General features: G+C 62.3%; 49 protein-coding genes (2 of these 49 running past the window's edge). 19 read left to right on the top strand and 30 right to left on the bottom strand.

The annotated features are described in order from the left end of the window. Both ACZ445_RS16395 and ACZ445_RS16390 read right to left on the bottom strand, forming a co-directional pair. Positions 1 to 1612, bottom strand: the 5' portion of a protein-coding gene (locus ACZ445_RS16395) for a dermonecrotic toxin domain-containing protein (protein WP_464707279.1). The gene continues 2381 nt to the left of window position 1, outside the view; the window shows 1612 of its 3993 coding nt (coding positions 1–1612); its start codon is at positions 1610 to 1612; its stop codon lies beyond the left edge, outside the window. A 102-nt stretch (positions 1613 to 1714) separates the two neighbouring features. Beyond that, on the bottom strand, positions 1715 to 2533 hold the full coding sequence (locus ACZ445_RS16390) for a hypothetical protein (protein ID WP_464707278.1): 819 nt from the start codon (positions 2531 to 2533) through the stop codon (positions 1715 to 1717). A 141-nt stretch (positions 2534 to 2674) separates the two neighbouring features. Between ACZ445_RS16390 and ACZ445_RS16385 the strand changes: the two genes are divergently transcribed. From ACZ445_RS16385 to ACZ445_RS16375, 3 genes are all read left to right on the top strand, one after another. Next, on the top strand, positions 2675 to 2962 hold the full coding sequence (locus ACZ445_RS16385) for a DUF5629 family protein (protein ID WP_058424120.1): 288 nt from the start codon (positions 2675 to 2677) through the stop codon (positions 2960 to 2962). After that, on the top strand, positions 2949 to 4124 hold the full coding sequence (locus tag ACZ445_RS16380; protein WP_058424119.1) for a lactonase family protein: 1176 nt from the start codon (positions 2949 to 2951) through the stop codon (positions 4122 to 4124). Before ACZ445_RS16385 ends, ACZ445_RS16380 begins: the two co-directional genes overlap by 14 nt. 156 nt (positions 4125 to 4280) lie before the next feature. Beyond that, positions 4281 to 4460: a hypothetical protein gene (locus ACZ445_RS16375; protein ID WP_058424118.1), complete on the top strand. Its 180-nt coding sequence runs from the start codon at positions 4281 to 4283 to the stop codon at positions 4458 to 4460. A gap of 127 nt (positions 4461 to 4587) precedes the next feature. On the opposite strand, the gene ACZ445_RS16370 is transcribed toward ACZ445_RS16375, so the two are convergent. From ACZ445_RS16370 to ACZ445_RS16360, 3 genes are read right to left on the bottom strand one after another with little or no spacing between them, the layout of a single operon-like run. Beyond that, positions 4588 to 5181 carry a glutathione S-transferase gene (locus tag ACZ445_RS16370; RefSeq protein ID WP_058424117.1) on the bottom strand — a complete coding sequence of 198 codons (594 nt, stop codon included), beginning with the start codon at positions 5179 to 5181 and terminating at the stop codon, positions 4588 to 4590. After that, the gene (locus ACZ445_RS16365) at positions 5178 to 8816 is read right to left on the bottom strand and encodes an AAA family ATPase (protein WP_464707277.1); all 3639 of its coding nucleotides are present in this window, start codon (positions 8814 to 8816) and stop codon (positions 5178 to 5180) included. The genes ACZ445_RS16370 and ACZ445_RS16365 overlap by 4 nt, the downstream gene beginning before the upstream one ends. Beyond that, positions 8813 to 10054 (bottom strand): exonuclease SbcCD subunit D C-terminal domain-containing protein, encoded by a 1242-nt coding sequence (locus ACZ445_RS16360; RefSeq protein ID WP_464707276.1) that lies wholly within the window; start codon positions 10052 to 10054, stop codon positions 8813 to 8815. The genes ACZ445_RS16365 and ACZ445_RS16360 overlap by 4 nt, the downstream gene beginning before the upstream one ends. Positions 10055 to 10480: 426 nt before the next feature. On the opposite strand from ACZ445_RS16360, the gene ACZ445_RS16355 reads away from it, so the two are divergent. Further along, a complete protein-coding gene (locus ACZ445_RS16355) occupies positions 10481 to 10720 on the top strand; it encodes a hypothetical protein (RefSeq protein ID WP_464707275.1) in 240 nt (79 codons plus the stop codon). Positions 10721 to 10918: 198 nt separating this feature from the next. Here the strand turns inward: ACZ445_RS16355 and ACZ445_RS16350 are convergent, their stop codons facing one another. The 8 genes from ACZ445_RS16350 to ACZ445_RS16315 form a co-directional block, all read right to left on the bottom strand. After that, positions 10919 to 11446: a hypothetical protein gene (locus ACZ445_RS16350; RefSeq protein ID WP_058424114.1), complete on the bottom strand. Its 528-nt coding sequence runs from the start codon at positions 11444 to 11446 to the stop codon at positions 10919 to 10921. A 74-nt stretch (positions 11447 to 11520) separates the two neighbouring features. Then, entirely contained in the window at positions 11521 to 13161 is a 1641-nt protein-coding gene (locus tag ACZ445_RS16345) for a BatD family protein (protein WP_058424113.1), read from the bottom strand. Beyond that, positions 13158 to 14897 (bottom strand): tetratricopeptide repeat protein, encoded by a 1740-nt coding sequence (locus ACZ445_RS16340; protein WP_464707274.1) that lies wholly within the window; start codon positions 14895 to 14897, stop codon positions 13158 to 13160. Before ACZ445_RS16340 ends, ACZ445_RS16345 begins: the two co-directional genes overlap by 4 nt. Continuing rightward, positions 14894 to 15982 carry a vWA domain-containing protein gene (locus tag ACZ445_RS16335; RefSeq protein ID WP_310862973.1) on the bottom strand — a complete coding sequence of 363 codons (1089 nt, stop codon included), beginning with the start codon at positions 15980 to 15982 and terminating at the stop codon, positions 14894 to 14896. The genes ACZ445_RS16340 and ACZ445_RS16335 overlap by 4 nt, the downstream gene beginning before the upstream one ends. Further along, complete coding sequence (locus ACZ445_RS16330; protein WP_058424110.1) at positions 15975 to 16469, bottom strand: DUF4381 domain-containing protein; 495 nt, start codon at positions 16467 to 16469, stop codon at positions 15975 to 15977. The genes ACZ445_RS16335 and ACZ445_RS16330 overlap by 8 nt, the downstream gene beginning before the upstream one ends. Further along, positions 16466 to 17398: a DUF58 domain-containing protein gene (locus ACZ445_RS16325; RefSeq protein WP_179029850.1), complete on the bottom strand. Its 933-nt coding sequence runs from the start codon at positions 17396 to 17398 to the stop codon at positions 16466 to 16468. The genes ACZ445_RS16330 and ACZ445_RS16325 overlap by 4 nt, the downstream gene beginning before the upstream one ends. Positions 17399 to 17403: 5 nt before the next feature. Further along, the gene (locus ACZ445_RS16320; protein ID WP_034106117.1) at positions 17404 to 18363 is read right to left on the bottom strand and encodes an AAA family ATPase; all 960 of its coding nucleotides are present in this window, start codon (positions 18361 to 18363) and stop codon (positions 17404 to 17406) included. A 259-nt stretch (positions 18364 to 18622) separates the two neighbouring features. Beyond that, positions 18623 to 18976, bottom strand: a complete 354-nt coding sequence (locus ACZ445_RS16315) for a hypothetical protein (RefSeq protein WP_058424108.1) — start codon at positions 18974 to 18976, stop codon at positions 18623 to 18625. Between the two features lie 490 nt (positions 18977 to 19466). Here ACZ445_RS16315 and ACZ445_RS16310 point away from each other — a divergent pair, with 490 nt between their 5' ends. Then, a complete protein-coding gene (locus tag ACZ445_RS16310; protein ID WP_310862974.1) occupies positions 19467 to 24335 on the top strand; it encodes an NAD-glutamate dehydrogenase in 4869 nt (1622 codons plus the stop codon). 131 nt (positions 24336 to 24466) lie between these two features. Here the strand turns inward: ACZ445_RS16310 and ACZ445_RS16305 are convergent, their stop codons facing one another. The 3 genes from ACZ445_RS16305 to ACZ445_RS16295 form a co-directional block, all read right to left on the bottom strand. Then, complete coding sequence (locus ACZ445_RS16305; RefSeq protein WP_058424106.1) at positions 24467 to 25153, bottom strand: GntR family transcriptional regulator; 687 nt, start codon at positions 25151 to 25153, stop codon at positions 24467 to 24469. Between the two features lie 17 nt (positions 25154 to 25170). Then, positions 25171 to 25872: a FadR/GntR family transcriptional regulator gene (locus ACZ445_RS16300; protein WP_058424105.1), complete on the bottom strand. Its 702-nt coding sequence runs from the start codon at positions 25870 to 25872 to the stop codon at positions 25171 to 25173. Positions 25873 to 25995: 123 nt separating this feature from the next. Further along, positions 25996 to 27321: a C4-dicarboxylate transporter DctA gene (locus tag ACZ445_RS16295; protein ID WP_172832151.1), complete on the bottom strand. Its 1326-nt coding sequence runs from the start codon at positions 27319 to 27321 to the stop codon at positions 25996 to 25998. Between the two features lie 217 nt (positions 27322 to 27538). Between ACZ445_RS16295 and ACZ445_RS16290 the strand changes: the two genes are divergently transcribed. Continuing rightward, on the top strand, positions 27539 to 28168 hold the full coding sequence (locus ACZ445_RS16290; RefSeq protein ID WP_464707273.1) for a DNA-3-methyladenine glycosylase I: 630 nt from the start codon (positions 27539 to 27541) through the stop codon (positions 28166 to 28168). A gap of 135 nt (positions 28169 to 28303) precedes the next feature. Here the strand turns inward: ACZ445_RS16290 and ACZ445_RS16285 are convergent, their stop codons facing one another. The 3 genes from ACZ445_RS16285 to pdxR form a co-directional block, all read right to left on the bottom strand. Next, positions 28304 to 28705: a cupin domain-containing protein gene (locus ACZ445_RS16285; protein ID WP_058424103.1), complete on the bottom strand. Its 402-nt coding sequence runs from the start codon at positions 28703 to 28705 to the stop codon at positions 28304 to 28306. Positions 28706 to 28801: 96 nt separating this feature from the next. Next, positions 28802 to 29083, bottom strand: coding sequence for a putative quinol monooxygenase (locus tag ACZ445_RS16280; RefSeq protein WP_058424102.1), 282 nt, complete (start codon positions 29081 to 29083; stop codon positions 28802 to 28804). An 85-nt stretch (positions 29084 to 29168) separates the two neighbouring features. After that, a complete protein-coding gene (pdxR, locus tag ACZ445_RS16275; protein ID WP_058424101.1) occupies positions 29169 to 30602 on the bottom strand; it encodes a MocR-like pyridoxine biosynthesis transcription factor PdxR in 1434 nt (477 codons plus the stop codon). Positions 30603 to 30755: 153 nt separating this feature from the next. Between pdxR and ACZ445_RS16270 the strand changes: the two genes are divergently transcribed. Beyond that, on the top strand, positions 30756 to 31199 hold the full coding sequence (locus ACZ445_RS16270; protein ID WP_179029436.1) for a carboxymuconolactone decarboxylase family protein: 444 nt from the start codon (positions 30756 to 30758) through the stop codon (positions 31197 to 31199). Here ACZ445_RS16270 and ACZ445_RS16265 read toward each other — a convergent pair whose 3' ends face one another. The 4 genes from ACZ445_RS16265 to ACZ445_RS16250 form a co-directional block, all read right to left on the bottom strand. Further along, positions 31200 to 31967, bottom strand: coding sequence for an SDR family oxidoreductase (locus ACZ445_RS16265; RefSeq protein ID WP_058424099.1), 768 nt, complete (start codon positions 31965 to 31967; stop codon positions 31200 to 31202). Between the two features lie 9 nt (positions 31968 to 31976). Next, the gene (locus ACZ445_RS16260; RefSeq protein ID WP_179029435.1) at positions 31977 to 33044 is read right to left on the bottom strand and encodes a phosphotransferase family protein; all 1068 of its coding nucleotides are present in this window, start codon (positions 33042 to 33044) and stop codon (positions 31977 to 31979) included. 129 nt (positions 33045 to 33173) lie between these two features. Next, the gene (locus ACZ445_RS16255) at positions 33174 to 34127 is read right to left on the bottom strand and encodes a 2-hydroxyacid dehydrogenase (RefSeq protein ID WP_464707272.1); all 954 of its coding nucleotides are present in this window, start codon (positions 34125 to 34127) and stop codon (positions 33174 to 33176) included. A gap of 143 nt (positions 34128 to 34270) precedes the next feature. Then, a complete protein-coding gene (locus ACZ445_RS16250; protein ID WP_464707271.1) occupies positions 34271 to 34864 on the bottom strand; it encodes a TetR/AcrR family transcriptional regulator in 594 nt (197 codons plus the stop codon). Positions 34865 to 35148: 284 nt separating this feature from the next. On the opposite strand from ACZ445_RS16250, the gene ACZ445_RS16245 reads away from it, so the two are divergent. Beyond that, a complete protein-coding gene (locus ACZ445_RS16245; RefSeq protein ID WP_071493157.1) occupies positions 35149 to 36426 on the top strand; it encodes a serine/threonine transporter in 1278 nt (425 codons plus the stop codon). A gap of 776 nt (positions 36427 to 37202) precedes the next feature. Here ACZ445_RS16245 and acnB read toward each other — a convergent pair. Further along, on the bottom strand, positions 37203 to 39812 hold the full coding sequence (gene acnB / locus ACZ445_RS16240) for a bifunctional aconitate hydratase 2/2-methylisocitrate dehydratase (RefSeq protein ID WP_058424094.1): 2610 nt from the start codon (positions 39810 to 39812) through the stop codon (positions 37203 to 37205). A gap of 396 nt (positions 39813 to 40208) precedes the next feature. Between acnB and ACZ445_RS16235 the strand changes: the two genes are divergently transcribed. Beyond that, on the top strand, positions 40209 to 40679 hold the full coding sequence (locus tag ACZ445_RS16235) for a DUF1289 domain-containing protein (protein ID WP_058424125.1): 471 nt from the start codon (positions 40209 to 40211) through the stop codon (positions 40677 to 40679). A 135-nt stretch (positions 40680 to 40814) separates the two neighbouring features. On the opposite strand, the gene ACZ445_RS16230 is transcribed toward ACZ445_RS16235, so the two are convergent. Beyond that, positions 40815 to 41678, bottom strand: coding sequence for a universal stress protein (locus tag ACZ445_RS16230; RefSeq protein WP_464707270.1), 864 nt, complete (start codon positions 41676 to 41678; stop codon positions 40815 to 40817). Between the two features lie 156 nt (positions 41679 to 41834). On the opposite strand from ACZ445_RS16230, the gene ACZ445_RS16225 reads away from it, so the two are divergent. Beyond that, positions 41835 to 42437, top strand: a complete 603-nt coding sequence (locus ACZ445_RS16225; protein ID WP_058424092.1) for a MiaE family protein — start codon at positions 41835 to 41837, stop codon at positions 42435 to 42437. Here the strand turns inward: ACZ445_RS16225 and ACZ445_RS16220 are convergent. Continuing rightward, positions 42393 to 43592 carry an MFS transporter gene (locus ACZ445_RS16220; protein WP_464703725.1) on the bottom strand — a complete coding sequence of 400 codons (1200 nt, stop codon included), beginning with the start codon at positions 43590 to 43592 and terminating at the stop codon, positions 42393 to 42395. The two genes, ACZ445_RS16225 and ACZ445_RS16220, sit on opposite strands and share 45 nt — an antisense overlap. Before the next feature lie 157 nt (positions 43593 to 43749). On the opposite strand from ACZ445_RS16220, the gene ACZ445_RS16215 reads away from it, so the two are divergent. Together ACZ445_RS16215 and ACZ445_RS16210 are read left to right on the top strand one after the other, a co-directional pair. Then, positions 43750 to 44457, top strand: a complete 708-nt coding sequence (locus tag ACZ445_RS16215; RefSeq protein ID WP_058424090.1) for a winged helix-turn-helix domain-containing protein — start codon at positions 43750 to 43752, stop codon at positions 44455 to 44457. Then, positions 44458 to 45735 carry an ATP-binding protein gene (locus ACZ445_RS16210; protein ID WP_058424089.1) on the top strand — a complete coding sequence of 426 codons (1278 nt, stop codon included), beginning with the start codon at positions 44458 to 44460 and terminating at the stop codon, positions 45733 to 45735. A gap of 119 nt (positions 45736 to 45854) precedes the next feature. Here ACZ445_RS16210 and ACZ445_RS16205 read toward each other — a convergent pair whose 3' ends face one another. The 4 genes from ACZ445_RS16205 to ACZ445_RS16190 form a co-directional block, all read right to left on the bottom strand. Continuing rightward, positions 45855 to 46646 carry a MipA/OmpV family protein gene (locus ACZ445_RS16205; RefSeq protein WP_058424124.1) on the bottom strand — a complete coding sequence of 264 codons (792 nt, stop codon included), beginning with the start codon at positions 46644 to 46646 and terminating at the stop codon, positions 45855 to 45857. A 17-nt stretch (positions 46647 to 46663) separates the two neighbouring features. Then, positions 46664 to 48478 (bottom strand): serine hydrolase domain-containing protein, encoded by a 1815-nt coding sequence (locus tag ACZ445_RS16200; protein WP_464693718.1) that lies wholly within the window; start codon positions 48476 to 48478, stop codon positions 46664 to 46666. 94 nt (positions 48479 to 48572) lie between these two features. Next, positions 48573 to 49061 (bottom strand): GFA family protein, encoded by a 489-nt coding sequence (locus ACZ445_RS16195; protein WP_058424087.1) that lies wholly within the window; start codon positions 49059 to 49061, stop codon positions 48573 to 48575. Positions 49062 to 49094: 33 nt separating this feature from the next. Then, positions 49095 to 49985, bottom strand: a complete 891-nt coding sequence (locus ACZ445_RS16190) for a LysR family transcriptional regulator (RefSeq protein WP_058424086.1) — start codon at positions 49983 to 49985, stop codon at positions 49095 to 49097. Positions 49986 to 50116: 131 nt separating this feature from the next. On the opposite strand from ACZ445_RS16190, the gene ACZ445_RS16185 reads away from it, so the two are divergent. The 7 genes from ACZ445_RS16185 to ACZ445_RS16155 form a co-directional block, all read left to right on the top strand. Then, a complete protein-coding gene (locus ACZ445_RS16185) occupies positions 50117 to 50935 on the top strand; it encodes an HTD2 family dehydratase (RefSeq protein ID WP_058424123.1) in 819 nt (272 codons plus the stop codon). 28 nt (positions 50936 to 50963) lie between these two features. Beyond that, entirely contained in the window at positions 50964 to 52127 is a 1164-nt protein-coding gene (locus ACZ445_RS16180; RefSeq protein WP_464707269.1) for an acyl-CoA dehydrogenase family protein, read from the top strand. A 10-nt stretch (positions 52128 to 52137) separates the two neighbouring features. Then, complete coding sequence (locus ACZ445_RS16175) at positions 52138 to 53487, top strand: MmgE/PrpD family protein (RefSeq protein WP_058424084.1); 1350 nt, start codon at positions 52138 to 52140, stop codon at positions 53485 to 53487. 9 nt (positions 53488 to 53496) lie between these two features. Next, positions 53497 to 54690 carry a CaiB/BaiF CoA transferase family protein gene (locus ACZ445_RS16170; RefSeq protein WP_058424083.1) on the top strand — a complete coding sequence of 398 codons (1194 nt, stop codon included), beginning with the start codon at positions 53497 to 53499 and terminating at the stop codon, positions 54688 to 54690. A gap of 15 nt (positions 54691 to 54705) precedes the next feature. Beyond that, positions 54706 to 55521: an HpcH/HpaI aldolase/citrate lyase family protein gene (locus ACZ445_RS16165; protein ID WP_058424082.1), complete on the top strand. Its 816-nt coding sequence runs from the start codon at positions 54706 to 54708 to the stop codon at positions 55519 to 55521. A gap of 171 nt (positions 55522 to 55692) precedes the next feature. Beyond that, positions 55693 to 56676 (top strand): C4-dicarboxylate TRAP substrate-binding protein DctP, encoded by a 984-nt coding sequence (gene dctP / locus ACZ445_RS16160; RefSeq protein WP_058424081.1) that lies wholly within the window; start codon positions 55693 to 55695, stop codon positions 56674 to 56676. Between the two features lie 149 nt (positions 56677 to 56825). After that, positions 56826 to 57407: the 5' portion of a TRAP transporter small permease gene (locus tag ACZ445_RS16155; RefSeq protein ID WP_058424080.1), read on the top strand. 51 nt of this gene lie beyond the right edge of the window; 582 of the gene's 633 nt are visible here — the first part of the coding sequence; its start codon is at positions 56826 to 56828; its stop codon lies off the right edge, out of view.

The raw sequence follows: 57407 nt of genomic DNA, 5'->3' as shown, positions 1-57407 counted from the left end.
CACCACCGGGCGGTTCGGCAGGCAGCCCGACAGCCCCCCGTGCAACCACAGCCGATCGACCGATTGATTGGCCAGGCAAGCGTCGTTGGAACGGCGCGAGAGTCGTGGCTCGTTCATCGCGCAAAGGCGCTTCGCGGGGGGCGCTGAGCGATCCGTGATGCAACAGCAGCATGCCGACATTGAGCAGCAGATCCACCCACGCCAGCTCCCTGGCGGTCGGGTCGTCACTTTCCAATGCGGGTAGGTCCTTCACCAGGCTTTGTGTGGCCTGCATCAGCCAGCCTATTGCCGCCAAGGGACCCCGCACGACCAGCAATAGTGTGTTGAACCCCAGTTGCAGGCCTTCAAGGATCAGCGCCCAGCGGCTTTCGCTGTTGGATGTGGAGGCTTGCTCAGCCTGATCCAACAGTTGTCGGGTTTCACTGCCGAACAGGTATTCCATGAGGCTGCCATTGTGGAGCGCCTGAAGCACTTCGTCGTTGCTTTCATCGTCGGCGCGGGTGAGTTCTGCGGGCTTGGGCACGCTGGGCAGGCTGTCGAACTCCGAACCGATACCTACGCGTACATAGTGAGGCTGGGTAAAACCACCGTGGCTGTAGATGGCTCTGGCATTGTCCGTCATCCAGGTCAGCACGCTGTCCTGCAGGGCACCGGGTTGCACGATGGCCGCCAGCAACTGGGCGCGGTTGGCGTATTCCAACAATGCGTCGGGATAGGCCGGACGATACAGCAGGTGAGGTCCCGATTGGGTGTCGCGGGGTTCAATGATGAACATGTTGCGCACGACATCGGCTGTGGCGCCGGGCTTGCGCACAAAGCCCAATGGGCGGATGACAATCTCATCGCCATCCACCCGACGTTCCAGCGGGTCAGGGTTGACCAGTGCATTGACGCAGCGAAAGCCACGCTGCGTCAGTCCTGCCTGGCCATTGATCAAGCTCTCCAGCGCCTGGGTCTTCAGGTGAATGGGCCGTAATTGCTCGAACAGTTGCTGGCGTTTACGCGCGGCTTGGGTATTACCCATCAACTCTCGGCGCAGGTAAGCGGGGTAGTTTTTGCCGATATCAACACGCTGGACCAGTTGAAGGAGGTAGTCGGGCGTTAACCACGCTTCGATCTTACGGCCAGTGCGGTCGCGCAAGGTCATACGGCCTTTGGGGCGGCCGGACAGGTTTTTCAGCGCCAGGTCGACCAGGCTCAGGACGGCCGGTTCAATGTAGCCTCCTTCGATGATGCCCACCGGCACATGAAAGGTCAGTTCCAGATCGTCGGCCTGGTAGCCGGCGGACAACGCCTCAAGGGTGCAGGCACGCTGTCCGCCCTGGGCAACGGCGCGGTCCATGCACAGCTGTTGGTTCAAATGCGCGGTGGCATAGCTGTGCAGCGTTTCCAGGCTATCGAAGTCTGAGTCGCCGAGGACCTGGCGCTTGATGTTGGCGTGTTCCAGCAGGTTTTGGCGGTAGGCCATCCGGTTGGCCGCGCTGGCGTCTTGCAGAGGGGCTGGCAGGGCCGCCTGGATGGACGCCAGGGTTGCCAGCGGCGTGGCGCTGGATTGGGCCAGCCACTGCGCGGGATCGGTGGTTACCGCAAACAGCTCTTCCAGCGCCTGCACGGTCGTGCGGGCCGGGAGTTGGAGGGCGGCGAGATCGTCCAGTTGCTGGTTCAGGATAAGTGCGGCCTGTACCTCAAAAATATTCCCGTCCGGCTCGTACTGCTACCAGGTGATGTGGTCGGCAGTGAAACGCTGTTGCACGTGCTTGCCCCACGCCTGGCCGAAGGTGTCCAGGTCGGGGTAGGGCTCAACCTCGCCGGATAAGCGATACAACAACACCTGCTCTGCGCAAACCACCAGGATTTCGGTGGCCTGGAAGGTGAGCCGCTTGCCCGAACGCTGCAAGTGCGTTTCCAGGGTGTAGGCGTGGACCTCGTTCGCGGGGGCGGGGCCGAGCGCACGGGTTGCCCGGTCGGGATAGCGGTTCAAGGCGCTGAGCATTTCAAGGTGTTGCGCAGTGACGTTCGTCTGGCGCGTGGCGAAGTCGAGCAACACGCCTTGCAGCACATCGGCCAGCCACTTCCAGCGGCTGCCTCCTGCGTCACTGTCCTGTCCCCAATACGCGGCCAGCGCTTCTTGAAAACCGATGAACAGCACGTGTGGCAGCTCTCGGATTAGGGCTTCGATAACCCGCAGGTCGAAGTCGCGACGATCTCCGTTGACCTGATAGCTGAGCCGAGTGCCGGTCGCATCGCTCAGGTAGCAATCCAGGTTCTGGCGTGCCGTCAATTCGGGAAAACTGCCGTCGGCGATATGGGTCAGCGCGACGTCCAGCAAAGGCAGCAAGACTCGGCCACCGCCTTCGCGGGGTAGGGCCAGCCGAAGATCGGTGACGGGCAGCGTCAGGGGCGGGTACTTTTTCACCAGGTGGGTGCCTAGCATTTGCGCGGTGACGGTGCGCAACGTTGGGCGCCCGAGAAACTGCGCTTCAACCGCTTGTCGTGTGGGGTTTGCCGCTGGGGCGTTGGGCTGTGCGGGCATGGGAATTCCTTTACGTCGGATAAGAATGCGTCCTTGCAAGGTAATGCCCGGCGTTGCTGGCATGCGGTAGCCCGCTATGGTTTTAGGCCCCGGCAGCAAACTGGCCTATGATTAGCGCTTTGAACCTGATGAAAGACTGTGATGACTGAGAATTTGCCTGCCGTCCTTGAAACCAGCGACATGCTTGAAATCGATGGGCTGCATGCCTTCGATTTCCAACTCGATAAAGAAAAATTGCTGATCACCGCCATGGACGGCCGTGCAGAAAAACGCTGGCGCTTCAGCCTGGAACAGGTGAACGCCGCGACGTTCGATGACACCTTGCAAAGCTGGACCCTTACCGGTGATTCGGGCGAGCACCGCCTGATCTGCATGCGCGCCTTCACCGGCAACAATAACGACGAGGATGAAGCGGATGATGATGCGTAAATTCTGGCCGCTGCTGATGGCCGGCAGCGTGGGCGCGATGTCGGTGCAAGCCGCGCCGGCCGACACCTATGAACTGTTGGTGGGCAGCTACACCGCCGGCAGCAGCGAAGGCATCTACCGCCTGCAATTTGACAGCCGCACTGGCCAGTTCAGCGGCAAGCCGGTGCTCGCGGCCAAAGCGGCCAATCCGTCCTGGCTGACGATCTCCAAGGACCAGCAGCACCTGTTTGTGGTCAACGAGAACGGCCCCGGGCAGAAAGACCCGGTCGGGCGCGTAAGCAGCTACAGCATCGATCCACAGACTCACCAGTTGACCTTGGTCAACCAGGTGCAAAGCCTGGGCAATGAGCCGACCCATTCCAGCGTGGCCGCCGATGGGCGCTACGTGTTCGTCGCCAACTATTCGGTGGTGGAAGACCCGGGCGGTAGCCTGGCGGTGCTGCCGGTCGACGCCACGGGCAAGCTGTCGCCTCCGGTGCAACTGAGCGGGCACCCGGCCAGCCGCGTGAACCCTGAGCGCCAGGCGTCCAACCACGTGCATTCGGTGGTGTCGTCGCCGGATGGCAAGTACGTGTTTGTGCAGGACCTGGGGGCGGACAAGGTGTTTGCCTATCGCTACGACCCCAAGGCCAACCATGAGCTGCCATTGACCCCTGCCAACCCGGCCTCGGTGCAACTGCCGCCCGGCAGCGGCCCGCGCCACCTGTTGTTCAGCGCCGATGGCAAGCACGCCTGGTTGACCACCGAGATGAGCGCCCAGCTCGCGGTGTTCGACTACAAGGACGGCCAGTTGACCCAGACCCAACTGGTGGACTTCGCCGCCGGGCAGCCGGTGTCCGACAAGGCCGGGGCCGCATTGCACGCCTCCAGTGACGGCAAGTTTCTCTATGTGAGTAACCGTGGCACGGCCAACCAGTTGCTGGTGTTCAGCATCGACCCGGCCACCGCGCACCTCAAGGAGTTGCAACGTCGCTCGGTGGACGGTGACCACCCGCGCGAATTCAGCCTGGACCCGAGCGGTCGGTTCCTGTTGATCGCCAATCAGAAAAGCAACGAAATCGTCGTGGTCGAACGCGACCCAAAAACCGGCCTGCTGGGTAAAACTGTGCAGAAATTGCCGATTGATGCGCCCAGCGACCTCAAGTTCCTGGTGCGTCAATAAGCCACAGGCCCCGTCATGCGGGGCCTGACCCTTTCTATTAATTCTGTTAATAGCGGCTACTGTTTCAAAGCATTTCTAAGGTTCAGCCCTCGGGCGTAAGTTTGGTTCCAAGGCCTTCCCCGGCCACTCAACCAAACGAACACAAGGGTTACCGACATGAATCTGAACCTCTTCTCCATCATCGCCGCTTCCGCTGTTTCCGCCACCGTTGCCCTGCCTGCCGCAGCCAGCGTGGAAGTCACCGGCAAAAAATCCAGCACCAGCGCCTACACCCAGAAATACCTGCAACAAAGCGCCAACTTCTACGCCGCACTGGATCACAAGACCCAGCACTAAGCGGTAGATCACTGAGATCAAATGTGGGAGGGGGCTTGCCCCCGATAGCAGTGGGTCAGCTACAGATTAGCTGACCGATCCACCGTCATCGGGGGCAAGCCCCCTCCCACATTTGATTGTGCCGGCCTCAGGGTTTTGTCATCACGGCGATAAATAGCGGTGAAGTAAGGACGCGCTGAAGCCAGGCTTGTAACCGTTGATACGGCGTCCCGGCAAACCACTCCCGATCCACATGGGCAAACTGCCGCACAAACGGCGCCAGGGCCATGTCCGCCAGGCTCGGATGCTCCGCCAGCAAGTAGGCGCGTTCCGCCAGCAGGCCTTCCAGCTTCTGCAAAAACACCTCGCCCTCGGCCCGATAGTGTTCCATGGGGTGTTCCGGGTAGCGGTCGGCGTACTTGTATCGATCCAAGTGATACTTGAAGCCCTGGTCGTTCTCGGCAATCAGCGCCAAAACCGCGGGGTCATCCTGCAGCAGCCAATCACCCGGATCGTGCTGGGCCAGTGCCCATTGCATGATCTCCAGGCTCTCTTCAATCACCTGTCCGTCAACGCTCAGCACCGGCACCGTACCCTTGGGCGACAGCGCCAGCATCTCGGCCGGCTTGGCCTTCAGGCTCACCTCGATGATCTGCACGGGCACACCTGAATAACGCAAGGCCAGGCGTGCCCGTATCGCATACGGGCAACGCCGGAACGAATACAGCAGCGCCTCGCTCACTTGACCTCCAAGGTGCTCAAGCCATTGCCCTGACGCTTGACCTGGATCTGTACCGGGATGCGTTCGTGCATTTCCTGCACGTGGGAAATCACCGCCACCTTGCGCCCCTGGGCCTGCAAACCGTCCAGCGCGTCCATCGCCAGTTGCAGCGATTCCGGGTCCAGGCTGCCGAAGCCTTCATCGATAAACAGCGACTCGATCTTCAATGTGCTCGAAGCCATCGACGCCAGGCCCAAGGCCAACGCCAACGACACCAAGAAGGTTTCGCCGCCGGACAACGAGTGCACCGAGCGCAGTTCGTCGCCCATTTCCGTGTCCATCACCAGCAGCCCGAGCATGCTGCCGCCGCGCTTGAGGCGGTAGCGGCGCACCAGTTGGCGCAATTGCACGTTGGCGTGGTGCACCAGCAGGTCGAGGTTGTAGGCCTGGGCGATCTTGCGGAAGGTGTCGCCGGTGGCCGAGCCGATCAGTGCGTTCAGGCGCGCCCAGCGTTGCCATTCGTCATACGCCTTGGCGATCTGTTCGGCAAAGGCTTGGTTGGCGTCCTGGCGACGCTGGTCTTCGGACTGGCGCGCGCGCAGTTCGGCGCAGTGTTTCTCGGCCTCGGCCAACTGTTGGTTGAGTGTGGCCAGGGCGGTGTCCAGCTCATTGGCTGCGAGGTTGCCATTGTGTTGGGCCTGGTGCTCGGCAAGGCGTTGCTCACGTTCTTGCAGCAGGACCCGCGCTTGTTCGACGGCTTTCTCGCTGTGTTGCAACTGCTGGCGCAAGTGGCTGACCTGAGCGTCGTCGTAGGCCAGCAAACGGTTGAGGCCGGCGTCGTCGAGCTCCGGGTGCTGGGCGCGCCAGTCGCGCAGGCGCGCGTCGAGGCCATGTTGTTCGGCCTGCAATGCCTGCTCGCGTTCCTGCTGGGCCTTGAGGTCGGCGGCCAGTTGGATCAGGGCGTTGTGGATCTCCTGCAGTTGCTTGTTGGCGTCGGTTTCGCTCTGGCGCGACTGTGTCACGGCGTGGTCCAGCTGTTGCTGCCACTGTTCGGCGCTGGCATGTTCACCGAGCAACGCGTTGAGTTTTTCCTGAGCGGCTTTCTGTTGGGTCGCCAGCTCGGTGACTTGCTGGAGCAGGGTGTCGAGTTGTTGCTGGCGATGCTGCTGGTGGGTCTGTTCCTTGTCGATCGCCTGTTGACGTTCCTGTTGCTCGGCCAATTCGTCGCGCTGGTGGCTCAGCTGCTCCAGGCGCTGGCTGACCTGCTGGTCCAGTTGCATAAAGGTAGCGGCCGGCTCGGCGCGCAGACCTGCCAGGGTGTCTGCGGGCAGCAGGTTGGCGAAGGCACTCAGTTCCTGCTCAAGGCGTTCGCGGTCACTCGTCAGTTCGCGTTGCTGGTCGACCAGTAATTGACGGGCCTGCTGGCTCGCGTCCTGGGCGGCTTGCAGTTGCTGCTGCAGGCGCCCGGCGCTTTGTTGCAGGTTGAGCAGGGCGCCTTGGCGCTGTTCGTCCTGGGTGATGCTCTGGGTCAATTGGCTCAGTTGCTGCTCAAGCCAGGCGCTGCGTTTGGCGGCCTCTTGGTTGAACAACGATGCGGCCAGCGGGTGTGCATCCAGGCTCGGTTTCAGCGCTTGCTGTTGCGTCGCCAGGTGTTCCTGTTGTTGCAGGTATTCCTTCTGCTGGGCGATCAAACCGCCCACTTCGCCACGCAACTCGGTGAGTTTCTCCTTGAGGGTGTCCACCGCTTTCTGCGCGTTGGCTTCCTCGTTTTCGTCATGACGACCAAGGCTTTGCAGCAGGGCTTCGGGCTGGTGGTACGGGTGTTCGTGGCTGCCGCACACCGGGCAGGGCTGGTTGTCCTGCAACTGCTCGCGCAACTCCTCGACGCTGGCACTGCGGGCCAGGCGCTGGCGTTCCAGCAGTTGTCTGGTCACGTTCAGCGTCTGCTCCGCGACGGTCAGCTCGGCCTTGGTGTGCAGGCCGGTCTGGTTCAACTGTTCGCGTTGCTGTTGGGCCGCGGTGAGCTTTTGCGTCAGGCTGGTGGCTTGCTGATCCAGCTGTTGCTGGTGGTCCCACAGGCGCGTCAGGTCTTCGAAGGCACGCTGCTGTTTGCGATTGTCTTGCAGCAGGCTGGCCAGCAATTGGATCTGCTCGGCCACGGCGTGAGGCTCGGCACCGGCCTCCTGATACAGCAAGTCAAGGGCTTCGCGTTGCTGGGTGAACTGTTCGACGGCACGGGTTGCACGTTGCTCCAATTGCGGCAGTTCGGCCTGGCCTTTATTCAGGCGGTTACCGATCAGCATCAGTTGTTGCAGGCGGTCGCGGTAGGCGGTCCAGGCATCGCTCAGCGGCGCGAGGGCGGCACTGCGCTCAAGCTCGGTGCTCAGGCGTTGCAGGCGTTCTGCGACGTGGTGCTGTTTTTTCAGCAGGTCAGTCAGCCGAGCCTGGCCTTCGGTGCAGGCGCTTGCGTGCTGCTGTTTGTCCTCGGTGCGCTTGGTCAGCTCTTTGGTCAAGTGGGCGAGGGTGCTTTGTTCTTCGAACGCCTGGCGCAGCAAAGGCGCAGCATCCGCCTGGTTTTTCAGGGCTTGCGCCAAGGCGGTTTGCGCGCAGGCCAGTTGCTGTCGGGCCTGGTCCTGGCGGGCCTGCAATTCGGCTTGTTGCCGCGTATGGGACTGAATCTGCGCCGCCAACGGCGCCAGCTGTGTGCCGAGTTCCGCCTGGCGCACGAACAGATGACGCTGCGGCGCCAACTGTTCCAGGCGGCCCAGGTCCTGGCGTTGCGCGTCCTGGTTATTCCAATCGGCCTGTGCCTGCTGCAGCTGTTCGGTGGCGGCCAGTTGACGTTCCTGCCATTCACGCAGTTCCTTGAGCCAGGTGTGCTGAAGCTCCAACTGCTTGAGTTGGGCTTGATGGACCTTGAGTTGCTGCTGCGCGGCATCGAATTGTTGATCGAGCTCGGCACGGGCTTCAGGGGCCAGGGGCACCACGCCGGTGGCCTGGTCCTGCAACTGTTTGTGCGCGTCTCGGGCCTCTTTGGCTTTGTCGAAGGCACGCCGGCCCAACTGGGTGTACAGGGCCGTGTCGGTGAGCTTTTCCAGCAGTTCGCTGCGCTCGTTGTCGTTGGCCTTGAGGAACGCACTGAACTCGCTTTGCGCCAGCAACACGGCGCGGGTGAACTGTTCGAAGTTCAGGCCCAGGGCCAGTTCCAGCTGGGTCTTGTATTCGGTTTTCTGGCTGGCCAGCAGTTGGTCGCTGTCCAGGTCGATCAGGCTCTGGCGGCTGTTCTGCAACTTGCCGCTGGCCTTGTCGCGGGCGCGATTGGCCTCCCAACGCGCGCGGTAGCGGCGGCCACTGACGCCGACGAAATCCACCTCGGCATAACCGCCACCGGTGCCACGCCGCAGCAGAGTGCGTGGGTCACCGATGGAAATGTCGCTGTCGGCATCCGGCATCTTCGCCTGGCCGGTATCACCCAGGCGCGGCACGGCGCCAAACAACGCCAGGCACAAGGCATCGAGCAAGGTGCTTTTACCGGCGCCGGTCGGCCCGGTGATTGCGAACAGCCCGGCGCTGGCCAGGGGCTCGGCGGTGAAGTCGATCTCGAATGGGCCGGCCAGGGAGGCGAGGTTTTTCAGGCGGATGGCGAGGATCTTCATGGCTGTTCCTCCTCGTGCTGCACTTCCTGGAGCAACACGGCGAAGTCCTTCAAGGTCTGTTCATCCACCTCGCTGCCGTAGCTGTCCTGCCAGGCGCGGCTGAACAGCTCCTGGGGCGTGAGCTGGTCGAGTTCGATCAGGCGGTCGTCGCCTTCGTCTTCACGGGGGCCCTTGCCGGCGTACTCGGCGGCGATGCGCACCAGGCGCACGGCCTTGCCTTGCAGTGCGGCTTCGATTTGCTGGCGCAGGTCGGGTTGCGGTTCGTCGAGCAGGACGCGCACTTCGAGCCAGGGGTGGCGCTGGGTCTCGGCGAGCAGGTCGACGTCCGGCAACTCGGCCAGGGCCTTGAGGATATCGGCCAGGGGCACGGCTTCCAGGCGTTGCAGGTCGACTGAACGCGGAATCAGGATGGGCTCGACGCTCACCAGGCATTGGCCCTGGAACGCCACATCGAGGATCTGGTGCTTGTAGCCGATTTCGGAAAACGACAGCGGAATCGGCGAACCGCTATAGCGAATGCGCTCCTCGCCATTGACCTTCTGCGGCTTGTGCAAATGGCCGAGGGCCACATAGCCGACACTTTTATCGAACAAGCTGGCCGGCAGCGCCTCGGCATTGCCGATGATCAGACTGCGCTCGGAGTCTTCCGACACCGAACCACCGGCCATGTGCGCATGGCTGATGGCAATCAGCGCCTGGCCTTTTTTGCGCTTGGCGTTGGCCGCGGCGATCAGCCATTCATGCACCTGGCCGATGCCGCGCAGATAATCGTCGCCCAGGTGCGCGCCGGTAACTTCCGCCGCGCGCAGGAAAGGCAAAGCCAGGCACCAGGCGGCAATCTTGCCTTTGGCATCGGGCAGCGGGATCAGCAGGCGTTCGGCGTCGAGCTGGCCGTCGTCCAGCCACAACACGCGGCCGAGGGCGTGGGTGTGCAGGCGACGCATCAGCGGCGCGGGCAGTTCGATGCGTGAGCCGGAATCGTGGTTGCCGGCGATCATCACGATGGTCAGCTTGGGGTTTTGTTCGTGGGCGCTGATGATGAAGTCATACAGCCGCTCCTGGGCCTTGAGCGGCGGGTTGACCGTGTCGAAGATATCGCCGGCGATGAGCAGCACATCCGGCTGATGGGTCTTGAGTTGGCCCAGCAGCCATTCGAGGAAGCAGGCGTGTTCGAAGTCGCGTTCCTGGCCGTGGAGGTTTTGGCCCAGGTGCCAGTCGGAGGTGTGAAACAGACGCAAGGCGAACTCCGTAGAATAGATGAAAAGGAGGGGAGTTTACCTGTAATGCGACCCTGCTGCCCCCAGGCGACGCAGATTCAATATGGGAGGGGGCTTGCTCCGGGTGGCGGTGGGTCAGGCAGCGCATTTCTATCTGACATACCGCATTCGCGAGTAAACCGCCCCGTGCCAAGGGTTAGAATATTTATCTGAAAAAACGCAAAGTACAATGCTATTAAATGCCGATCTTATAAGTGGGAGGCAGGATTAGGACGCACCTTACTTGTTCCTACACTAAAAAATGACAGGCCTTTCCTTCCAGAATTTAGGAAGCGGCTGGCTTACTTTGATAAATAATTCATGCAGTCTGGCAAGCGTGGAGTGGTCAATTGACGTGCTCCTTGTGTGATGCGCTTTTGTGGTTTCTTAATACTGATGGAGACTATTATGAAAAGCCTTATTGCATTGCCGCTTGCTGTATTGATGTTGATTGCCACGCCAGCCTCTGCGCTATGCCTCTATATCACTGATAGTTACACTGGAGTCATACCGCCTGAGGAGGAAGTTACTGCTCATGGTCCATTTGCAATAACCTCCGCCAACGGCTGTTTCGGGGCGAGCATCGATGCAATGGTTACAGTAGGGGGGCTGGCAGGACGCCCGGGATTTTTATCGAGCGAGAAGTAGGCGGGACGTGGAAAAAGGAAACTTTCAGTATAGGCAGTAACGCCTCATACTCAGGCCCTTTTGGTAACTATCGAGTCAGGCTGAAAAACAACGAAGCGGTACCTAAATCCTATTCAGGTACGGTCAGATACGGTCGCTAGGGGGTTAAAGGCAGTGCGTCAGGACAGTCCTCGACGCACTGTGCTTCACGCTGTGCATTTAGGCACGTTCATTTACTGATAAATTACTATGCGTTGATTTTACGAAGTAGGCCAGCGCATTGATAGCTTGATTGGCCTCGACCATGCTTTGTAAATGGTCCATGGCACCATCGCGCTTGCTAATTCGTGGATCGGTTTTAAAGTAAGCTACTGTGTCTTCCAGTTGTTCGTTGAATAAAGCTATGCCGTTAAACTTCACGTGGGTGTTTGTCTGGCGCCCATTGGCATCGGATGCGCCGTCACCAGAAATGAACATTCCAAATGCGCGTTCACTGATCATTCCGTCGTCAAAGAGTCGTCGGCCAACTTTCTTCAATTCAGCGGTACTGATTGACGTCATATCATAATCTTTCAAAAACTCCTTAAGCTGACTGATCTTCTCCTGATCGCCAAGCTTCAATGTATCCGCCGCCTCGGAGGCTTCGGTAATGGTGAAGGCATTCGTGACTTGCTGCGGATTTTTGATGGTGTAAGCGTCTGTCTGCTTACTTAATGGCGGATAGGAAACATTCAACGTAATGGCCATTTTAAAAACTCCATTAATCGAAAGCTACATCGCTTTATCGGCCACGCCTGTTCTATCTTAAGTAGTCACCTTGGCTATTTGGGATACAGCGGCGGCAAGCTGGTGGTATCCGCCGTCGGATCCACCTCACGCTCAGCCATCGGAATCGCCTTCACCGCACGCCACAAGTCCTCTCCCAGCCAGAAATGCCCGCTCTCGCTGTACAGCGCGCCATTCAACCCGTCCAACGCATCCGACAGGGGTATAAACCGCGCCGCCATATCCGCCAGGGTTTCCGGCTGTTGCCGCGCCCAGGCGTCGAGGGCCTGGCGGGTGGCTTGGGGGTCGTTGGCCTGGGTGGCGCGCTTGAGGTCATCGAGCAGGGTGCGCGGGCTCGGGCCGGTTTGTGCGGCGCGCTGCACGGCCGGTTGCCGACGTGCGCGCCACCAAAGGCCAAACCCCAGCAGGGTGGTGCAGGCCAGGATCAGCGTGCTCAGTTGCCACAGCCACAGGCGTTCATCGTCCGGTGCGGTGATCACGGTCGGCGTGGCGGGGGTGTCCACGGCCAGGCTCGGGTTGATGGCAACCTGCACGGTGCGGGCGGGCAGGCTGGAGCGCTCCAGGTGGTCTTCGTGGGTGTTCCACCACACCACGTCCACGGCGGGCAGTTCCAGGTTGCCGGCGCGGGTGGGCACGAGCGCCTCGCGGTCTTCGCGGCTGCCGATCAGGCCGCGGTCGTTGGTCTGGTTGCCGAGCACCGGCTGGTCCGGGTAGCGGCGCAGGCCGTTGACCTCGGTGCTGGGCAGCGCCGGCAGTTGCGCGCTGGACAGGCCCTCGGCCTTGACCGTGAGGCTGCGGGTCAGGGAGTCGCCGACCTGCACGTGCTGGGGTTCGGGGTTCCAGTTTTCGCTCAGGGTCAGGCTGCGTGCCGGCAACCACGGTGTATCGGCGGGGTACAGCGCCGGTTTGGGTTTGACCACCAGCGGCAGCTCTGCGGAACTCACGTGGATCAACTTGCCCGGCTTGGTGCCTTGCAGGGTGTTTTCCTGGGGCGGGCGCGATTCCACCAGCGTCGCGCTGAAGGTCTGCGCCGGGATTGCCAACGTGCCGCTGTGCTGTGGGTAGATCGCGTAGCGGGTCTCGATCACGCCGTGGCGGATGCTGTTGATGACCTTTTCGTAGGTGCGCGACTCGCCCAACTGCTCCACACGCGCATCGGCAATCTGCAACGGCGTGAGGCTGCTGTCGTCATACAGTGACACCGAGTGGTAGACGCGCACAGTCAACAGTGCCTGGGCCTGGACGTAGACGCTGGTCTGGTCGAGGTTGGCCTCGACGAACACCGGCGCCAGCTCGGCGGCGGTGTTCTGGCTGGCGGTTTCTACCACTTGCAGGCTGATCGGCTGGGTCTTGTGTTCGCCCACTTGCAGGGGCGGGATGACCACCGTGCCGTTTTCCCTGGGCAGCAGGGTGATGATCCAGCGCGTGGTGGCGTGGTTGTCGCCGCCCAGGGTGGTGAGTTGGTTGATCTGCCGCGTGCCGCTGACTTCGAACTGTGCATCCAGCGGCGACAGGTCGGGCTTGCCGAACTGGGTGACATCGCTGGATTCCACCGTGAGTTCCACCGTTTCCCCGGAGTTGACGCGGCTGCGGTCGACGCTGGCGATCAGGCTCGCCGCCTGGGCGTGGCCTGCCGACAGGGCGAGCAGAAGCAGTAGGGTGGTGCGGCGGCTCATCGAGTCTTGTCCTGATGTTGTTGCTGTTCGTACCAGAATTTGCGGCGCAGCAGTTCTCCGGGGTTGTCCGGGATCTCCTGCAGCCATTGCTCCAGGGCCTGGCGATGTTCACCGTCGAGGCTGGCATCACTGGGCCGCAGCGGCGGGGTCGTGGTCTGTTCGTCGCCCAGTTCGCTGCCCGGCACTTCATTGCCCGCGGTTTGCGGCGTGTTGCCGGGCTGGGTGTCGCCAGTGCCGGCTTCGCCCTGGCCTTGGGATGACTGTTCGCCGCCCGTGGCGTTTTGCCCTGTGGCGCCCGGTTGCGCAGTTTGGCCGGGTTGGGTGGTTTCGTCATCCTCGTTTTTTGCCGGAGAAGACGGCTCCGGCTGGGCCTGTTCCTGCATAAGGGTTTCCACCAGCGCTTTGTTTTTCAGTGCCGGTTGCAGATCGGGCTGGGCTTCCAGAGCTTGCTCGTAGGCGTCGATGGCGGCTTCCAGTTCACCGGCTTTTGCCAGGGCATTGCCCCGATTGTAGTGGGAGTAGGCGTCATTACCCTCGGCGAACAGCTTGATGGCTTCGGCATAGTTACCGGCTTCGTAAAGCGCCACGCCCTTCCATTGCGGGTCCTGGAAGTGTTCGGCGGCTTCGGCGGGGCGCTTTTTCTTCAGCAGATACTGGCCTTGTTGGTCGGGGCGCAACCACAAGTCCTGCAAGCCGAACGCATAGCTGGGTTGCGGTGCAATCAACAACAGCAGCGGCAGGCAGAACAGCCAGCCACGCCGGCCAGCGCAGGCGGCCAGCAGCAACAGCGGCAGGAGCAGCCAGTAACCCTGGTCGGCCCAGGTGTCGAGGTGCAGCAACTGGCCGTCGTTGCGCAGGGTTTGCGGTGGGTCGAGCACGCCGAGTTGGCGCAGGTCCTTATCGTCGAGCCGCGCAGCGCGGTAGCGGCCACCCATTTCGCTGGCGAAGGCCTTGAGGGTCGGGCTGTCCAGGCGCGGCACCAGGATCGCGCCTTGTTCGTCCTTGAGGAACTCGCCGCTTTCCTGGGTCACCGGCGTGCCCTCGCGGCTGCCGATGCCGAGGATCGACAAGCTCGGTGCCTGGCCGCTTTGCAGCAGCAGGCGGATGCCCTGGCGTTCCTGTTTGGACAGCGAAGAACCGATCAACAGCAGGCGCCCCTGGCCGAGGCCGCCTTGCTTGAGCAGGCCCAGCGCCTTCTCGACGGCCAGGTCGGCGCGGTGGCCCGGTTCGGGCATGATCGAGGGGCGCAGGGCTTCCAGCAGGTTGCGGCTGGTGGCCAGGTCGTCCGACAGCGGCACCAGCGTATGGGCGCTGCCCGCGTAGACGATGATGGCGGTTTGCGCGTCGGTGCGCGCCTGCAACAGGTCATACAGCTTGCGCCGCGCCTGCTCCAGGCGGTTGGGCGGGCTGTCGGTGGCGAGCATTTCCGGGGTCAGTTCCAGCAGCACCACCAACGGGTCGGACGGCTTCTGGCTGGACTGCTCAACCCTTTGCCAACTGGGGCCGAGCAACGCCAGCACCGCCAGCAGCCAGGCAATGCCGAGCACCACCCACGGCGATTTACTCTCGCGGCCGTTGCCACCGCTGAGCAATACCGCGTGGAAGGCCGGCGGCAAGATCATCTGCCAGCGCCCGGCGCGCTTTTGCCGGTGCCACAGGTGCCACAGCAGGCAGCCGAGTAACGGCAACAGCAACAGCCACCAGGGACGGAACCAGTGCGGCCACAGGTCGATCATCGACGCCTCCGCAAACGCAGGCGTTTGAGGCGCTGGCGCCATTCCGGGTGTTGCTGCAGGAACATCCCCTTGCTCGACAGTTTATTGAACCAGCGTTGCAGCGCGTTGTTCGGCCAACGTTCCTGAATCACCAGCAACATGCTCAGCACCAACGCGAGGGCCAGCGGCGCGCTGTACAAGGCCAGGGCGGGCCGCGCCTGGGTGGGTTGTTGTTCGACGGGTTCGAGCTTGTCGAGGGTTTGCTTGATCGCTTGCAACTCTTCGCCATCCCGCGCGCGGAAGTACTGGCCGTGGGTGGCTTCGGCGATGGCCTTGAGCGCCGGTTCGTCGAGGTCCAGGCTCGGGTTGACGCCGAGGATGCCCAGGGAGCCGGTCTGTTCCGGGTCGGCACCGATGCCGATGGGGTAGATCTTCACGCCTTCTTCGGCCGCCAGGCGCGCAGCGGTCAGCGGGTCGATCTGCCCGGCATTGTTGGCGCCGTCGGTGACCAGGATCAGCACGCGGCTCTGCGCCGGACGCTGGCGCAGGCGTTTCAAGGCCAGGCCGATGGCGTCGCCAATCGCGGTGTTCTTGCCGGCAATGCCGATGCGCGCTTCATCCAGCCAGGTGCGCACGGTGCGGCGGTCGAACGTCAGGGGCGCTTGCAGATAAGCCTGGCTGCCGAACAGGATCAGGCCGACGCGATCGCCTTGGCGCCCTTCAAGAAAATCACCGAGCAGGTGCTTGACCAGGCTCAAGCGACTCACGTCTTCGTCCTGCCAGTGCATATCGGGAAAATCCATCGAGCCGGACACGTCCACCGCCACCAGCAGGTCGCGGCCACTGGCGGCGATGGGCAGCGGTTCGCCGAGCCATTCCGGGCGTGCGGCGGCGGTCAGCAGCAGCAACCACAGCACCACGAACGGTGCTTGCTGGCGCCAGCCCGGCAGGTTGACGCGGGCGCGGCGGCGGGCCAGGCCTTCTAGGTCGCTGAGGTAGCTGACTTTCAGGGCGGGCTCACCGCTGTCGGCGGCGGGCAGCACCAGGCGCATCAACCAGGGCAATGGCAACAGGGCAAAGATCCACGGCCAGGCGAATTCAAACATGTTTGCGAATCCAGGTATCGACCGCTTGGGTCAGGCCGGCGATGGCCTTGTCGTCGAGTTTGCATTCGGGTTTGTAGGCGCCTTCCACCAGCACCATCCAGCGCGTGAGGCCGGCGGCGGGGCAGCGGTTGTCGAGGAACGCCAGCCATTTGCGGCCGTTGAGGGTGTGGCTCTGGCTGTAGGGGTAGTCGTTGCGGCACAGGCGCTTGAGCAGGCCGTTGAGCTGTTGCAGCCAGGCGCCGGCAGGCGCGCCGTCGTAGGGCTTGGGCATCAGCGCCAGTTCCGCCAGGGCGGCAATGCGCAGCGGGTCCAGCGGTTGTTCGGCGCGCGCCACGGGGCGGCGGGCCGGCAGGAAGCGGCGCAGCGACCACAGGCCCCAACCGAGCAGCGGGATCACCAGCAGCAACAGCCACCAACCCGGCGCAGGCGGCCAGAAGCCGATAGCGGGCGGGGCGATCAGTGGCTGCAGTTGGTCCAGGCTGCTCATTGTTTTTTAACCGGGCGTTGCGGGTTGAGGTATTCGCGCAGTTGCTCGACCATTTCACTCTGGGTGCTCAAGGGCATCAACAGCACACGCAGTTTTTGCGCGAGCAGTTCCCAGCGGGCAATGCGCGCCTCGGCCTGGGCCTTGTAGGCCTGGCGCAGGTCGAAGTTGAGCGTATCCAGTTCCAACTGCGCACCACGTTCGGCGAAACGCAGCAGCCCGGCGGCGGGCAGGGCGTGGTCCAGCGGGTCGGAAATCGGCAGCAGCAACAGGTCGCAGTGACGTGACAGCAGGCTCAGTTGTTGCTCGGCACCCTCGGTGAGGGCGCGTTCATCGCAGATCACAATCACCAGGCTGCCGGGGCGCAACACTTCGCGGCCACGGCGCAGGGCCATGCCGAGGGCATCGGTTTCGGGGCGGCTTTCGGTATTCAGGCTCTGGTTGACCCGCACCAGGCGGTTGAGCAATTGCAGCAGGCTTTGCTTGCTGCGCCGGGGTTTGATTTCGTAGTGCTCGCTGTCGCCGAACACCAGCCCGCCCACGCGGTCGTTGTGGCCCAGCGCGGCCCAGCCGATCAGGCTGGCTGCCTGTGCCGCCAGCACCGACTTGAACATCTGCCCGGAGCCGAAAAACAGCCGGCAGCTTTGTTCCACCATGATGAAGATCGGCCGCTCGCGCTCTTCATGGAACAGCTTGGTGTGCGGCTCCTGGGTGCGCGCCGTCACGCGCCAGTCGATGGTGCGCACGTCGTCTCCGGCCTGGTACACGCGCACCTGGTCGAAGTCTACTCCGCGTCCGCGCAGCTTGGAGTGGTGCAGGCCGATCAGCGGGCTGCGCTGGCTTGGCGTGGAAAACAGCTGTACTTCGCGCACGCGATGGCGCATCTCGATCAACTCGCTGAGCGTGATGCGGATTCCATCGCTGGCGTTCATGGGTTTCAAGCGACGGCAACGACGTCGAGAATGCGTTGTACCACGCGGTCCTGGTCGATGCCGGCGGCTTCGGCTTCGAACGACAGGATGATGCGGTGGCGCAGTACGTCGAACAGCACCGCCTGGATGTCTTCCGGGCTGACGAAGTCGCGACCGGCCAGCCAGGCATGGGCACGGGCGCAGCGGTCGAGGGCGATGGAGCCGCGCGGGCTGGCGCCGTAGGCGATCCACTCGGCCATTTCCGCGTCGAACTTGGCCGGGGTGCGCGTGGCCATGACCAATTGCACCAGGTATTCCTCCACCGCATCGGCCATGTACAGGCCGAGGATTTCCTTGCGGGCGGCGAAGATCGCCTGCTGGCTGACGCGGCGTTCCGGCTTGGTTTCGCCGTTGAGGGCTTCGCCACGGGCCTGTTGCAGGATGCGTCGCTCGACGGCGGCGTCGGGGAAACCGATCTTGACGTGCATCAGGAAACGGTCGAGCTGGGCTTCAGGCAGCGGGTAGGTGCCTTCCTGCTCGATGGGGTTTTGCGTGGCCATCACCAGGAACAGCGGCGACAGGTCATAGGTGCTACGCCCGACGCTGACCTGGCGCTCGGCCATGGCTTCCAGCAGCGCCGATTGCACCTTGGCCGGGGCGCGGTTGATTTCGTCCGCCAGCACCAGGTTGTGGAAGATCGGGCCTTGCTGGAACACGAAACTGCCGGTTTCCGGGCGATAGATCTCGGTGCCGGTGATGTCGGCGGGTAATAGGTCGGGAGTGAACTGGATACGATGGAACTGCGCTTCAATACCTTCGGCCAACTCTTTGATGGCCTTGGTCTTGGCCAGGCCCGGCGCACCTTCCACCAGCATATGGCCGTCGGCGAGCAGTGCGATCAACAGGCGATCGATGAGTTTTTCCTGGCCGAGAATCTGCGTAGAAAGAAAAGTTCGCAGCGCAAGCAGCGCTTCACGATGTTCCATCGATGACGGTTCCTGGAGAGATGAGCCTTGGGGTTGTGAAAAATGCCAAGGCCTGGGGCGTCTACTTTAATGCATCGAGGGGGGGGGCGACTAACGGCGTGACGGGTATTTTTGGCAAATCTTGTAGGAAATTTGTGTGGGAACACGGTCGATTTGGGAGGGGGCTAGCTCCCTATAGCAGTGGGTCAGTGGCTGCGTCCGGGGCTGACACGCCGCTATCGGGGGCAAGCCCCCTCCCACATTTGATTGTGGGTGCCGCTTAAATCCGGGCGAAAGTGCCGGTGCCTTTCAGGATGTTTTGCAGGGTTTCCTCGACTTCGGCCATATCCGACGCCGCCGTGGCGTGGGTAATCTCCAGCTGGTCCTTGCCACCCAGGGCATCGGCATCCCCGGCAGCCAATTCGACCAGCAGGGTGGTGTCACTCAGCGTGACCTTCAGCCCATCCAGCGTCGACGGTTCATAGTCCCAGGTCAGCTCCACCTCGTCTTCATCCGGGTAGCGGGTGAGCATGAACATCTCGCCGTTCTTGCCGTGGCAGCAGAGCATGGCCATGTTGTCTTCTTCGTCGTCACACGGGGTGGCCATCAGGGCGTCGGTTTTGAGTTGCAGCATGGGCAATCCTGTCTGGGCGGGGGCGTAATGCGGGCAATTGTGCCATTGCAGCGAATTTTGTGCTGCTTCCTGTGTCAGATCGATGCATGACCTGGCGGGCAATATCGGTCATTTCTGGTACTCGAAGGTGTGAAAGTAGCCGGTTTTTTTGCCGGAAAACCCGGGTTGCCCAAGTCGCAACCCGGCGCCTGCTTACCGATGACCGAATATGTCGCAGCGTCGCAAGCAGCTGTCTTCCTACACTCGTTAAGCTGCGCAACGGATGTGCATGAGCCTGGCGCCTGACCTGCCCGTCGTACCGTCACCCGGCTAGGTGCGCATCTTATGGAAGTTGTATGTGACCTCATTGTCTTGTCCAGCTTCACCCACCTGTCACCCTGATTCGTTTATGGTGCTTTACTCGTCACCAGCGAACAGCGCTGACGGTCTCCCCGCAAGGGGATAACACGCGACGCTTCCATCAATAACAAGCCCAAGCGGAGTACCACAGATGGCGTTTTTCACCGCAGCCAGCAAGGCCGACTTCCAGCATCAACTGCAAGCGGCACTGGCGCAGCACATCAGTGAACAGGCACTGCCACAAGTGGCGCTGTTCGCTGAACAATTCTTCGGCATCATTTCCCTGGACGAACTGACCCAGCGTCGCCTTTCCGACCTGGCCGGTTGCACCCTCTCTGCGTGGCGCCTGCTTGAGCGCTTTGATCACACCCAACCGCAAGTGCGGGTCTACAACCCCGATTACGAACGTCATGGCTGGCAGTCGACCCACACCGCGGTCGAAGTGCTGCACCATGACCTGCCCTTCCTGGTGGACTCGGTCCGCACCGAGCTGAACCGCCGTGGCTACAGCATCCACACCTTGCAGACCACCGTGCTCAGCGTACGCCGTGGCGCCAAGGGCGAGTTGCTGGAAATCCTGCCAAAAGGCACCCAGGGCGAAGGCATCCAGCAAGAATCGCTGATGTACCTGGAAATCGACCGTTGCGCCAACGCCGCCGAACTGAACGTGCTGAGCAAAGAGCTTGAGCAGGTGTTGGGTGAAGTGCGTGTGGCCGTGGCCGATTTCGAGCCGATGAAAGCCAAGGTCCAGGACCTGCTGGCCGGTATCGACGCTAGCCAGTTCGCTATCGACGGCGAGGAAAAAGCCGAGATCAAGAACTTCCTGGAATGGCTGGTGGGCAACCACTTCACCTTCCTCGGCTATGAAGAATTCGTGGTACGTGACGAGGCGGACGGCGGTCATATCGAATATGACGCCGACTCCTTCCTCGGTCTGACCAAGCTGCTGCGTGCTGGCCTCACCGCCGACGACCTGCGTATCGAAGACTATGCCGTGGCCTACCTGCGTGAGCCGACCGTGCTGTCCTTCGCCAAGGCCGCGCACCCGAGCCGCGTGCACCGTCCGGCGTACCCGGACTACGTGTCGATCCGTGAAATCGACGCCGATGGCAAGGTCATCAAGGAACACCGTTTCATGGGCCTGTACACCTCGTCGGTGTACGGCGAAAGCGTGCGGGTGATTCCGTATATCCGCCGCAAGGTCGCGGAAATCGAGCGCCGCTCCGGCTTCCAGCCCAAGGCGCACCTGGGCAAGGAGCTGGCGCAAGTCGTTGAAGTGCTGCCCCGTGACGATTTGTTCCAGACCCCGGTCGACGAGCTGTTCAGCACCGTGATGTCGATCGTGCAGATCCAGGAGCGCAACAAGATCCGCGTGTTCCTGCGCAAAGACCCGTACGGTCGTTTCTGCTACTGCCTGGCCTACGTGCCACGCGACATCTATTCCACCGAAGTGCGCCAGAAGATCCAGCAAGTATTGATGGATCGCCTGAAGGCCTCGGACTGCGAGTTCTGGACCTTCTTCTCCGAGTCCGTGCTGGCCCGCGTGCAGCTGATTCTGCGGGTTGACCCGAAGAACCGCCTGGACATCGACCCTCTGCAACTGGAAAAAGAAGTGGTACAGGCCTGCCGCAGCTGGCAGGACGACTATGCCAGCCTGGTGGTGGAAAGCTTCGGCGAAGCCCACGGCACCAACGTGCTGGCGGACTTCCCGAAAGGCTTCCCGGCTGGTTACCGCGAGCGCTTTGCCGCACATTCGGCCGTGGTCGACATGCAGCACTTGCTCAGCCTCACCGAAGCCAACCCGCTGGTGATGAGCTTCTACCAGCCGCTGGGCCAGGTTTCCGGCCAGCGCGAGCTGCATTGCAAGCTCTACCACGCCGACACCCCGCTGGCGCTGTCCGACGTGCTGCCGATCCTGGAAAACCTCGGCCTGCGTGTGCTGGGCGAGTTCCCGTACCGTCTGCGTCACGCCAATGGCCGTGAGTTCTGGATCCATGACTTCGCGTTTATCGCCGCCGAAGGCGTGAACCTGGATATCCAGCAGCTCAACGACACCCTGCAGGACGCGTTCGTGCACATCGTGCATGGCGACGCCGAGAACGATGCGTTCAACCGCCTGGTACTCACCGCCGGCCTGCCATGGCGTGACGTCGCGCTGCTGCGTGCCTACGCCCGCTACCTCAAGCAGATCCGCCTGGGCTTCGACCTGGGTTACATCGCCAGCACCCTGAACAACCACACCGACATCGCCCGCGAGTTGACCCGGCTGTTCAAGACCCGTTTCTACCTGGCGCGCAAGCTCACCACTGAAGACCTGGAAGACAAGCAGCAACGCCTGGAACAAGCGATCCTCAGCGCCCTGGACGACGTCCAGGTGCTCAACGAAGACCGCATCCTGCGTCGCTACCTGGACCTGATCAAGGCGACCCTGCGTACCAACTTCTACCAGACCGACGCGAACGGCCAGAACAAGTCGTACTTCAGCTTCAAGTTCAACCCGCACGCGATCCCTGAGCTGCCCAAGCCAGTGCCGAAGTTCGAAATCTTCGTCTACTCGCCACGGGTCGAAGGCGTGCACCTGCGCTTCGGCAACGTCGCACGCGGCGGCCTGCGCTGGTCCGACCGAGAAGAAGACTTCCGTACCGAAGTACTTGGCCTGGTGAAAGCCCAGCAAGTGAAGAACTCGGTCATCGTGCCAGTGGGGGCGAAGGGCGGCTTCCTGCCGCGTCGCCTGCCACTGGGCGGCAGCCGTGACGAGATCGCGGCCGAGGGCATCGCCTGCTACCGCATCTTCATTTCCGGCCTGTTGGACATTACCGACAACCTCAAGGATGGCGCCCTGGTGCCGCCGGCCAACGTCGTGCGCCATGACGACGATGACCCGTACCTGGTAGTTGCTGCGGACAAGGGCACTGCGACCTTCTCCGACATCGCCAACGGCATCGCCATCGACTACGGCTTCTGGCTGGGCGATGCGTTCGCTTCCGGTGGTTCCGCCGGTTACGACCACAAGAAAATGGGTATCACCGCCAAGGGCGCGTGGGTCGGCGTGCAGCGTCACTTCCGTGAGCGCGGCATCAATGTGCAGGAAGACAGCATCACCGTGGTGGGCGTCGGCGACATGGCCGGCGACGTGTTCGGTAACGGCTTGTTGATGTCCGACAAGCTGCAACTGGTCGCGGCCTTCAACCACCTGCATATCTTCATCGATCCAAACCCGAACCCGGCCACCAGCTTCGTCGAGCGCCAGCGCATGTTCGAGCTGCCGCGTTCGGCCTGGACCGACTACGACACCAGCATCATGTCCGAAGGCGGCGGTATCTTCTCGCGCAGCGCGAAGAGCATTGCCATCTCGCCACAGATGAAAGAGCGCTTCGACATCGCGGCCGACAAGCTGACCCCGACCGAACTGCTGAACGCCTTGCTCAAGGCGCCGGTGGACTTGTTGTGGAACGGCGGTATCGGCACCTACGTCAAGGCCAGCAGCGAAAGCCATGCCGATGTGGGCGACAAGGCCAACGACGCGCTGCGCGTCAACGGCAACGAGCTGCGCTGCAAGGTGGTGGGCGAGGGCGGTAACCTCGGCATGACCCAGCTGGGTCGTGTGGAATTCGGCCTCAATGGCGGCGGTTCCAACACCGACTTCATCGACAACGCCGGTGGCGTGGACTGCTCCGACCACGAAGTGAACATCAAGATCCTGCTCAACGAAGTGGTGCAGGCCGGTGACATGACCGACAAGCAACGCAACCAGTTGCTGGCGAGCATGACCGACGAAGTCGGCAACCTGGTGTTGGGCAACAACTACAAGCAGACCCAGGCCCTGTCCCTGGCGGCGCGCCGTGCCTACGAGCGTGCCGCCGAGTACAAGCGCCTGATGAGCGACCTGGAAGGCCGTGGCAAGCTGGACCGCGCCATCGAGTACCTGCCGACCGAGGAGCAGCTCACCGAGCGCGCCGCCAACGGCAAGGGCCTGACCCGTCCAGAGCTGTCGGTGCTGATCTCGTACAGCAAGATCGACCTCAAGGAAGCCCTGCTCAAGTCCCTGGTGCCGGATGACGAGTACCTGACCCGTGACATGGAGACCGCGTTCCCGCCGAGCCTGGTCGCCAAGTTCGGGGAGGCCATGCGTCGCCACCGTCTGAAGCGCGAGATCGTCAGCACCCAGATCGCCAACGACCTGGTCAACCACATGGGCATCACCTTCGTGCAGCGACTCAAAGAGTCGACCGGCATGAGCCCGGCGAACGTGGCTGGCGCGTATGTGATCGTGCGTGACATCTTCCACCTCCCGCACTGGTTCCGTCAGATTGAAGCCCTGGACCACCAGGTCTCCGCCGACGTGCAATTGCAGTTGATGGACGAGCTGATGCGCCTGGGCCGTCGCGCCACGCGCTGGTTCCTGCGCAGCCGTCGCAACGAGCAGGACGCTGGCCGTGACACCGCGCACTTCGGTCCGCACCTGGCGGCGTTGGGCCTCAAGCTCGACGAACTGCTGGAAGGCCCGACCCGCGAAGGCTGGCAGAAGCGCTACCAGGCCTACACCGAAGCTGGCGTACCGGAACTGTTGGCGCGCATGGTTGCAGGCACGACCCACCTGTACACCTTGCTGCCGATCATTGAAGCCGCTGACGTGACCGGGCATGACGCCGCCGAAGTGGCCAAGGCCTACTTTGCCGTTGGCAGCGCCTTGGACTTGCCGTGGTACCTGCAGCAGATCAGTGATCTGCCGGTGGGCAACAACTGGCAGGCCCAGGCCCGCGAAGCGTTCCGTGACGATGTGGACTGGCAGCAACGTGCGATCACCATCTCCGTCCTGCAAATGGCCGATGCGCCACAAGACATGGAAGCCCGCGTGGCCCTGTGGCTTGAGCAGCACAAGGACATGGCCGATCGTTGGGTGGCGATGATGGTGGAAATTCGTGCGGCGGTCGGCACGGACTACGCCATGTACGCAGTGGCCAACCGTGAGTTGCTGGACCTGGCGTTGAGTGGGCAGTCGGTGTCGCAACCGGCTTGATCCCCTGGTGAAACCAATGTGGGAGGGGGCTTGCCCCCGATGGCAGTGTGTCAGTCAGTGAAGATGCCGACTGAGCCATTGCTATCGGGGGCAAGCCCCCTCCCACATTTGGTTCGTAATTTGCCTGAAGGTCAGTGGTGTTTCAGTAATTTGCTTTCCAGGTGATCCAGGTGTTGGGTCATCAGGGTCACTGCGGTGCTTGAGTCGCGTTGCTCCAACGCATCCACAATCGCCACATGCTCCTGCCACGCGCAATACGTGCAGGCCTTTGCCTCGTACTGGGCAATGATCAATGACGTCAACGGCACCAGGCTGTTGAGGAACTGCGCCAACGGCGCATTGCCGGCCATCGTCGCCAATTGCAGGTGAAACTCCCCCGACAACCGAATCGCCGGTCCACGCTGATCGCGTTCGATACAATCACGTTCCCGTGCAATCAGTTCGCGCAACTGACGTATCTGCGCGTCTGTCGCCTGGGCGCAAGCCAGTTGCACCACGGTGATTTCGGTCATGCGCCGTGCTTCGAGGATCTGTCGCGTCTGCTGGGCATCCGGCGCAGCCACTTGGGCGCGCTGGTTGGGGCGCAGGATGATCACTTGCTGATGGGACAGCTTGGCCAGTACCCGGCGTATCACGCTGCGGCTCACCCCAAAGATCTCGCCCAGGCCTTCTTCGGTAAAACGGCTCGCCGGGGCGATGCGTTGTTCGAGGATGGCGTCGAACAAGCGCGGGTAGATGTCATCCACCGAAGGCTTTTTACCGGCGACCAGGCGCAGGGTTGGCAGGATGGGGTCGTAGTGCAAGGCGTGGGCGGTCATGGCCTGTCTCCAAAAAATCAGCTGCCGAGATGGTCGTCCGGGATGTTCAGGGCAATGCCCATGCGCAGGCCTTCCTGCAGGATGTGCCGACGCATCTCGGCACTCGCCAGGGCGCTGTTCTTATTGCGGATGGCGCGCACCACGGCTTCGTTTTCCTGCAGGCGCTCGGCCAGGTGTTCGGGCGAGTTGCGCAGCACCTGGGCGCTTTGCTTGAGGGCATTGCTGGTCTGCTGCACCACGTTCTGGAAGATCGGGTTGGAGGTGAGGGCGAACAGTTCCTCGTGAAAGCCGATGTAGGCGTTCATGCCGGCTTCGGCGTCACCGGCGTCGAGGGCTTCGCGCATGTCCATCAAGGTCAGGCGCAGTTGCCCGACTTCCTTGCTGCTGATGGACTGGGCCACCAGGCCGACAATGAAGGGTTCCAGGGTGTAGCGCAGTTGCAGGATGTCTTCCAGGCTGGCGTCGGCCACGGCATCGCTGGACTGCGGTTCGCTGACGCTGGTTTCCAGCACCACCACGCCTTTGCCGGGCATGGAGCGCACCAGGCCGAGGGTTTCCAGCACGATGACCGCTTCGCGCAGGCTGGGGCGGCTGATGCCCATTTGTTCAGCCAGTTCGCGCTGGCCGGGGAGCATTTCACCCCGGCGCCACTGACCACGCGCCAAGGCGGCGCGGAGTTTTTCTACGACTGAATTGACGACGGTTGAGGTGCTGATCACGTCGTGCGTCTCCTTGATGTTGCGAATAGATGTGTGGGAGGGGGCTTGCCCCCGATGACGGTGTGTCAGTCACATAATCACTGACGGGTAGATCGCTATCGGGGGCAAGCCCCCTCCCACATTTCAGAACTCCTGGTGTGCGGGCAACACCGGCTTCTTGGCCTGGAACGCATAGCCTTGCTGACCGTCGAGCACCTTGTTGGCGCGCTGGATGTCGATGTCTTTTTCCCAGCGTGCAATCGCCACGGTGGCCACGCAGTTGCCGATCAGGTTAGTCAAAGCACGGCCAATACCCATGAACCAATCCACCGCCAGCACCAGCACCAGGCCCACCACCGGAATCGCCGGAATCGCCGTGAGGGTCGCCGCCAGGATCACCAGCGCCGACCCCGGAATCCCGTGGGCGCCCTTAGAGGTGATCAGCGACACCAGCAGGATCGTCAGCAGGTCGGTCATCGACAGGGGTGTACCGGTGGCATTGGCGATGAACACAATGGCCAGGGTCAGGTAGATCGAGAAGCCATCGAGGTTGAACGAATACCCGGTTGGAATCACCAGGCCGACGGTGGAGCTGCCAATGCCCAGGTGTTCCAGCTTGCGCATGATCTGTGGCAGCACAGCATCGGAGGAGGCGGTGCCCATCACGATCAGCAATTCTTCACGCAGGTACTTGAGCAGCGGCAACATGCGCAGGCCCGACAGGCGCATTACCAGGCCGAGGATCAGCGCGACGAAGGCAAAGCAGGTCAGGTAGAACAGGCCCACCAGGCTCCCCAGGTGTTGCAGCGAGTCGAGCCCGTAGGTACTGGTGGTGAAGGCGATCGCACCGAACACACCGATCGGCGCCAGGCGCACGATCATGCCCATGATGCGGAAGATGATGTGGCTCAGTTCGTTGATCAGCCGCGAGATGCCCGATGCCGCTTCGCCCACCAGGTTCAGCGCGCTGCCGAACAGTACCGAAAACAGCAGGACTTGCAGTACGTTGTTGTCGGCAAAGGCACCGATCACCGAGTTGGGGATCAGGTCCATCAGGAACTGGCTGGTGCCGCGGATATGCTGGCCCTTGTCGGCCAGTTCATTCAAACCAGCGGACGACAACTGTTCCAGGTGGATATTGGCGCCTTGGCCGATGCCGGTGCTGAAGGCCATGACCAAACCGATCACCAGGGCGACGGTGGTGAGGATCTCAAAGTAGATCACCGACTTCAGGCCGATGCGCCCGACTTTCTTCAAGTCGCCGGCGCCGGAAATGCCACTGACCACCACGCAGAACACGATCAGGCCGATCAGCATTTTGATCAGCTTGATAAAGCCGTCACCCAGGGGTTTGAGTTGCGAGGAGAATTCGGGAAGGGCCAGGCCGCAGGCGATGCCGAGCATCAGGCCAATCACGACTTGCAGGAAAATCGAACGCGAGCACCATCTGAGCATGGGAGGGATCTCTATTCGGTGCCCTGGTGGTTCCAGGGCTTAATTGTTGTGGTCTTACCGGTAAGTCCAGTGCGGGTCCAGTCTACGCCCGGTATTTTTGAAATCACAAGCAATTATTTGGCGGTTGACAGGTCCCGGTCTGACCAGTTGGTCGGTAAGGGTGATGCTTGAGCGGTTGGCGGGGCGGAAATTTTTTCGCTTATCATCCGATGCTCGGCACATGAGGTGATGGATGGACACACCAGGACTGACCACTGACGAAACCGGGCAGACCCACTGCACCTGGCGCACGGCGGCGCCGGAGTACCCGCGTTATCACGACGCCGAATGGGGCGTGCCGGTGGCGGACGATATCCAGTTGTACGAGAAGATCTGCCTCGAAGGCTTTCAGGCGGGCATGGCGTGGATCACCATTTTGCGCAAGCGCGAACAGTTTCGAGTGGCGTTCGAGGGCTTTGATTTCAGAAGAGTGGCGCAGTACGGCGAGGCGGATATCGCGCGCTTGATGCAGGACCCGGGCATCGTGCGCAATCGGGCCAAGATCGTGTCCACGATCAACAATGCGCGCCGCGCCTGTGAGCTGGTGGATGAGACCGGCTCACTGGCGCGCTGGTTGTGGGCGTTCGAACCCAGTGAGGAGGAACGGCCGGCGGTGGTGGACATGGCTTACTGGACGGGCAATCCCACGTCGCCGGCCTCAGTGCGCTTGTCCAAGGCCTTGAAGAAGCGCGGCTGGACGTTCGTGGGGCCGACCACGATGTATGCGTTGATGCAGGCGATGGGCATGGTCAATGATCACCTCGAAGGTTGCGCCTGCCGCGAGCGGATCCAAGACCTGCGCCGCCAGTTCAAACGGCCCTGAGTCACTGACCGATGCAAATCAAAATGTGGGAGGGGGCTTGCCCCGATGGCGGCGTATCAGTAGCCGATTCATTGGCTGACACTCTGCTATCGGGGGCAAGCCCCCTTCCACCTTTCTGATTTGTGGCGTGGCGGGTTACTTGGGCAGGGGGGTAAGAACCTCGGCCTTGTCATCCAGCACCATCACCACCAGCAGCTTGGCCGGTTGGGTCTGGCTGGCATTGCTCGATTCGAAGTGCCGGGAACCGGCCGGCTCGTAGAACGACTCCCCGACCTTGTAGGTTTTTGCGGGCTCGTCATTCACCCGTGAAGTGATCGCGCCTTCCAGCACGTAGGCCACGGCGGTGCCGGTGTGGCTGTGGGGCACGGTGGCCTGGCCGGGGGCATAGTCGACGGTGAGCATGAGGGTTTTCTTGCCCGGGACATTGGTCAGCGCGTGCTCCTGCAGGACCTTGATCGATTCCTGGTTGTACACCGGTTCGTGAGCCAAGGCGCTGAGCGAAGCGAGCGTCAGGGCGGCGGCGAGCAATTGTTTCATGATGAAGTTTCCGAGTAGTTCGAGACCTGTTCACCCTACGCCGCAAAGCCTGGGTGACCAATGACCAATCCCTGCGAAGACCAGGAGGCCAATGCCTCAGTGGTCGAAATCCAGGCGGCGGGCCAGGTGTTCGCGGGTCAGTTCGATGAACCCCTGCAGCGCAGGGAGCGCGAAGTGGGCGTTGAGTTGTCGGACGCAGGCCCAACGGCCGTTGACGGTCCACAGGTCGGGGTCCACCGGGTCGCGCTGAACGGTGTAATCCAGGCAACCGGGCGCGGTGCGTACGGCGTCGACAATCCTTTGCAGGCGTTCGCCCAGTTCCGATGAGCGCCCGACCGCCGCGCGGACATGGACAGTGTTATAGGCAAAGGCTTGCATGGCGATGGTCTCCGAGGTCGGGTGGCAGTGCACAGGCTAGAGCCTGATGGTGACACGACCAACGACCAATCCGGCGGAAAATCCGTTAGCCAATCTGCTGGAGAATATCGCGCACCTTGTCCAGCGCCGGGTCGATGTCCAGGGTCTCGATCGCGCCGAAGCCGATGATCAGGCCCGAGCGTACCGGCGCGTCGTGGAAGAACACGTCCAGGGGGTACAAACCCACTTCCACCCGACGCGCCAGCTCCATCAGCAGCGGGATATTCACCGGCACCTTGCACAGCGCCGCCATGTGGAACCCGGCCACGGTCGGCACCGCTTCGAACCACGGCGACAGGTCCCCCGCCAGGCGTTGCAGGATGCGCTCGCGACGCCCGGCGTAGACCGTATGGCAGCGACGGATGTGCTTGAGCAGGTAGCCCTCGCTGATGAATTTGGCCAGCGCCCACTGGGGCAGGGTGGAGCTGTGCTGGTCAGTCAATTGCTTGGCCTTGAGCGCCGCACCGTAGATCGCCGGTGGCAGCACCGCGTAGCCCAGGCGCAGCTCCGGCAGCAAGGTTTTCGAGAAGGTGCCCACATAGGTCACCACGGCACGGGTGTCCATGCTTTGCAAGGAGTCGGTGGGCCGCCCCTCGTAGCGGAATTCGCTGTCGTAGTCGTCCTCGATAATGATCGCGCCCAACTCGAACGCCCGCGCGAGCAAGGCTTCACGGCGTGCCAGGCTCATGGGCATGCCGAGGGGGAACTGGTGGGAGGGCGTCACGTAGATCAGCCGTGTGTCGTTGGGGATCAGGTCGACCTGGATGCCCTGTTCGTCCACCGGCACGCTGGCGACCTGGGCGCCCACCGCCATGAACATCTGGCGGGCTGGGCTGTAGCCGGGGTCTTCCATGGCCACGATGCTGCCCGGTTCCAGCACCACGCGGGCAATCAGGTCCAGCGCCTGTTGCGCGCCGTTGGTGACCACGATGTCGCTGTCGCGGCAGTTGACCCCACGGGAGAACGCGATGTGCCCGGCGATCGCGCTGCGCAGCGCCGGCAAGCCTTCGGGCTGGCTGTAGAACCCGCTGTTCTGGGCAATGCGCCGCAGCGCGTCCTGGGTGCAGCGGCGCCATTCGTCCTGGGGGAACTGGTTACGGCTGGTGGCGCCGCCGATAAATTCATAGCGCAAGGTGCTGTCGCGGGTGGGATGACGCATGGGCGAGGGCAGCGCCTGCCATTTCGCCAGGTTGGCGGCGCAGGCCAGGTCGGTGGCGGTTTGCACGCGCTCGGACTGCGGCGAGCGCGCGTTGACGAAGGTGCCGCGACCGGTCTTGCCCACCAGCAGGCCTTCGTAGGTCAGGGTGGCGTAGGTGTCGGACACGGTCTTGCGCGACACGCCCAATTGTTCGGCAAGCAAACGGCTTGGCGGTAGTTGCGCGCCGGCGGCCAGGCGCCCAGACCCGATGGCTTCGCGCAGCTGTTGATAGAGCTGTTCGGCCAAGTCCTTGCGGCCATTGATCACAACGTGCAGTTCCATGACTTATCCCGGGGCATTCAACCTGCGCCAAGAGTACGCGTGTGCAGGGCTGGCGCAAAATGGTCTGTGCATAAACCGGCCGATTGGCTATAGGGCTTATTCCATGCGGGTTCTAGGCTGTACTGTCCTTGCCGCAACCTCAGAGAAACGCCCATGGAACCCCGCCTGGATTACTACACCGCCTCGCCGCAAGCGCTCAAGGGCATGCTGATGCTGGAGGCGACCACCTTCGACCTGTCCATCGAAAAACCTTTGCTGGAGCTGATCAAGATTCGTGTATCGCAGCTCAACCACTGTGGTTTCTGCACGGACATGCACTCGATGGCGGCGCGTCAACGCGGCGAAACCGAGCGACGTTTGTTTGCCTTGTGCGTATGGCGGGATTCGCCGTTCTTCAACGCGCGGGAAAAGGCTGCATTGGCCTGGAGCGAGTCGGTGGCGACACTGCCCACCTCGACGGTGCCGGATGAGCTGTACGCGGCGGTGCGTGTGGAGTTCAGCGAGCAGGAACTGGTGGACCTGACCATGGCGGTGTCCAGCATCAGTGGCTGGAACCGCCTGGCGGTGAGCTTTCGGCAACAGCCGCCGAATGCCTGATCAGGACAGGAAACCACCGTCCACATTCAGCGATACACCGGTGGTGTAGCTGGACGCGTCACTGGCCAGGAACAGCACCGCACCGGCCATCTCGCTCGGCTCGGCCACGCGCTTGAGCGGGATCTGGGCCAGGGCCATTTTCAGGATGGAATCGTTCTTCACCAGGGCCGAGGCGAACTTGGTGTCGGTCAGGCCCGGCAGCAGGGCGTTGCAGCGAATGCCGAAGGCGGCGCATTCCTTGGCGAACACCTTGGTCATGTTGATCACGGCGGCCTTGGTCACCGAGTAGATGCCTTGGAACACGCCCGGCGAGATCCCGTTGATCGAGGCGACGTTGATGATGCTGCCGCCGCCGTTCTCGCGCATCAGCTTGCCGGCTTCCACGGACATGAAGAAGTAGCCACGGATGTTCACGTCAACGGTCTTCTGGAACGCACCGAGGTCGGTGTCCAGCACGTTGCAGAATTGCGGGTTGGTCGCGGCGTTGTTGACCAGGATATCCAGGCGGCCGAATTGCTCGCGGATGCCGGCGAATACCTGGGTGATCTGCTCCATTTCACCGATATGGCAAGCGATGGCCGTGGCCTTGCCGCCGTCAGCGATGATTGCGTCGGCGACGTGCTGGCAGCCTTCGAGCTTGCGGCTGGAGACGATCACATGGGCGCCTTGCTGGGCCAGCAACTTGGCGATGGCTTCACCGATGCCACGGCTGGCGCCGGAAACGAATGCGATCTTGCCATCGAGGTCGAACAGGTGGGTCTTGGACATAGCGGTTCCTTAAAGGGACGATTTGCTGATGACGTTCAGGCTCATCTGCTCGAGCAGCTTGTTCATGTGAATGAACTGCGCAAAGCGTTTGTCCTGGGTCTGGCCATGGAAGAAGCGGTAGTAGATTTGCTGCACGATACCGGCCAGGCGGAACAGGCCGTAGGTGTAGTAGAAGTCGAAATTGTCGATCTGGATGCCGGAGCGTTCGGCGTAATAGTCGACGAACTCGCGGCGGGTGAGCATGCCGGGTGCGTTGCTCGGCTGGCGTCGCATCAGCTGCACGGGCGCCGGGTCCGCCGCTTCGATCCAGTAGGCGAGGGTGTTGCCCAGGTCCATCAGCGGGTCGCCGAGGGTGGTGAGTTCCCAGTCCAGCACGCCGATGATCTGCATCGGGTTGTGCGGGTCGAGGATCACGTTATCGAAGCGGTAGTCGTTGTGCACGATGCTGGACGTGGGGTGATCGGCCGGCATCTTGTCGTTGAGCCAGGCGCGTACCGCTTCCCAGCGCGGTGCGTCGGGGGTCAGGGCTTTTTCGTAGCGATCGTTCCAGCCACGGATCTGGCGCTCTACATAGCCTTCCGGCTTGCCCAGGTCGGCCAGGCCGCAGGCGTGGTAGTCCACCTGATGCAGTTCGACGAACTTGTCGATGAAGCTTTTGCACAACGCCTCGGTCCGGGTGGCGTCCAGGCCCAGTTCGGGCGGCAGGTCGGAGCGCAGGATGATGCCGTTGACGCGCTCCATCACATAGAACTCGGCACCGATCACCGACTCATCCGTGCAATGCACGTAGGCCTTGGGGCAATAGGGGAAGCCGTCCTTGAGCTGGTTGAGAATGCGGTATTCGCGGCCCATGTCATGGGCGGACTTGGCCTTGTGGCCAAAGGGCGGGCGACGCAGCACGAATTCCTGGCCGGGGTATTCCAGCAGGTAGGTCAGGTTCGAGGCGCCACCGGGAAACTGGCTGATCCTGGGCGTGCCGTCCAGGCCCGGGATATGGGCCTTGAGGTAGGGATCGATCAGGCTGGCATCAAGCTCTTCGCCTGGGCGAATCTGGGTCGATTGGTCGTTCAGCGCCATGCTTATCCCTTCTGCTTATTCTAAAGGCCTCGGACTATTTCCTAATCTAATGCGCGCAGCCGCCCAGCGACAAGGTCGGGGCGGCTTAATAGGTTAGCGTGTTGGACGATGATCAGCGTGCCTGATCGGTCATTTAGTGGGCGGGGGCAGGGCGACCGGGGTGAGCACCGGGCGGCCGGCAAAGTACTCCACCAGGTTGTCGGCCACGCGTTGCACGGTATCGTGGGCCGCTTCCGGCGACAGCCCGGCCACGTGGGAGGTGAGCACGGTATTGCTGAGTTTCTTGAGCGCGTCGGGCACCTTGGGCTCATCGTCGAACACATCCAGCGCGGCGCCACCGATGCGACGCTGCTCCAGGGCGGCGACCAGGTCGGCGGTAACCACCACGCTGCCACGGCCGATATTGACCAGGTAGCCATTCGGCCCCAGGGCATCCAGGGCGTGGCGGTCGATCAGGTGGCGGGTGCTGGCGCCGCCCGGCGTGGCCAGGATCAGGAAGTCCGAGGTGCGCGCCAGCTCGACGGCGGTGGCGCAGTAGGTGTAGTCCACATCGTCACGCGGCTGGCGGTTGTGATAGCTCACTTCCATGCCGAACCCCAGGGCGGCGCGCTTGGCGATCTCCATACCCACGGCGCCCAGTCCGAGGATGCCCAGTTGCTTGCCGCCCAGGGACGGGCGCATCACTTTGGGCCATTCGCTGCGGCGCACGGCGGCGTCCGTCTGCGGGATGCCGCGCACCAGCGCCAGCAGCAACGCCATGGCGTGATCGGCCACCGACGGCGCATTCACCCCGGCGCCGTTGGTGACCACGATCCCGCGATTGCTGGCGGCCTGCAGGTCGACGTGTTCGTAGCCGGCACCGATCACACAGATGATTTCCAGCAGGGGCAGGGCGGCGATTTCCTCGGCGTACAAACCCAGCGGGCCACGGGTCAGCACCGCCTTGATCTGGCTGCCGTGGGCCTTGATGGCGTCGGCGCGTTCGGCGGGTGTCGGCGCCAGGATCACATGAAAGTCATTGCCCTCGATGATGGGCAGGTATTCGTTGATGGTTTCAACCAGGACCAGAACAGTGGCGGTCATCGGAAGGCTCTTCCTGAAGGGTTTGAGGGTAGGAGTATGCCGTATTTGTGCGGTCAGAAGCGGGTCTCGACTGCGCTTGCCCGCCGCCGGAAGCGGTCGTGGTGGTACGGGTGAGGACGAGCCGGAAAAAGTTCATGGCCTGGTCATGCCGGGACGGGGGAAGGGCTTTCAACGGGCAGGAGGGCATTTCTTGCAGCTGTCAGGAACTCGTCCGACAGGCTATTGCCTCGTGTCGCACGTGCCAGGGTCACTGCGCCCACCATCATCGCGTAATGGGCCAGCATCGCTTGACGGTCTCCGTTTTCCAGTTGGGCAAAGATCTCCAGGGACTTTTCCACGCCTTCTATAAAGGTGTGCTGCAAGGCAGTGTCGGCGGGTTCATGGCACATGTCCGGGGCGAAGGCCGACACCGGGCAACCGTCGCCAGGGTTGTCGCGGTGGGTGGCGGTCAAGTAAGGCCCCAGCACGGCCTGGCGCGCGGCACGTTGGTCGTCGCTGTGCTCGATTTTGGCTTGCCAGCCCAGGTTGGCGTGCTCGAATGCCTGTTGGCAGGCTTCGGTGGCCAGGGCCTCCTTGGACGCGAAATGCCCGTAGAACCCGCCGTGGGTCAGGCCGGCAGCGGCCATCACGTCTGACAGGCTGATACCGTGCAGCCCGCGTTCGCGAAACAGGTGCGTGGCGGCCTTGACGATGATTTCGCGGTTGAGATCGGCTTGTTTGCGGGAGACGCGAGGCATGGCGGGGCTCTCTGGATACACGGTGGGCGTTGTGTGAAAACTACAGTAACGTGTGAAATTCTAAAATAGATTTGTGCGGGAATGTATATCAGGTCTCTCGCCAAGCGCCGCGAAAATCGCCGCCTACAGCCGCCCCTGCGGGCCTGTACCGCACCACCGTTCCTCAGCTAAGTCTTTGCTTATTCAAAAGAATCCCGGACAATCCGGCCCCTTCTATGGTCGGGGCGCTGCCTGTCAGGTTTTTCTGACTCGTCCCGGCCGTGTAAATGCGGAGATCCGACCGGATGAATGATCAGGCCAATAGCGTCGACGAACGCTATGCAACGACACCTGCAACCCTCACAAGCTGGAGCCGCCAGGACACCACCTGGATGCTTGGCCTGTTCGGTACCGCCATTGGCGCCGGTACGCTGTTCTTGCCGATCAACGCGGGCCTGGGCGGCTTCTGGCCCCTGGTGATCCTCGCGCTGCTGGCGTTCCCGATGACCTTCTTCGCCCACCGTGGCCTGACCCGTTTCGTACTGTCTGGCCGTGCAGGCTCCGACATCACCGACGTAGTGGAAGAACACTTCGGCATCAAGGCCGGCGCGCTGATTACCTTGCTGTACTTCTTTGCCATCTTCCCGATCCTGCTGATCTACAGCGTGGCGTTGACCAACACGGTCGGCAGCTTCATGGAGCATCAACTGCACATCGCGCCACCGCCACGGGCGATCCTGTCGTTCGTGCTGATCCTCGGCCTGCTGGGCGTGGTGCGTTGCGGTGAGCAAGTGATCGTCAAGGCCATGAGCCTGATGGTGTATCCGTTCATCGTCGCGTTGCTGTTCCTGGCGGTTTACCTGATCCCGCATTGGAACGGCGGCATCCTCAGCACCGCCAGCCAAGTCCCGGCACCGTCCGCACTGCTCAACACCCTTTGGCTGGCGATCCCGGTGATGGTGTTTTCGTTCAACCATTCGCCGATCATCTCGGCCTTTGCGGTGGACCAGAAGCGCCAGTACGGCGCCCATGCCGATGAGCGCAGTTCGCAGATCCTGTCGCGTGCGCACCTGTTGATGGTGGTGATGGTGCTGTTCTTCGTGTTCAGCTGCGTGCTGACCCTGTCGCCGGCGCAACTGGCCGAAGCGAAGGCGCAGAACCTGTCGATCCTGTCGTACCTGGCCAACCACTTCAATAACCCGACCATCGAGTTCGCAGCGCCGTTGATTGCGTTCGTGGCAATTGCCAAGTCGTTCCTGGGTCACTACATCGGCGCCAGCGAAGGCCTCAAGGGCCTGGTGCTGAAGACGGGTCGTCGTCCGCAGGCCAAGCGCCTGGACCGCATGACGGCGGCGTTCATGCTGGTGGTGTGCTGGATCGTGGCGACGTTGAACCCGAGCATTCTCGGCATGATCGAGGCGCTGGGCGGTCCGATCATTGCTTCGATTCTTTTCCTGATGCCGATGTATGCCATTCGTAAAGTGCCGGCCATGGCCAAGTACCGGGGGCAGGCGTCCAATGTGTTTGTCACGGCGGTTGGGCTGGTGGCGATTACTGCGGTGGTTTATTCGTTTTTTGTTTGAGGTTGGTGTGGTCTGTTGGTGTACATATCCGTTATTTAGGTAGCGGCTGATATTGGTTCCGCCCTTACGGCGGCTCACTTTGGAAAAGCCCCAAAGTAAGCAAAAGGCTCTTGCCCCAACACTCGGCACCTCGCCTAGGCTCGGTGTTCCCGAACGTAGGCTTGACTCCGTGGGCCGCCGCCACGCGCCATCCATGGCGCGGGGCGGCTAACCCGGCGTCCTGCCGGGTTAGCCACGGATTCAAGCCTGCGTTCGGCCAGCGTGTTTGACGGGGCGCCCCAGATCAAAAGCAGGAGCGCGGCGGCCTTAGAGTCGACCGGATTGTATGGCCGGTACTCGGTCAAAGTGTGGGAGGGGGCTTGCCCCCGATGGCAGTGGGTCAGTCACTGATGAGTTGGCTGACACACCGCCATCGGGGGCAAGCCCCCTCCCACAGTTTGATCTTCATGTATCAGTTGAAGGGTGGTTTGCTCTGGCTCTTGATCTGCTTTTGATTTTGATCTAAGGCGGCCCCCCAAATCACTGTCGGATTACGGGCATACCGAGCCTAGGCGAGGTACCGAGTGTTGGGGCAAGAGCGTTTTGCTTACTTTTGACTGGGCCGGCATTCCGGCTTTTCAAAAGTGAGCCGCCGTAAGGGCGGAACCATAAGTAGCCGTTACCCAAATAACGGATATGTACTCGATCTCACCCAGCATCCAAGTACGCCACCATATCCCAGACATAAAAAAACGCCGCGTACCTCACGATACGCGGCGTCTCTTCACATCAACACCTTAGGCTTGAATCACCGGAATGTTGGCGCTTGCTGCGATCTTGCGGAACTCGGCAATCTGGTCGAAGTTCAGGTAGCGGTAGACGTCACTGGCCATGGTGTCCAGTTTCGCTGCGTAGCCCATGTACTCTTCGACGGTCGGCAGGCGACCCAGGGTAGAAGCTACCGCTGCCAGTTCGGCCGAAGCCAGGTAGACGTTGGCGCCGTCACCCAGACGGTTCGGGAAGTTACGGGTCGACGTCGACACCACGGTCGAGTTCGGCTCAACACGTGCCTGGTTACCCATGCACAGCGAGCAGCCCGGCATTTCCATGCGCGCGCCAGCCTTGCCGTAGATGCCGTAGTAGCCTTCTTCGGTCAGTTGGTGAGCGTCCATCTTGGTCGGCGGCGACAGCCACAGACGGGTTGGCAGCTGGCCCTTGACCTGCTCCAGCAGCTTGCCGGCGGCACGGAAGTGACCGATGTTGGTCATGCACGAACCGATGAACACTTCGTCGATCTTCTCGCCGGCAACGCTCGACAGCAGACGGGCATCGTCCGGGTCGTTCGGTGCGCAGAGGATCGGCTCGTTGATCTCGGCCAGGTCGATCTCGATGATTTCGGCGTATTCCGCGTCGGCATCGGCTTCCATCAGCTCAGGGTTCTTGACCCAGGCTTCCATCGCTTGGGCGCGACGTTCCAGGGTGCGTGCATCGCCGTAGCCTTCACCGATCATCCAGCGCAGCAGGGTGATGTTGGAGTTCAGGTATTCGGTGATCGACTCTTTCGACAGCTTGATGGTGCAACCGGCAGCCGAACGTTCAGCCGAGGCGTCGGACAGCTCGAAAGCCTGTTCCAGCGTCAGGTCGTTCAGGCCTTCGATTTCCAGGATGCGGCCGGAGAAGGCGTTCTTCTTGCCTTTCTTCTCTACAGTCAGCAGACCCGACTGGATCGCGTAGTAAGGAATGGCATGAACCAGGTCACGTAGGGTGATGCCAGGCTTCATCTTGCCTTTGAAGCGCACCAGGATCGATTCCGGCATGTCCAGTGGCATCACGCCAGTGGCTGCGGCGAACGCAACCAGACCGGAACCGGCCGGGAACGAAATGCCCATCGGGAAACGGGTGTGGGAGTCACCACCGGTACCCACGGTGTCCGGCAGCAGCATGCGGTTCAGCCAGCTGTGGATGATGCCGTCGCCTGGACGCAGCGATACACCGCCGCGGGTCATGATGAAGTCAGGCAGGGTGTGGTGGGTGGTCACGTCGATCGGCTTTGGATAGGCCGCGGTGTGGCAGAACGACTGCATTACCAGGTCGGTCGAGAAGCCCAGGCACGCCAGGTCTTTCAGTTCGTCACGGGTCATCGGACCGGTGGTGTCCTGGGAACCCACGGTGGTCATCTTCGGCTCGCAGTAGGTGCCAGGACGAACGCCTTTGCCTTCTGGCAGGCCGCATGCCTTGCCGACCATTTTCTGTGCCAGGGTGAAGCCTTTGCCAGTGTCGACAGGCGCTTCAGGCAGCTTGAACAGGTCGGTTGGGCCCAGGCCCAGCTCGGCACGGGCCTTGTCGGTCAGGCCGCGACCGATGATCAACGGGATACGGCCGCCGGCGCGGACTTCGTCCAACAGCACCGGGGTCTTCATTTCGAAGGTGGTGATGACTTCGTCGGTACCGTGCTTGCAGACCTTGCCTGCGTGCGGGTACAGGTCGATCACGTCACCCATGTTCATGTTTGTGACGTCGAACTCGATTGGTAGTGCGCCCGCATCTTCCATGGTGTTGTAGAAGATCGGGGCGATCTTGCTGCCGAAGCAGAAGCCACCAGCGCGCTTGTTCGGCACGTAAGGAACGTCGTCGCCGAAGAACCACAGCACGGAGTTGGTTGCGGATTTACGCGACGAACCGGTACCGACCACGTCACCGACGTAGGCGATCGGGAAGCCTTGGCCGCGCATTTCTTCGATCTGCTTCATCGGGCCGGTCTTGCCTTGCTCGTCCGGCACGATGCCTTCGCGAGCCATTTTCAACATGGCCAGGGCGTGCAGTGGGATGTCTGGACGGGACCAGGCATCGGGAGCAGGGGACAGGTCATCGGTGTTGGTTTCGCCGGTCACCTTGAATACGCGCAGGCTGATCTTGTCGGCCAGGGTAGGGCGGTTGCGGAACCACTCGCCGTCAGCCCAGGACTGGATCACGGCTTTGGCGTGTTCGTTGCCGTTACGGGCTTTTTCGGCCACGTCATGGAACGCATCGAACATCAGCAGGGTGTGCTTGAGTTGGGCGGCGGCGACGGGAGCCAGGGTGGCGTCGTCCAGCAGCTCGACCAGGGTCACGATGTTGTAGCCGCCTTGCATGGTGCCAAGCAGTTCAACGGCGCGTTTCTTGTCGATCAGGGGGGAAGTGGCTTCGCCCTTGGCCAGGGCAGACAGGAAACCGGCCTTGACGTAGGCAGCTTCGTCAACGCCTGGTGGAATGCGGTTGGTGATCAGGTCAACGAGGAATTCTTCTTCGCCAGCCGGGGGGTTCTTCAGCAGCTCGACCAGGCCTGCGGTTTGTTCGGCGTTAAGCGGCTGGGGAACAATACCCAGGGCTGCGCGCTCTTCGATATGTTTGCGGTAGGCTTCAAGCACAGTTATTACCCTCATCAGTGGTCCCACGGGACGCTCATCCAGAAATGAACGGCACGCATGCGCTCGGGGGCTTTTTGGGCCGCAAAGCCAGCGCTGCCGGCATTCCTCACAGAAGCTGCTTTCAAAGTTTTACGCCTGCAGAACGGAGCTGATGAGGGTTGGCGCGGGCTCTGACCTACCGAGTCAGTGCCCGCGCCAACACCGTTCTGAAGGAACGACTGTGCTCGTGACGCTTTGAAAACAGCTTCCAGCGGATTATTGGCGCCTTACAAGGCCGGATGATTCTACGGCAAAAAATTTCTAAAGGTAAGTTGCCTGACCAAGTTTGCTGGGTGATCGAGCTTAGACAAAGGGCTAACATGGCGCATTGTTTTGCTGATCTGCGTGCCGTTACCCATGTCCAACCAAACCATCAAGACCCCCTGCGTCGGCCTGTGCTCCACGGTTTACGGCGATCTGGTGTGCCGTGGCTGCAAGCGCTTCCACCACGAAGTGATCCAGTGGAATGGCTATAACGAGGAAGAAAAACGCGCGGTCTGGCTGCGATTGGAGCAGCTGTTGGTGCAGGTGATGGCCGGCAAACTGGAGGTTTTCGACCCCAAGACCCTGCGCGGCCAGCTGGAACAGCGCAAGATCCGCTTCGTGCCGCACCAGTCTGAGTACTGCTGGGCCTACCAGTTGATCGCCCGGGGCGCGCGGGTGATCTCCAACCTGGAGGCCTATGGCATGGTGCTATTGCCGGAGTTTCGCGACTGGCCGTTGCCGAATTTGCGCGATGCGATCGATCGGGAGTTCTTTATCCTGTCCGAGGCGCATTACCAGCGCTATATCGCGCCGGGTTTCCTGCGCGATGTGTTTTCCACCTGACAACGGATAACCCCTGTGGGAGGGGGCTTGCCCCCGATTGCAGTGTGTCAGCCCAGGATTTATCAACTGGCACACCCTCATCGGGGGCAAGCCCCCTCCCACATTTTTTTATCTTCATTGTTTGAAAGGTCGGCATCAGGCCTTGGTGGCCTGTTCCACCAGACGGTCCATCACTTCCTCAGGTTTCAGCACCAGCACGTCACTTTCCAGGGCGTCCAGCACCACCTCCGCAGTGTTACCGATCAGCGCCCCGGAAATCCCGGTACGCCCCACGGTCCCGATGATTGTGACCGCCGCCGGCAGTTTGTGGGCAAGGAAGGGGATCAGCACATCGGCAGGGCCCTCTTCGATATGCAGGTGTTTGTCATCCACATCGAACTCAGCCTGGAACGCCCTGCATTGCTCACGGTAGCGCGCCTCGATGGTTTCCTTGAGCTGGAACGTCGGGTCCGCCGCCGACAGCATCGGCGACGGATGCGCGCTGATCACGTGCAACTGCGCCTTGGCAAGGTTGGCGATATCAAAGCCATGGTCAATGATCGAATTATGCAGCGAACGGTGTTCGCCATCGGTATTGCCCACATCGATCGCCGCCAGGATCACACCCCCCGTCCAGGGTGTGGACGTCTTGACCAGCAATACCGCACTCGGGCAATAGCGCAGCAGCTTCCAGTCCGCCGGCGTCAGCAGGGCTTTTTTCAGCGGGCTGTCCGGGAAGTGCTGCTTGATCACCAACCCGCAACCTTCGGCCTGCTGCACGTCGATAATGGTTTCATGCAGGCTGGCAGTCCACGCCTGCTCGGTGCTGACGCTGTAGCCGTCCTCCTGCAAACCCGCCTTGAGCAGGGCCAGCAGCGCCGAGTGCTCATGCTTCTTGTCGCACACCAGCAAGTGCAGGTGCGCATCGGTGACCCCGGCGATCAGCTTGGCACGCTTGAGGGCCAGGCTTTCCGAATGCTCGGGCTCGATGACCACCAGGATGCTGCGGATGGCTTGCATGATCGGGATCTCCATAAAAAAGGGCGGGGGCCTGGAACAACTATAGTTGCTGGCGCGCGCACGTCATGTTGATGCACATCAAGGCCGGTGGCTGGTGGTCTGCGGCGGGGTCGGTATAATCGCCGGCCTTTTGTGATCCTTTTGCCCGTGAGCCCGATGAACCTGCCAGAAATCCACGAATTCCTCGGTTGCCGCACCCCTGATGCCTGGGTCCAGGCCGCGCTGGCCGATCAGGAAACCCTGCTGATCGACCACAAGAACTGCGAATTCAAAGCCGCCAGCACCGCCCTGAGCCTGATCGCCAAGTACTACAGCCATGTCGACCTGATCAACATGATGTCGCGCCTGGCCCGCGAAGAGCTGGTGCACCACGAGCAGGTCATGCGCCTGATGAAAAAGCGCAAGATCGAGCTGCGCCAGCTGCATGCCGGGCGCTATGCCTCAGGCTTGCGCAAAGTGGTGCGCAGCCATGAACCCGTGAAACTGGTGGACACCTTGGTGGTCGGCGCCTTTATCGAAGCGCGCAGTTGCGAGCGTTTCGAAGCCCTGGTGCCGCATTTGGACGAAGAACTCGGCAAGTTCTACTTCGGCCTGCTGAAAAGCGAGGCGCGGCACTTCCAGGGTTACCTGAAGCTGGCGTACCAGTACGGCGACGCCAAGGACATCGCCCAGGTGATCGAGCGGGTGAGGGCGACCGAGCAGGAACTGATCGAGTCACCCGACATCGAGTTCCGCTTTCACAGTGGCGTGCCAGCCTGAGGCCACGGCCACGCCAAGCAATAGGGTGATCCCGGCCAGCAGCAGGATCACCGCCTGCGTCCCCAGCGGTGCCGCCAGCAACGCCACCGCCAGGCCCGCCAAGGGTTGCGGCAGGTTGTTGAGCAGGGTGATCACGCCCACGGTCTTGCCGAAGTCCTGCACGGGGATCACCCGCTGGCGGGTGCTGCGCAGGTAGACGTTGAACATCTTGTCGAAGCCGGTCACCAACAGGAAACCCACGGCGTACAGCCACACGCCTGGGCTTGCGGCCATGATCACCGCCCCCACGCCGATCATTGAATACGACAAGCCGCCCAGTACCTTCAACGGCAGGACGGCGCGGGCCAGGTAAAACAGAATCGCGATGGTCACCAGCGCGCCTGCTGCCTGCAGCAGGGCATAAGCGTCCTTGCCCGCCGCAAAGTGGCCGGTGACCATCGCCGCCGATGTGGCCAGGGTCACGCCAATGATCAGGTTCACCCCCACGGCCAGGGTGATGATCCGTTTCAAGTCCGGCAGATTGCGGATGTGTCCGAATGCAATCTTCAGGGGGTGCAGCCAGATGTCCTGATGTTGTTCGAAGGTTTCCAGGTGCGCCGAACTGGAGCGTTGCCACACACGCATCGCCAGGTCGGCCAGCACAAACAATCCGGCCACGCCCAGTACCACCCAATGCCAGGCCCAGACTTCCAGCATCAGCGCTGCCACCAGCGGCGCCAGCACCAGCCCGCCCTGGTCGGCGATCTGCGAGTAGGAGAGGGTCTTGGCGTAGCTGTAGTGCGCGAAGATATGCGGCATCAGCACTTCCCGCGCCATGATGCCCTGGGTCGTGAGCACCCCGCACAGCGCCGAAAGCAGGACAATCCAGTAGAGGCCGTCGAACACCCCATACAGCACCACTGCGAGCACGCACGCCAGCGCCCGGTAAACCTGGCTGATCTGCAGCAGGCGCACCGGCGCGAACTTGTCGCACAAGGCACCGCAGACCGGGAACGCCAGGTAGCGCGGCAGCGACTCGACGAAGAACGCCAGCCCGGCCCAGGCGACACTCTGGGTGGTCTGGAATACGATCAGGGGTACGATGAACAGCAGGATCTGGTCCGCCAGCCGCGACAGGAACAGCGAAACAAAGAACGCCAGGTAATCCTTGCGCATACAACTCCCTGTGGATGGCGTTAAAGAGTGCGGGGTATTTGTTAAAAACTCTTAAAAGCATGAAGCTTCGTCGGCAACGGCTCGCCAGTTGCTTTAGTTGCGCAGCTTGCCACCTATAATGCCAGCTCTTCAATCTGCGTCTGCACACTGAGAACTTATGGAAAACCTGGGGCTGGGCAAGGTCTTGCTCGTTGAAGACGACGAAAAACTTGCGGGGCTGATTGCGCACTTCCTGGCGCAGCATGGCTTCGAGGTGCGTGTGGAGCACCGGGGCGACGAGGCCCTGGCGGCGTTCCTGGAGTTCAAGCCGAAGATCGTCGTGCTCGACCTGATGCTGCCCGGCCAGAGTGGCCTGCATGTGTGCCGCGGGATCCGCACGGTGTCCGACACGCCGATTGTGATCCTCACGGCCAAGGAAGATGACCTGGACCATATCCTCGGCCTGGAGTCCGGCGCCGACGACTATGTGATCAAGCCGATCAAGCCGCCCGTGCTGCTGGCGCGCCTGCGTGCGCTGCAGCGGCGCCAGGCCCCGGAACCGACGGTGCGTGGCGCCCTGGCATTCGGGCGGTTGGCGATTGATCGCAGTTGCCGGGGCGTCAGCCTGGGGGATGACAAGATCGATCTGACCACCATGGAGTTCGAGCTGCTGTGGCTGCTGGCCAGCAACTCGGGCACGATCCTGTCCCGCGATGACATCCTCAACCGCATGCGCGGTATCGCGTTCGACGGCCTCAACCGCAGCGTCGACGTGTACATCAGCAAGCTGCGTAACAAGCTCAACGACAACCCCCGTGAACCAGTGTGTATCAAGACTATCTGGGGCAAGGGCTACCTGTTCAATCCGTTCGCGTGGGAGGCTTGAATGCTGCGGCTGTTTCTGCGCCTGTATGTGATCCTGGCGCTCGGTCTGGCGGGGGCGATCTGGCTGGTCAACTACACCTTCGAGGAGTTGCTGCCCGAAGCCAACGAAACCTATAACCGCGAAGCCTTGCGGGGGCCGGCGTATGCCCTGGTGGAGCAACTGCGTCCGCTCAGGGCCGACGAACGCCCGGCCCGGCTGGCTGAGCTGCAACCCCATTACGGGCTGCACTTGAAATTGGTGCAGAAGGACACCCAGGCACTCACCGAGCGTGAGTCGCAACTGCTGGCTGCCGGTTTGCTGGTGGTGCGCGGCGACTTCATGGAGTTCCTCACCACTATTGACGGCGGCCCGCAACTGCTGGAAATCAAACTGCCGGAAGAACCCAAGTGGCTGTACCTGTGGGCCTATGGTTTTCTCGGGGTGTGCCTGGCGATCGTGCTGTATTTCTGGGTACGCCCGCACTGGCGCGACCTGGAGCATATTCGCCTGGCCGCACAACGCTTTGGTGACAACGACCTCGGTTCTCGCATCCTGCTGCCGCGCCGTTCCACCGTGCGCGAACTGGCCGGGCACTTCAACCAGATGGCCGAGCGCATCGAAAGCCTGATCGCCAACCAGCGCGAACTGACCAATGCGGTGTCCCACGAGCTGCGCACGCCGATTGCACGCCTGTCCTTTGAACTCGACCAGCTCAAGCAACAAGCCGACCCGCGTGTGCGCGGCGAACTGATTGCCGACATGTATGCAGACCTGGGCGAGCTGGAAGAAATGGTCTCCGAACTGCTCACCTACGCCAGCCTGGAGCGCGGCGCCACCCAGGTCACCCGCGAGCGCATCGAGGCCCACAGCTGGCTCGACAGCGTGATCGGCAGCGTGGCGCTGGAGGCCGAAGCGGCTGGCATCCAACTGTCGTTGCGTACCTGCGAAGTGGACTACATCCAGATCGAACCGCGCTTTATGGCGCGGGCGGTGATCAACTTGCTGCGCAATGCCATTCGGTATGCCGAGCGCCGTGTGGAAGTGTCGCTGGTCAAGTTTGGCAGCGGCTATGAAGTGCGGGTGTGTGATGACGGCCCCGGTGTGCCGGAGGAAGGCCGTTCGAAGATCTTCCAGCCCTTCATGCGCCTGGACGCCAGCCGCGACCGCCGCACCGGTGGCTTCGGCCTGGGCCTGGCGCTGGTGCAGCGGGTGTCGCAGTGGCACGGCGGCCAGGTGCAAGTGCAGGATTCGGAATGGGGCGGCGCGTCGTTCCGGATGACCTGGGCCTACGCCGAATAGCGCTATTACATTCAATGGAGATCAAGTGTGGGAGGGGGCTTGCCCCCGATAGCGATGTGTACTGATCCACCGCCATCGGGGGCAAGCCCCCTCCCACCGATTCAGTCGGTGTCAGCAGGTCAGAAGGTGTATTCCAGCACGCCCATCACCGATGTCTGCAAGCGTCGCTCCACAATCGGGCTCTTGCCCGCTTCATCCGCCAGGTACTGCACATCCAGCAAGGTCGAGAACTCGGTGTGCTCGCTGATCGGCAGGCTCCAGACCAGGTTCAGGCCATTGCTGATATTGCCGGCACCGGCCTTGTAGGCCTTGAAGCGGCTGCGTGCGGCCTGGCCGGTGGTGACGCCGTACCAGGTCTGCAGATAGTCACGGTCGCCAAAGTGGCTATTGATGCTGGCATCGACTGAGCCATAACGGCCTTCGTACAGCGTGGTGCCCAGGCTCAGTTCCAAATGCGTAAAGGCCTTGCCGCTGTCCTTGTGGTCATCTTCCTTGAGCGCGTGCTCCAGGGTCGCGCCGACAATGGCGCCGCCGAGATTGTAGTGGGCACTCACGCCCAGTTGCGGGCGTGACTTGATTTCGCCCATGCCCTTGAGGCGCTTGGAACCCAAGTGCATGGATTCGTTTTTGTCCTTGCGTGATGCACTGGCGCCGACATACGCACTGAAACTCAAGGCATTGCCTTCGTAGCCCCAGCCCAGGCCCTTATCGGTGTCGAGGAAAATCCCCCAGGGGCTGACAATGGCGCCGCCAAACACCGGGGCGGTCATGCGCTCGTCGCTGCCGCTGTAGCGGGGCAGGTTGGCGACGCCGGCTTTGAGCGTATAGGTCCAGTCTTCGGCCAGTGCCGCGTCGGCGCCTGCCAGCAAACACAGCGAGGTGAGGGACAGGCAGAGGTTTTTGGGGCTCATCAGGGTTTTCATGTCGGTCAGAAACTCAAGGGTGGATGGGTACGTTTGAAGGAGTAGCCCGAGGCGCTCAGGCCGTTGACCTGGCGGCTGACGGTGTCGCCCAGGCCATAGCCGTTGCCGGCGAGCACGGCATGGGCGTTGTCCACGGGCAGCAGGATGTAGTCGGTCAGCGGCTCGTCGTGCAGTTGGCCGCGAATCACCAGGAAGCCGTCTTCCAGGCGCACGCTGATGCCGCTCAACGGCGCGTCGGGTTCGTGGGTGTTGAGCACTTGATAGGTGCCGACGGTGTCGGCCCAGGCCATGGGCAAGGGCGGCGGGTCGATGCGTTCGCCGATGGCGATGCGTTGGCCGTGGCTGCGCGCGGTAAGCATCTGTCGGCCCTGCACAGTGATCACGTCGAGTTGTACGCGGCCGAGTTCGCCGAGGTCCTTGAGCCAGAACCCCAGGACTTTTTTCTGCGCGCGCAGCCAGCCGTGATCGTCACGCAGCAGCTCGAAGTCGTAGCCGGCCAGTTCGCCACGCAGCCGACCGGCGTCGTCCCGGATGCGGAACACGCCCCAGGCGGTGGCGTAAAACCCGGACAGGCGCTGGCGGTCGATGGCGGCCGGCACCTGGCGCAACTTGAGCCCGTGGCGGGGCGCCTGGCACTCGTCGCTGCACACCGGCTCGCCGGTCTGCGCCTGGAGCATCAGGCGCAGGGTGTCGGTGGCCAGGTTGGCGACCAGGTCTTCGGCGTTGCTGTCGTTGGCCATGATGATCACCGCCAGTTGCTGGTCCGGCAGCAGGGTCAACTGGGCGGCGAAATCATCGCCGCCGCCACTGTGCTGGTAGGTGCGCACCCCAGGCCCGACCGGCTCGTCACCGCACGGCGCCAGAAACCAGGCCAGGCCGATCCGGCAGTCGAAGTCCAGGGCGTTGCCGGTGTTTTGCTGGGTGAACATGTCATCGATGGAGCGTTGGTTCATCACCCGGTTGCCCTTGTACAGGCCCTCGGCGAATAGCATTTGCACGTAATGGCTGAGGTCCTTGGGGCTGGCCCACAAACCGCCGGCCGCCAGGTCACGCACTTGCGCGTCGGTGCTGGCGATGCCGTCCTGATAGCCCTGGGCGCGATAACCCGCCTGTACTGCGGTGCCGATAAAACTCGCCTGGTTCATCTCCAGTGGCTTGAGCAGGCTGTGTTGCAATTGAGCCTCGAACGCTCTGCCGCTGCTGCGCTCGATGGCCGCACCGACCAGCGCATAACCGAGGTTGGAATAGGCCACCTGGGTGCCGGGCGGTGTGCTCAGCCAGACGCCGGACACGCGCATCGGCATCTGCCCCATGGCGTAGCTGTTGCGCAGGTCGCGCAGGTGCTCGCTGGGCAGGCCGGATTGATGGCTGAGCAGGCGGCGCAAGGTGATGTCGCGGTCGGCGGCCTGCTGGTCGGTGTGGAAACGCGAGCGCACGTAGAACTCGCGCAACGTCTGTTGGATCGGCGCGTCCAGCGCCAGCCGCTGCTGTTCAACCAGTTGCAGGGCGGCGCTGGCGGTGAGCAGCTTGGAAATCGCACCGGCGCGAAACGCCGTGTTCGGCGTCACGGGCACCCCCAGGGTTTTGTCGGCCATGCCGAACCCGCGCGCCCAGATCAACTCCTGCCCGTTGACCAGTGCAATCGACAAACCGGGCACATTGGCCTGGGCCATATCCCGGGGGATGCGGGTTTGCAGGTAGCGGATGATTGCGCTGTAGTCGCCCTTGGGGATCGGCGGCGGGGTCGAAGCTTGCCCCTGGCAGCCGATGCTGCCCAACAGGCAACCGAGCAATGGAATACCGCGCAACGTGCGAAGCATGATGAGCACCCGGCAGGTGGTTTGGATGCTCGAATGCTAGGGGCGTGGCGCCCGGGGGTCTTTGACAGCTTTGTCGAGAAACTGTCAAAGACTGTTAACGCGCCAGCCCATGCCGCTCATGCCACTGGGCAATGGATTCTTCGGGGTATTCATTGAACTGCTGATCGCCCTTGCGCAACGTGACCTCCACCCACGGCGCCTTCGACCCCAGCATCAAGTGCGTATGGTCCGGCGGCACCGGCAATGGTGTGTCGATGGCCGAGGCAAACGGGTGGATCAGCTCCGGCCATTCCGGGCTGAACACCCACAGCGCGCTGCCGCACTGCGAGCAGAAGTGCCGCTCGGCGCTACTCGCATGGGCACGGCTGGCGCCTTCGGGCTTGAGTCTGGCGTGGTAGATCGAAATGGATTTGCGTCCGCGCACCTTCAAACTCGCGGTGTTACCGGCCAGGTTGATCGCGTAACCGCCACCGCCCTGGGTCTTGCGACAGATCGAGCAGTAGCAGCGCTGGTAAGGGTAGGGGTGGGCACTGGTGAGGCTGAACGTGACGGCGCCGCAATGGCAGGATCCTTCGAGCTGCATGGGCTGACTCCTTTGGCAAGGTGACTGATCAGCTTAGGCGTTTTCCGGCATCAGTGTGGCAATCAACGCCCGAATGGTGCCGGGTAACGCCTCTAGCTCCCGCACCAGGATGCTGCGCTCGCGGATCGCCCAGGGCTCATCCAGCTTCACCGCCACCAGCCGCATGGTACGGCTGTGGCGCACGGCGGCGGACTCGGGAATGATGCCGATGCCCACACCGGCTTCGACCATGCGGCAGATCGCCTCGAAACTCGACATCTGGATGCGCAGCGACAGCTGCTTGCCCAGCCGCTCGACGTGTTCACGCAGGAAGCTCAGCAAGGTGCTGCCTTCATGCAGGCCGATGTGCTGGTAGGCGAGGGTCTGTTCCAGGGTGACGGAGGGTTGTTCCGCCAGCGCATGCCCCGCCGGCACCATCAACACCAGTTTATCCGTGCTGAAGTGCAGTACCTGCAACCCCGAGGCTTCCACGGGGCCGGCGATGATGCCCATGTCGCTGGTGCCATCCAACACGCCGCGCACGATGTCGCGGGACAGGCGTTCCTGCAGGTCCACGGTCACGCCGGGACGCTGGGACAGGAAGCCCGCCAGCACCTCCGGCAAGAACTCGGTGACCGCCGTGGTGTTGGCGAAGATGCGGATATGCCCGGCCGAATCCACGCCGTATTGGGTGAACTCGCTCTTCAGGTAATCCACCTGGCGCATGATCAACCGTGCATGGTGCAGCAGGCGCTCACCGGCCGGGGTGATTTCCACGCCACGGCTGTCGCGGTACAGCAGGCGCGTGTCGAGTTGGCCTTCGAGGGCCTTGATCCGCGCACTGGCGGCGGCCGGCGAGAGGAACGCGCGCTTGGCGCCCTGGGTCAGGCTGGGGGATTCGGCGATGTGGATAAACAGGCGCAGGTCGGCCAGATCGAAGTGCATGCAAGACTCCCGGGACAGGATGGCGGCGTTCAGCATAACCGAACGCTGGTTTATTGAAATGCAAATTCCCGGAACGGGTACACCCTTGCATGATCCCGGGCAGACACTCACTGCCCGAGGACCTGCACCCGATGAGCGCCACCGATTGGATCGGCCGAAGCGAAACCGCCCACGACCACCTCAGCCATAACCTGCTCAAGCGTATTGCCGCCACCTTTGGCGAAGCCGTGCCCGAAGACGGCGCGGACATCCCGCCGCTGTGGCAGTGGTGTTTCTTCCAGGATCCACTTCCGGAAACCGCCCTGGGCAGCGACGGTCATCCGGCCCGTGGAGGCTTCCTGCCGCCGGCCGACAACCGCAATCGCATGTGGGCCGGTGGGCGCATCGAGTTCCTGCATGCACTGCGTGCCGGTGAGGCGGCGACCCGGGTGTCGACCATCACCCGGGTCGAAGAAAAGACCGGCCGCACTGGCGCGCTGCTGTTCGTCACCGTGCGCCACGACTACTCCCAGGCAGGCCGCCTGGCGATCCGCGAGGAACAGGACATCGTCTACCGCGAACCCACGCCGCCCAAATCGGGCAGCGGCGAGGCGCTGGGGCAGGGCGAGTGGTGCGAAACCGTCGACCCCACGCCGACCCTGCTGTTTCGCTACAGCGCGGTGACCTTCAACGGCCACCGCATTCACTACGACTACCCCTACGTCACCGGCACCGAAGGCTACTCCGGGCTGGTGGTGCACGGTCCGCTGATCGCCACCCTTAGCCTGCGTGCGTTTTGCCGTGCCCATCCTGAAGCCACCTTGCGCCGGTTTGCCTATCGCGGCGTGCGCCCGTTGATTGCGCCACAACCGTTTGAAGTCGGTGGGCGCGTCACCGAAACCGGCGTAGCCGAACTGTGGGCTGGCAATAGCGATGGCCTGGCGCAGCAAGCCCAGGTGCATTTCGAATAATCCAAGAACAACAGGCGGAGAGCCGCAGATGAACCCGAATGACAACGAAGAACTCAACGCCATCCGCGAAGGCGTGCGCGCCTTGTGCGCTGAATTCGATGCCGCTTACTGGCGCCGGATCGATGAAGAGAAGGGCTTCCCCGAAGCCTTCGTCAAGGCGCTGACCGACGCCGGCTGGCTGTCGGCGATGATCCCCGAGGAATACGGCGGTTCCGGCCTGGGCCTGGCCGAAGCCTCGGTCATCCTCGAAGAAGTGAACCGCTGCGGCGGCAACTCCGGCACGGTGCATGGCCAGATGTACAACATGTTCACCCTGTTGCGGCACGGCAGCGAAGCGCAGAAACGCTTCTACCTGCCCAAGCTGGCCAGCGGCGAATTGCGCCTGCAATCGATGGGCGTGACCGAGCCCACCACCGGCACCGACACCACCAAGATCAAGACCACCGCGATCAAGCGCGGCGACAAGTACGTGATCAACGGCCAGAAGGTGTGGATCTCGCGGATCCAGCATTCCGACCTGATGATCCTGCTGGCGCGCACCACGCCGTTGGCCGAGGTGAAGAAGAAATCCGAAGGCATGTCGATCTTCCTCGTCGACCTGCGCGAAGCCATCGGCAACGGGCTCACCGTGCAGCCCATCGCCAACATGGTCAACCACGAGACCAACGAGCTGTTCTTCGACAACCTGGAGTTGCCGTTGGACACCCTGATCGGCGAAGAGGGCAAGGGTTTCAAATACATCCTCGACGGCCTCAATGCCGAACGCACGCTGATCGCCGCCGAATGCATCGGCGATGGCCGCTGGTTTATCGAGAAGGCCAGCGCGTATGCCCGTGACCGCGTGGTGTTTGGCCGGCCCATCGGGCAGAACCAGGGCGTGCAGTTCCCGATTGCCGAGGCGCATATCGAGATCGAAGCGGCAGACCTGATGCGCTGGCGCGCCTGCGAGGAATACGACAGCGGCAAGCATGCCGGCGCCAGCGCCAACATGGCCAAGTACCTGGCGGCCAAGGCGTCCTGGGAGGCGGCCAATGCCTGCCTGCAAACCCACGGCGGTTTCGGCTTTGCCTGCGAGTACGACGTGGAGCGCAAATTCCGCGAGACGCGCCTGTACCAGGTGGCGCCGATCTCCACCAACCTGATCCTGTCCTACGTGGCCGAGCACCTGCTCGAACTGCCACGCAGCTTCTGAGGGGCCGACCATGAGCCATACCCAAGCCTTATGTCGGTTCCTGGCGGATCTGCACTACGCACAGTTGCCCGAAACCGTCCTCGCGCGCACCGAAGACCTGTACCTGGATTGGCTGGCCTCGGCGCTGGCGAGTAAAGGGGCGCACCCGATTCCGTTGTTCGAGCGCTATGCCCAGAAGATGGGGCCGAGCAGCGGCCCGGCCCAGGTGATCGTCAATGGCACCAGCAGCAGCGCCTACTTCGCCGCGTTGGTCAATGGCGCTTCATCGCACCTGGTGGAGCAGGATGACCTGCACAACAGCTCCGTGTTGCACCCGGCCACCGTGGTGTTTCCGGCTGCCCTGGCCGCCGCCCAGGACCTGGGCAAATCCGGGCGCGACTTGCTGCTGGCCTCGGTGGCCGGTTACGAGGCGGGTATCCGCATCGGTGAATTCATGGGCCGCTCCCATTACCGCATCTTCCACACCACGGCCACCGTCGGCACGTTGGCGGCGGCGGTCGCGGTGGGCAAGCTGCTGGATTTCAACCAGGAACAATTCATCAACCTGCTCGGCAGCGCAGGCACCCAGGCCGCCGGGTTGTGGGAGTTCCTGCGCGATGCCGCCGACTCCAAGCAGCTGCACACGGCCAAGGCGGCAGCGGACGGGTTGCTCGCCGCTTACCTGACGGCGGATGGGCTGACCGGTGCACGCAATATTCTTGAGGGCGACCAAGGGCTGGCGGCGGGCATGTCCAGTGATGCCGAGCCGGGCAAGTTGTCCGCCGGCCTGGGCAGTCGCTGGGCATTGCTGGAGACCTCGTTCAAGTTTCATGCGTCGTGCCGCCATACCCATCCTGCGGCCGATGCGCTGTTGGAGCTGATGCAGCGCGAACAGCTCGCCGCCGCCGATATTGCCCGCGTGGAAACCCGCGTGCATCAGGGCGCCATCGATGTACTGGGGCGTGTGAACCTACCGGCCAGCGTGCACCAGGCCAAGTTCTCCATGGGTACTGTGCTGGGCTTGATTGCCGTGCATGGCAAGGCGGGGTTGACTGAATTCCATGAGTTGGCATTGACCGACCCGGCCGTCTGCGCCTTTCGCGACAAGGTCAGCATGAGCCTCGACCGCGAAGTCGACGGCGCCTACCCGCAACGCTGGCTCGGCCGCGTCACCGTCACCACGCAGGATGGCCGCACACTGCACGGCGCCATCGACGAGCCCAAGGGCGATCCGGGCAACACCCTGAGCCGCACGGAGCTGGCGGACAAATTCCAGCGCCTCGCCCAATTCAGCAACGCCCGCACACCGGCCCAGGCCAACGCCCTGATCGACAAGGTCTGGGATTTGCGCAATGCCACGTCCATGGCCCACTGGCTCTGAGGAACTGTCATGACTAACCCAAGACCGCTGGACGGCATCACCGTTGTCAGCCTGGAACATGCGATTGCCGCGCCATTCTGCACCCGTCAGTTGGCGGACCTGGGCGCCCGTGTGATCAAGATCGAACGCCCCGGCGCCGGCGACTTTGCCCGTGGCTACGACGAGCGCGTGCGTGGCCTGGCCTCGCATTTCGTGTGGACCAACCGTTCCAAGGAAAGCCTGACCCTGGACCTCAAGCAGGACGAGGCGGGCGGTATCCTCGACACCTTGCTCGCCGATGCCGATGTGCTGGTACAGAACCTGGCGCCCGGCGCGGCGGCGCGCATGGGCCTGTCGTTCGAGGCGCTGCATGCGCGCTTTCCGCGGCTGATCGTCTGCGATATTTCCGGCTACGGCGAAGGCGGGCCGTACGAGAAAAAGAAGGCCTACGACCTGCTGATCCAGAGCGAGGGCGGTTTTCTCTCGGTGACCGGTGGCCCTGGCGACGACCAGATGGCCAAGGCCGGTTGCTCCATCGCCGACATCTCGGCGGGCATGTACGCCTACAGCGGCATCCTCTCGGCGCTGCTGCTGCGCGGCAAGACCGGCGAGGGCAGCCGCATCGACGTGAGCATGCTGGAAAGCCTGGTGGAGTGGATGGGCTACCCGATGTATTACGCCTTCGACGGCGCACCGCAGCCACCGCGTGCCGGGGCCGCGCATTCGACGATCTATCCCTACGGCCCGTTTCCCACCGGCGATGGCGGCACGGTGATGCTGGGTTTGCAGAACGAGCGCGAATGGGCGGCGTTCTGCGACAAGGTACTGCTAGCGCCTGAATTGGCGACGGACGAGCGTTTCAGCGCCAACTTCAAGCGCTCGGCCAACCGTGAGGTGCTACGCCAGATCATCGTCGACCGCTTTGCGCAATGGGATGCCGAGGCGCTGATCCAACGCCTGGAGGACGCGCAGATCGCCAGCGCCCGGGTCAACGATATGCAGGGCGTATGGGACCACCCGCAACTCAAGGCCCGTGACAGTTGGCGCGAGGTCGACAGCCCGGCAGGTCCTCTGCCGTCGCTGTTGCCGCCGGCCCGCAATGCGGCGTTTACCCCGCGCATGGACGGCGTTCCGGCGCTGGGCCAGCACAGCCAGGGCATTCTCGACCGGCTCGGTTACTCCGGCGATGCCATCGACAGCCTGCGTGCACGCGGTGTTATCTAAATAAGGAATTCTGTGATGCCAAAGCCATTGGTGCGTTCGGCGTTGTTTGTACCCGGTAGCCGACCGGAACGGTTCTCCAAAGCCCTGGCCAGTGGGGCCGATGCGGTGATCGTGGATCTCGAGGACGCGGTGGAAGAGCCGCTCAAGCGACAGGCGCGGGATAACCTCGGGGTGTTCCTGACGGCGAACCCCGCTGCCCAGGTGTGGGTGCGCATCAATGCGCCGGAGCATGCCGAGCACTTCGAGGATGTGGCGTTTTGCAAGGCCCATGTGAATGTGGCGGGGGTGTTGCTGCCCAAGGTTGAAAGTGCCGCACAAGTGGCGGTGGTTGCCGCCACCGGCAAAGTGATCTGGCCGATTATCGAAAGCGCCCGTGGGTTGCTGGCCGTGGCCGAAATCGCCCATGCGCCGCAGGTGCAGCGCCTGTCGTTTGGCGGGCTGGACCTGGCGCTGGACCTGAACCTGAGCAGCAACTCACCGGCCGCGCAGTTCGCCCTGGATCAGGCGCGCCTGGCGCTGATCGTGCACTCGCGTGCGGCGGGCTTGGTCGCGCCGTTGGACGGCGTACACCCGGCCATCGATGACCCGGAAGGCCTGCGCCGTTCGATCCGGCATGCCTATGAAATGGGCTTTGCCGGGGCGCTGTGTATCCATCCCAAGCAGGTGGCCGTGATCCATGCAGCGCTCGCACCGAGCGCCGCAGATCTGGCCTGGGCGCGGCGTGTGGTGGACGCCGGCGTCCACGGGGCAGGGGCCTACCAGATCGATGGGCAGATGGTGGATGCGCCGGTGTTGCTGCGCGCGCAACGACTTCTGGCCGCCTCTATCTAGCTGGAGAAACCGAATAAAAATGTGGGCTTGCTCGCTCCCACATTGGATCGCTGTTGTAGCTCAGATTGGCGTTCGTCCAGACCGAACGCAGGTATCTAAAATTCGAAATTCACTACACGCGTCACATCAGGCACCTTGCCTTACAACACAACAATAAGAAGGTGATTTTCCATGCTCAAGCTCTCCCGGGCGCTGCTGTGCGCCGCCACCTTGTTTGCCGCAGGCCTGGCCCAGGCGGCGGACCCGATCGTGATCAAGTTCGCCCACGTGGTGGCCGAAAACACCCCCAAAGGCCAGGGCGCGTTGTTGTTCAAGAAGCTCGCCGAAGAACGCCTGCCGGGCAAGGTGAAGGTCGAGGTGTACCCGAACTCGTCGTTGTTCGGCGATGGCAAGGAAATGGAAGCGCTGCTGTTGGGCGACGTGCAGATGCTGGCGCCGTCCCTGGCCAAGTTCGAGCAATACACCAAGCAGGTGCAGATCTACGACCTGCCGTTCCTGTTCAACGACCTGGCTGCTGTCGACCGTTTCCAGGCCGCCCAGGGCAAGGAACTGCTGACCTCGATGCAGGACAAGAACATCCTGGGCCTGGCCTATTGGCACAACGGCCTCAAGCAGTTGTCCGCCAACAAAGCGCTGCATGAACCCAAGGATGCCCGTGGCCTGAAGTTCCGCGTACAGGCCTCCAGCGTGCTGGAAGAGCAGTTCAAGGCGATCCGCGCCAACCCGCGCAAGATGAGCTTCGCCGAGGTGTACCAGGGCCTGCAGACCGGTACCGTCAACGGCACCGAGAACACCTGGTCGAACTATGAAAGCCAGAAGGTCAACGAGGTGCAGAAGTATTTCACCGAGTCCAACCATGGCCTGATCGACTACATGGTGATCACCAACGCCAAGTTCTGGAACGGCCTGCCACCGGACATCCGCAGCACCCTGGAGCAGATCATGGTCGAGGTCACCGTCGAGGTGAACAAACAGGCCGAAGCGCTGAACCAGTCGGCCAAGCAGAAGATCGTCGACGCCAAGACCAGCGAAATCATCGAACTGACCCCGGAGCAACGCCAGCTGTGGCGCGAAGCCATGCGCCCGGTGTGGCAGAAGTTCGAGGGTGAGATCGGCGCGGACCTGATCAAGGCGGCGGACGCGTCCAACCAGTAATCCCCCAATGTGGGAGGGGGCTTGCCCCCGATTGCGGTGTGTCAGCTTGCCCATCTGTCTCTGACCCACCGCTATCGGGGGCAAGCCCCCTCCCACCTATCGATCCGGTTTTCACCCTGACATCTCATTTGCTTTCGCGAGGTTTTGCCATGCAAACGCTAAGGCGCGTCTGGGAGCACCTGGAGGAAGGTTTCATTGCCTTCCTGCTGGCCGCCATGACCCTGGTGACATTCGTCTACGTCATGCTAAACAACATCTACACGCTGTTCTTCGCCCTGTCTGACAAGTGGGCTTTCAGCAGCGCCTTTTTCGGTGCTCTGGGCGACCACACCATGACCTGGGCCCAGGACATGACCTGGAGCGTGGCACTGACCAAGGCCATGTTCGGCTGGCTGATTTTCTTCGGTATTTCCTACGGCGTGCGTACCGCCGGCCACCTCGGCGTGGACGCACTGGTCAAGCTGACCAAACGCCCGGTGCAACGCTTGTTGGGCATGATTGCCTGCCTGTGCTGCCTGGCCTACGCCGGGCTGTTCATGATCGCCAGCTACAAGTGGGTCAGCGCGGTGATGACCGCGCATATCGGCGCCGAAGACCTCGACCAGTACGGCATTGACGTCGGTGACATCGTAATCATCGTGCCCATCGGTTTTGCCATGGTGTTTATCCGCTACCTGGAAATTTTCTACCGCATCTTTACCCACCGTCAGGTCGGGTTGGGGCTGGCCGAC

The sequence above is a fragment of the Pseudomonas allii genome (genome assembly GCF_055380095.1).
Note: the sequence above shows the minus strand (reverse complement) of the source record. Positions and strands in the feature narration are given on the sequence as shown.

Coding starts and splice junctions, on each gene's coding strand:
- ACZ445_RS16390 (WP_464707278.1), bottom strand. CDS start 2,533: ATGCCCGCACAGCCCAACGCCCCAGCGGCAAACCCCACACGACAAGCG.
- ACZ445_RS16385 (WP_058424120.1), top strand. CDS start 2,675: ATGACTGAGAATTTGCCTGCCGTCCTTGAAACCAGCGACATGCTTGAA.
- ACZ445_RS16380 (WP_058424119.1), top strand. CDS start 2,949: ATGATGATGCGTAAATTCTGGCCGCTGCTGATGGCCGGCAGCGTGGGC.
- ACZ445_RS16375 (WP_058424118.1), top strand. CDS start 4,281: ATGAATCTGAACCTCTTCTCCATCATCGCCGCTTCCGCTGTTTCCGCC.
- ACZ445_RS16365 (WP_464707277.1), bottom strand. CDS start 8,816: ATGAAGATCCTCGCCATCCGCCTGAAAAACCTCGCCTCCCTGGCCGGC.
- ACZ445_RS16355 (WP_464707275.1), top strand. CDS start 10,481: ATGAAAAGCCTTATTGCATTGCCGCTTGCTGTATTGATGTTGATTGCC.
- ACZ445_RS16350 (WP_058424114.1), bottom strand. CDS start 11,446: ATGGCCATTACGTTGAATGTTTCCTATCCGCCATTAAGTAAGCAGACA.
- ACZ445_RS16345 (WP_058424113.1), bottom strand. CDS start 13,161: ATGAGCCGCCGCACCACCCTACTGCTTCTGCTCGCCCTGTCGGCAGGC.
- ACZ445_RS16340 (WP_464707274.1), bottom strand. CDS start 14,897: ATGATCGACCTGTGGCCGCACTGGTTCCGTCCCTGGTGGCTGTTGCTG.
- ACZ445_RS16335 (WP_310862973.1), bottom strand. CDS start 15,982: ATGTTTGAATTCGCCTGGCCGTGGATCTTTGCCCTGTTGCCATTGCCC.
- ACZ445_RS16330 (WP_058424110.1), bottom strand. CDS start 16,469: ATGAGCAGCCTGGACCAACTGCAGCCACTGATCGCCCCGCCCGCTATC.
- ACZ445_RS16325 (WP_179029850.1), bottom strand. CDS start 17,398: ATGAACGCCAGCGATGGAATCCGCATCACGCTCAGCGAGTTGATCGAG.
- ACZ445_RS16320 (WP_034106117.1), bottom strand. CDS start 18,363: ATGGAACATCGTGAAGCGCTGCTTGCGCTGCGAACTTTTCTTTCTACG.
- ACZ445_RS16315 (WP_058424108.1), bottom strand. CDS start 18,976: ATGCTGCAACTCAAAACCGACGCCCTGATGGCCACCCCGTGTGACGAC.
- ACZ445_RS16310 (WP_310862974.1), top strand. CDS start 19,467: ATGGCGTTTTTCACCGCAGCCAGCAAGGCCGACTTCCAGCATCAACTG.
- ACZ445_RS16305 (WP_058424106.1), bottom strand. CDS start 25,153: ATGACCGCCCACGCCTTGCACTACGACCCCATCCTGCCAACCCTGCGC.
- ACZ445_RS16290 (WP_464707273.1), top strand. CDS start 27,539: ATGGACACACCAGGACTGACCACTGACGAAACCGGGCAGACCCACTGC.
- ACZ445_RS16285 (WP_058424103.1), bottom strand. CDS start 28,705: ATGAAACAATTGCTCGCCGCCGCCCTGACGCTCGCTTCGCTCAGCGCC.
- ACZ445_RS16280 (WP_058424102.1), bottom strand. CDS start 29,083: ATGCAAGCCTTTGCCTATAACACTGTCCATGTCCGCGCGGCGGTCGGG.
- pdxR (WP_058424101.1), bottom strand. CDS start 30,602: ATGGAACTGCACGTTGTGATCAATGGCCGCAAGGACTTGGCCGAACAG.
- ACZ445_RS16270 (WP_179029436.1), top strand. CDS start 30,756: ATGGAACCCCGCCTGGATTACTACACCGCCTCGCCGCAAGCGCTCAAG.
- ACZ445_RS16265 (WP_058424099.1), bottom strand. CDS start 31,967: ATGTCCAAGACCCACCTGTTCGACCTCGATGGCAAGATCGCATTCGTT.
- ACZ445_RS16260 (WP_179029435.1), bottom strand. CDS start 33,044: ATGGCGCTGAACGACCAATCGACCCAGATTCGCCCAGGCGAAGAGCTT.
- ACZ445_RS16255 (WP_464707272.1), bottom strand. CDS start 34,127: ATGACCGCCACTGTTCTGGTCCTGGTTGAAACCATCAACGAATACCTG.
- ACZ445_RS16250 (WP_464707271.1), bottom strand. CDS start 34,864: ATGCCTCGCGTCTCCCGCAAACAAGCCGATCTCAACCGCGAAATCATC.
- ACZ445_RS16245 (WP_071493157.1), top strand. CDS start 35,149: ATGAATGATCAGGCCAATAGCGTCGACGAACGCTATGCAACGACACCT.
- ACZ445_RS16235 (WP_058424125.1), top strand. CDS start 40,209: ATGTCCAACCAAACCATCAAGACCCCCTGCGTCGGCCTGTGCTCCACG.
- ACZ445_RS16230 (WP_464707270.1), bottom strand. CDS start 41,678: ATGCAAGCCATCCGCAGCATCCTGGTGGTCATCGAGCCCGAGCATTCG.
- ACZ445_RS16225 (WP_058424092.1), top strand. CDS start 41,835: ATGAACCTGCCAGAAATCCACGAATTCCTCGGTTGCCGCACCCCTGAT.
- ACZ445_RS16220 (WP_464703725.1), bottom strand. CDS start 43,592: ATGCGCAAGGATTACCTGGCGTTCTTTGTTTCGCTGTTCCTGTCGCGG.
- ACZ445_RS16215 (WP_058424090.1), top strand. CDS start 43,750: ATGGAAAACCTGGGGCTGGGCAAGGTCTTGCTCGTTGAAGACGACGAA.
- ACZ445_RS16210 (WP_058424089.1), top strand. CDS start 44,458: ATGCTGCGGCTGTTTCTGCGCCTGTATGTGATCCTGGCGCTCGGTCTG.
- ACZ445_RS16205 (WP_058424124.1), bottom strand. CDS start 46,646: ATGAGCCCCAAAAACCTCTGCCTGTCCCTCACCTCGCTGTGTTTGCTG.
- ACZ445_RS16200 (WP_464693718.1), bottom strand. CDS start 48,478: ATGCTTCGCACGTTGCGCGGTATTCCATTGCTCGGTTGCCTGTTGGGC.
- ACZ445_RS16195 (WP_058424087.1), bottom strand. CDS start 49,061: ATGCAGCTCGAAGGATCCTGCCATTGCGGCGCCGTCACGTTCAGCCTC.
- ACZ445_RS16190 (WP_058424086.1), bottom strand. CDS start 49,985: ATGCACTTCGATCTGGCCGACCTGCGCCTGTTTATCCACATCGCCGAA.
- ACZ445_RS16185 (WP_058424123.1), top strand. CDS start 50,117: ATGAGCGCCACCGATTGGATCGGCCGAAGCGAAACCGCCCACGACCAC.
- ACZ445_RS16180 (WP_464707269.1), top strand. CDS start 50,964: ATGAACCCGAATGACAACGAAGAACTCAACGCCATCCGCGAAGGCGTG.
- ACZ445_RS16175 (WP_058424084.1), top strand. CDS start 52,138: ATGAGCCATACCCAAGCCTTATGTCGGTTCCTGGCGGATCTGCACTAC.
- ACZ445_RS16170 (WP_058424083.1), top strand. CDS start 53,497: ATGACTAACCCAAGACCGCTGGACGGCATCACCGTTGTCAGCCTGGAA.
- ACZ445_RS16165 (WP_058424082.1), top strand. CDS start 54,706: ATGCCAAAGCCATTGGTGCGTTCGGCGTTGTTTGTACCCGGTAGCCGA.
- dctP (WP_058424081.1), top strand. CDS start 55,693: ATGCTCAAGCTCTCCCGGGCGCTGCTGTGCGCCGCCACCTTGTTTGCC.